This window comes from Rhizobium sp. NFACC06-2 (genome assembly GCF_900101425.1).
In the GTDB taxonomy this organism is placed as follows: Bacteria; Pseudomonadota; Alphaproteobacteria; order Rhizobiales; family Rhizobiaceae; genus Agrobacterium; species Agrobacterium leguminum.
Map to the genome: position 1 here is coordinate 57,672 of NZ_FMVA01000016.1, position 57,671 is coordinate 115,342.

Sequence of the window (57,671 nt, forward strand, 5' to 3'; positions counted from 1 at the left end):
GCAAAACGCAGGCCGGCATGGGCAAAACCCAGTGCTGCAAGGCCAAGCGTCGATTTGCCGGCACCAGATTCGCCTATGAGGCCAACGACCTCGCCGCGCCTCACTTCGAGATTTATGCCGTGCAGGATCGGGGACCAGCCATCCTCACTCTTTGCTTCAACCTTGAGGTTTTCGATCTTCAGCAACATGGCGTTAGTCTTTCAATCCAGAGGCGCGATGCAACATCCAGTCCACGACAAAATTGATCGAAACCGTCAGCACGGCGATACAGGCGGCCGGTAGAAGCGGTGTGATATCTCCAAAGGTGATGAGGGCGGCGTTGTCGCGAACCATCGCGCCCCAATCAGCCATCGGTGGTGGTAGCCCAAGCCCCAGGAAGGCAAGCGCCGAAATGGTCAGAAAGACGAAACAAAACCGCAGCCCGAATTCGGCAATGAGGGGCGCGGTTATGTTGGGAAGCACTTCCTTGAGAATGATCCAGGCGATGCCATCGCCTCTGAGTTTCGCCGCCTCGACATAGTCCATGACCATGACATTTGCCGCCGTCGCGCGCGCCAGGCGAAAGACGCGTGTTGAGTCGAGAACGGCAACGATCAGGATCAGATTGACCACGCCCGACCCAAGCGCGGATAGCGCCAGCAATGTCAGGATCAGAGGCGGCACCGCCATCATCACATCAACAATGCGGGAAAGAACGAGATCAAACCACTTGCCGAGGGCAGCAGCAAGAAGACCGGCTACCGCGCCGAGCGCGAAGGCAAGCACGGTGGTCGTGACAGCAATTCCGACGGTATTGCGAGCGCCCCAGATGAGCCGCGAGAGCATGTCGCGGCCGAGCGCATCCGTGCCTAGGGGAAAAGCCGTACTCCAGGGTTCGAATTGCGCACCCACGATTTCGGCCTGGTCGTAGGGCGCGATCATTGGCGCAAACGCGACCACGACAACATAGATGACGATGATGATAAGACCGATCAGCGCCGTTAAAGGCATGGTCCTGATTGTCCGGGCAAGGCTCGTCATCAGCTCACCTTGGATGCAGCAGGCGCGGATTGGTGGCAATTGCCAGCACGTCGGCCAAGAGGTTCAGGAGGATATAAACTGAGGCAAAGATAAGGGCGCAGGCTTGCACCACCGGCATGTCACGATTGGTAACACTGTCGACCATCAACTGGCCGAGACCAGGGTAGACAAAAACAACCTCTACGATGACGACACCGGTGATGAGCCATGCAACGTTGATCGCGATGACGTTGGAAATCGGCGCAAGCGCATTGGGCAGGGCATGCCTGGTGATGATGCGCCAGCGGGAGGCGCCCTTGAGGCGTGCCATTGTGACATAGGGTTCGGCGAGCACATTCAGCACCGCAGCGCGCGTCATGCGCATCATATGCGCTGTCACGACAAGGACGAGCGTTATTGCCGGAAGGAAGGCGCGGCGCAGCATGTCGAAGAAGTCGGGTGCCGCGCCGGGATCGGCTACCGATGGAAACCATCCCATGTGTACGGAAAGCCAGAACATCAGGATGTATGCGACGAAGAATTCGGGAAATGAGATCGCCGAGAGGGTCATGATGTTGATGACCCTGTCGAACCACGTACCTCTCCACATCGCCGCCAGCAGCCCCAACAGCACCGCCAGTGGTATCGCAATCGCGGCTGCGTATGCAGCAAGAAACAGCGTATTGCCCAGCCGCGCCGACAGAAGCTCCGCAACAGGTCGACCGTTGGCGAGCGAATGACCAAAATCGCCGGTGAGGATGCCGCCGATCCAGGTAAGATACCGCCATGAAAGAGGTTGATCGAGGCCCAGCTCCCGGCGAAAAGCTGCCACAGTTTCGGGCGTCGCCGATTGGCCGAGGACCTGCTGGGCAATGTCGCCCGGCAGCAGGCCAACGGCAAGAAAAATCAGGAGGGAAATAGAAAGCAGAGTGAACAAGCCGAGACCCAGCCGCACGGCCACCATGTGCTGAATGGGGCGCTTTCGTCCGCTCGTCATGCCGACGTCTCCTTTAACCGTACCGCACGGATACCAGTTCCGGCATGATCTGGAAGTGGTCCGTTTTCCTGCGCGTTGACGTGATCAAGTGCGCGCATCAATGCTGTCGGCATTGCCACTGTACGGTTTGCCTTGGTATCGACATGCAGGAGCATATGCTCCCCGGTCGCGACTGTCTCGCCATCTTCGTTCAGGATCTCATGATGTAGGCGAAGGCGCTTCTCGTCATAACCAAAGAGCCTGGTTTCCACCGTGAGCCGCGCACCTGCCTTTACTTCCGCCAGATGACGGATGTGGGTTTCGACCGTGTAAGCGGAATGACCGCCAGCGCGATAGTCGGCGTCGAGCCCTATATGGATAAGAAAGGCGTCAGTCGCATCCCCCAATACCTGCAAGTAGCGAAACTCGGTCATGTGACCGTTGTAATCCACCCAGCCACCGTTCACATGGGCTTCATGGAGACGCAGCGGATAATCTGACTGCATCTTACCGTGACGGGCGTAAAAGCGATTTTCCATCGCTTTTACGGTTTGTCCGGCTCCCCAATCATTTGCCTTGAGCGCATGGAAAATACCGATCAGGTTGAGATCGCGAATGCGCTCAAGCTCTCGAATGGAGTATGCCCCTGACTGTGCGTCTGATTGGCCGGCAATCAGGTCAATCAGGTCGTCATTGAAGTCCGGCACGTCCATCAACTTGGTCCATGGCCATTTCAGCGCCGGACCGAACTGAGCAAGGAAGTGACGCATACCAGCTTCACCGCCAGCGATGCGATAGGTCTCGAACAGACCCATCTGCGCCCAGCGCAGTCCAAAGCCGTATCGGATGATATCGTCTATTTCCTCCGTGGTGGCGATACCATCCTTGAGCAGCCAAAGTGCTTCCCGCCAGATCGCTTCGAGCAGGCGGTCACCGATATGTGCATCGATTTCCCGACCGATCTGCACCGGTTTCATGCCCACCGACACCAGAATGTCCGACGCCTTTTGCGCAGCAATGCCGCCGCCCACCACTTCAACGACCGGCAAAAGATAGACCGGATTGAAGGGATGCGCCACGATGACGCGCTCGGGATGAACTGCACCTTGGCGCAATTCTGACGGCTTGAACCCGGAGGTAGAGGAGGCAATGATCGCCTGTGGCGGAGCCGCCGCTTCGATTTCGGCAATGATACGATGTTTGAGATCCAGCCGCTCCGGAACGCTTTCCTGGATGTAGTCCGCACCTGCTACCGCCTCGGCGATCGAGCCTGCCCAGACTATTGCCCCTGGCTTGGGCAGAGGTGATTGATAAAGCCTCCCCCATGCCTCGGACGCATTTGTCATTACTTCTGTGACAATACGGTTTGCTTCGGGATGCGGATCGAAGACAACAACGTCATGACCGGCCAGTATGAAGCGGGCGATCCAGCCGCCGCCGATGACTCCGCCTCCAATTGCTGCGATTTTCATGCCTGCCACCACCGTTCTACGATTTTCCAGCCGTCGAAAAAGCGGTTGTTGGCAACGGGGCCATGCGCAACCTTGTCATTGGAGACATCGACATAATTTACGAAGACAGGAATGATCGTCCCGCCATCCTCACTGACCAACCCCTGCATCTCGTGATACATTTCTGCACGCAGCTTTTCGTCCAGAGTGGTGCGCGCCTTTACAAGAAGCGAGTTGAACTGCTCGTTATCCCAGTGGCTTTCGTTCCAATCGACACCTTTGGCATAAACGAGGCTGAACATGTCGTCCTCGGTCGGGCGGCCATTCCAGTAGCTCACACAGAACGGCTTCTTCAGCCAGACATTCGACCAGTATCCGTCGTCCGGCTCCCGTTTGATGCCGAGATCGATCCCAGTCGCCTTGGCGGACTGCTGGAACAGCTGAACCATGGCCAGCGCCCCGACGGAGGCTGCGTCCGATGCGGATATTTCCACCTTGAGCGCATCCATGCCTGCCTTTTTGAGATAGTGCTTTGCCTTATCGGGATCATAGTTGTGTTGCGGCAGGTCGGCGGCAAAGTAGCGGTTAGCGGGCGCGATGGGGCTGTCGTTGGCGATGCGGCCGTGCCCGTGCAGAACCTTGTCAAGCACCGCCTTGCGGTCGATGGCGTGTTTGAGGGCGAGGCGAATATTCGGGTCCTTGAACGGTGCTGCATCACAGAACATTGGCATCGCGTAATGGGCGGTGCCCGTGACTTCCGTCGCCTTGATCCCCGGTCGGCGCAAAAGAAGCGGAAGCGTTGCAAGGTCGGGCGAGTTGATGACATCGACCTCGCCGGTGATCAACGCATTCTGACGCGCCGTGGCGTCGTTGATGGTTGACAGAACGGCGGTATCGAACCAGGCCCGATCCGATTTCCAGTAGTCATCGCGACGTTTCAAGGTAATGCGAACGCCGGGTTCAAAATCGGCCAATACGTATCCACCTGTGCCGAGTTTGGATTGCCAGTTCAGCGTTCCGTCCTCGTTGGCCGGCATGATGACGAAGTGGTAGTCGGAGGTAAGATAGGCAAAATCGGCATTGCCTGATTTAAGTTCGAAGATCACGACATGATCGCCATCGGCGCGAATGTCGGTCAATTGCGAGAGAGATCCCTTCGCGCCGGACTTGGAATCCTGTCCGCGATGGTGATTGAATGAAGCGATCACGTCTTTGGCAGTCAGCTTGCGCCCGTCGGAAAAGGTTGCGGTCTGCCGCAGCTTGAAAGTCCAGATGCGCGCGTCTGTGTCGGTCTCGAAGCTTTCCGCAAGCTCCGGCACCGCTTTGCCCTCGGCGTCGATTTCCACGAGGTTGTTGCACACCGCCAGCATGGCGGTGACGACCGGGCCGGCAGCAAATGTCGCAGGGTCTGTGGTATCGGAGGTCGCGCCACCAAGATGACCGATACGCAACGTGCCGCCACGCTTCGGTTCTGCTGCTCTTGCGCCATATGGCAGGATCAGCCCGGCAGCCGCAAGGCCAGCTGCGCCAGCCAAGAGGCCGCGTCGGGTTACGTCGAATAGTGCTTTGCTCATTTCAACAGTTCCTCTCTTTATTATAGTTTGATGAGATGCTGATTAGCGCCGAAGCAGTTTGAGCTTGTCGCGAACCTCCTGTGGGGTAAGAATCCGGCAGCCCATGCCTGTTAAAATGGTGGCCGCGCGTTCGACCAGATCGCCGTTGCGCGCGAGCACACCCTTTTCCAGCCAGATATTATCTTCCAGCCCGACACGGACATGACCGCCCGCGAGCGCCGCCTGTGCAACATATGGCAGCTGCATGCGGCCAATCGAGAACATCGAATAGGTCCATCCTTGCGGGATGTTGTTGACCATCGCCATGAGGCTGTTGATATCGGCTGGCGCGCCGTAGGGGATCCCCATGCAAAGCTGGATCATCACGGGATCGTCGATGAGCCCCTCATCGACGAGTGTCCTGGCAAGCCAGAGATGCCCTGTATCGAAGACCTCGATTTCCGGACGCACGCCAGCTGCCTGAATGCGCCGGGCCATGGCACGCAACGTGCCGGGGGTGTTTGTCATCACATAGTCTGCTTCCGCGAAATTCATCGTTCCGCAGTCAAGCGTGCAGATTTCCGGCAGCAATTCTTCCACATGGATCAGACGCTCGGTTGCGCCAACCAGATCGGATTGTGGCGCGAGCGGCAACGGCGCTTCCGCCGATCCGAGAACGATATCTCCACCCATCCCCGCCGTCAGGTTGAGCACGACATCCGTATCCGAAGCGCGGACACGCTCGACAACTTCCCGATAAAGAGCCGGATCGCGAGAGGGCGTCCCGGTACTTGGGTCGCGAACATGGACGTGGGCGATGGCGGCGCCGGCCTTGGCGGCCTCGATGCAGGCATCGGCAATTTGTGCTGGCGTGATCGGTACGAGACTTGACTTCGTATGGCTCTGACCGGAACCGGTGACAGCGCATGTGATGAAGACATCGCGGTTCATGAAAAACTCCGGAAACGAGGTAAATTCCAAGGGAGTGTGACAGCAAATTTCCAGTCGCAATGTGCATGATTTGCGCTAAATTGTGCAAATGTCGCCAAAATCGCCGTTTCACCTGACGTTCGTGCTTTTCGAGGGCTTTTCCAACATGGTGCTCGCCAGCGCCATTGAGCCTCTGCGGGCAGCCCGCGATCTTTCGGGGCGTCAGCTGTTTTCATGGCAATTATGCTCTTTGAACGGTGGTCCCATCGCCAGCTCGTCACGTGCGGTGATTGGCGCTGACCTACCCCTGTCCCGCGTCGGAGCGACCCACGCACTGGTGCTTGTTGCAGGCTACGGTGTGCGAAATCACCTTGATCACGATTCAGCGGCTGCTGTGCGCAGAAAAGCCCGCGGATTGCCGGTGGTGGGCGGGCTTGACACCGGTGCGTGGCTGCTTGCGCGCGTGGGTCTTCTGGGAGGACGCAAGGCGACGATCCACTGGATGGAGAAGAAGGAATTTTCGGAGAATTTTCCCGAGGTCCGTGTCACGGACGGACCCTATGTCGTAGACGGAAACATCGTCACTTGCGGAGATGCACAGAGTGTTCTGAGCTGGTCACTCGACCTCATCGGAAAACACGCGGGCGAGGCGCTGCGGTTTGATGTCGCCAACATGTTCGGCGGTGTTCAAAAACCTGGTGAAAGGGGGCTGGCGCGAGGGTTCGCCGGCCGGATGAGCGATCATGGCCTCCCCACAGCCTTACAGCGTGCCATCATCGTTATGCGTGAAACCGCCGAACAGCCGCTCAAATTGCCAATCATTGCCGACCGTGTTGCGGTTTCAGAGCGCAGTATGGATCGCCTGTTTCACCAATATCTTGGTATGTCCGCGGGCCAGTACTACAGCCAGATCAGACTTTCTCATGCCCGCGCACTCGCGGTGGAAACCAATCTGTCGCTTTATGAAATTGCTTTTCGCACAGGGTTTTCCTCGCCCTCCACGCTTGCGCGTGCCTATCGGATGAAGTTCGGAGAAACGCTGCGTCAGAAGAAGGCAAAGGCTACCTCCACATGACCCGTTTGCGCCGTTCAGATGAGACCTGCCAGAACAGGCATATGGCTGAAGACGGGCCGGCGTCGAAACGGGAGATTTAGCTTCAACGCGATGGCAGCCTCGTCCCGCAACAGGAAAGGTAGTCGCCCGCAAGCTTAATCACAGTCGCACATCGCCGCGATAAACGTTCGGCGTCGCTCCCGTCAACCTGCCAAATATCTTGCGGAATGCTGCCGGATCCGCATAGCCGACCGCCCAGGCGATGCTCTCGACCGAGCCATTCGTCGTCTCAAGCAATTGCCGCGCCTTCATGATCCGCACGTTTTGAAGATATTCCGTCAGTTTCAATCCTGTCGCACGTAAAAAGCGACGCTGGAGCGTCCTCTCTGAAAGATGCACGCTGTCTGCCAGTTCACCGATCGATTTTTGCAGCTCTGGCGCTGCGTGGAATTGCTGCTGGATTTGTCGCACTTCTTTGTCGCCGTGATCAAATCGCGGGATGAATGTCTTGTATTGACTCTGGCTGCGCCGCGGCGGGTCCACGACCAGAAAGCGCGCTGTCTCCAGCATTATGGTCTGCCCTAGAAGCTTTTCAACGAGAAGCAGGCCGAGATCGGCCCAAGCCAGAATGCCTCCGGCGGTGATCACGTCGCCATCGTCAATGATCATGTTATCGGGCGAAACGTCTATTTTGGGAAACCGCTCGGCAAGTCTCTCGGCAAAGGCCCAGTGGGTCGTGGCGCGCCGGCCATCGATAAGCCCCGTTTCGGCGAGAACGAAAGCGCCGGCGCAGATCGAGCAGACAGTCACACCAAGTGCATGCTGGGATGAAAGCCATTTTGACGCAGGCCGCATGCTTTGCATCTTCTCCGGCATGACGATGCTCGGTGGCGCGATGATGTAGCTCAACGAATGCGATACTCCGTGTTCCGAATCCCAGCTGCAAGAGACCGCACCATCCTCAACCGTCCAGTGACTCACACGGATTTTTCGAAGGCTTGATGGTTCCTGCAAATCCGTCGACCAATCGCTAGCAACACGGAATAAGTCCGTCAGTCCGTAGACCGCAGCCAGCTGACAATCCGGATAGATCAGTAATCCGACCTCGATAAAGTCAGCCGGTTTGAGATTTGTCACTTTTGCCTCTGATAAAGTCATTTGCGCCACGTGCCTGTGTTAGCGGATGGCGCTAGCTTGTTCAAGTCAACCAAGGGCATTCGAAGGCAAAGCTCGACAGGAGATATGTATGACATCTGACGCAGATCGGTTTTTCGTGTCGAGACGCAGCGTACTCATCGGTAGCATCGCGCTTGCCAGCGTGAGCATTCCGACGATCGCCTTCTCGCAGACCCCTTCCACTAACCATTCAGCACAAGGAGAAATTGACATGGGTTTCGTAACAACCAGGGACGGCACTGAGATTTTCTACAAGGACTGGGGCCCGAAGGATGCCCAGCCGATCGTTTTCCACCATGGCTGGCCGCTCTCTTCCGATGACTGGGATGCGCAGATGCTGTTCTTCGTTTCCAAGGGTTTTCGCGTCGTCGCACATGACCGCCGTGGTCACGGCCGCTCGGCGCAGGTCTCGGAGGGGCACGACATGGATCATTATGCTTCCGATGCCTTTGCGGTCGTTGAAGCGCTCGATCTGAAGAACGCTGTCCATATCGGCCATTCCACCGGTGGCGGTGAAGTTGCCCGTTACGTCGCAAAGCATGGTGAACCCGCGGGCCGTGTTGCCAAGGCGGTCCTCGTTTCCGCCGTACCGCCGCTCATGCTCAAGACCGAGGCCAATCCGGAAGGCCTGCCGATGGAGGTTTTTGACGGCTTCCGCTCGTCGCTTGCCGCCAACCGCGCCCAGTTCTTCCGCGATGTGCCGGCTGGCCCGTTCTATGGTTTCAACCGCGATGGCGCGACCGTGCATGAAGGCGTTATCCAGAACTGGTGGCGTCAGGGCATGATGGGCGGCGCAAAGGCCCATTACGACGGCATCAAGGCCTTCTCTGAAACCGACCAGACCGAGGACCTGAAGAATATCAGCGTTCCGACGCTGGTTCTGCACGGTGAAGACGACCAGATCGTTCCGATCGCCGACTCCGCTCACAAATCGGTCAAGCTGCTGAAAAATGGTACGCTGAAGACCTATCCCGGCTTTTCGCACGGCATGCTGACAGTCAATGCCGATGTGCTGAACGCCGACCTGCTTGCCTTTATCAAGGGCTGATGCTCTTCCTATTATCAGAATGCGGCCGATCATTCGGCCGCATTTTATTTGGGCAAGGTGAGATGGCCTCACTTGGTCGTGGGACAGGAAGCAAGGATCGCGTCGGAAATTCACAAAACCCGCAGTGGCGCGCCGTTCAGCCATGCGACGAGATTATCCACGGTATCTCGATAGAAAATTCGGTATGAGTTTTCGGTAACAAAACCGATATGAGGCGTTGCGATTACATTGTCAGAAGTACGAAGTGGATGATCAGCGGGCAAAGGCTCACGATCAAACACGTCCACTGCAAGACCTGCGATGCTCTCGGTTTCCAGGGCAGCGATCAAAGCTCCTTCATCGATAAGCGGACCTCGTGACGTATTCACGAGCCAAGCTGTTGGCTTCATCAACGCCAGCTCGTCCTGACCGATTATGCCCTTTGTTCGCTCCGACAGAACAAGATGCAACGTCACCCAGTCGGACTCGCGAAGAAGCGTCGCTTTCTCAACCCGTCTCACACCGGCAGCCTCTGCCGCCTCATCGGTCAGATTCTGGCTCCAGGCGATCACCTCCATACCGAATGCAAGGCCGACCTTTGCAATCTGGCGGCCGATCCTGCCCAGACCGATGACACCCAGCGTGCTGCCCGAGAGATCGCGCCCGACCGTGGTTTGCCAGCCACCGCTCCGAAACGAGGCAATTTCTGTGGGAATATGGCGTGCCGCCGCAAGGATGAGTGCCCAAGTCAGCTCCGGGGCGCCCGATCCGTTCGCGCCCGTCGCCGAAACAACGATGCCGAGATCACGGGCCGCTGCAAGGTCAATTGAGGCATTGCGCCCTCCAGTCGTTGCGATGAACCGCAGGTTCGGCAGGCGCTCGAGAATACGTCGCGGCAGCGGCGTCCGTTCGCGCATGACGCAAACCGCATCGAACGGCAAAAGACGATCAACCAGGTGTTCTTCGTCCGCGATGTGGTCATTGAAGACCGTGATTTGGGCTCGGTCCTTCAATGGCGACCAGTCGGCGCTGGTGATCGCCACATTCTGGTAGTCATCCAAAACCGCGATATGTTTTACGTTATGACGGCTCATGAGACGACGCCGTCGATTTTGACGATAAGCTTGCCGAAATTTTTGCCCTTCAGCATGCCGATAAAGGCATCGGGAGCGTTCTCCAATCCATCAACGACATCCTCGCGGTACCTGATCTCGCCGCTAGCGATCCTTGGGCCGATCTCCGCGAGAAAGTCATTGAAATGATCGGCGGCAAACTCTGTCTGGATGAAACCTCGAACAAGCAGGCTCTGTCTCAGGATCGCCGACATCGTTGCCGGAAGACGATCTGCCTGCGACGAGTTTGCACCGTTATATTGAGAAACGAGGCCGCAGACGGGAACGCGCCCGAACTGGTTTAGAAGAGGCAGTACCGCATCCCAGACGCGTCCTCCGACATTCTCGAAATAGACATCAATCCCGTTAGGAGAGGCCGCTTTCAGATCGCTGACAAAATTCTCCGAGCGATGATCAACCACGTTGTCGAAGCCAAGTTCACCCTTAACGAACGCACACTTGTCGGGTCCACCGGCGATACCAACCGCCCTCGCCCCGTAAAGCTTTGCGAGCTGTCCGACCATCGAACCAACGGGCCCAGAGGCTGCAGCGACAGCAACCGTCTCACCCTGCTTCGGCTTGCCAATGAACTTCAGACCACTCCACGCCGTAAATCCGGGCATGCCAAGGACGCCGATCGCGGTTGTGACCGGCGCGCCGTGCGTCTCGACCTTTCGTAGCAAGTCCCCATTGATGACCGCGCCTGTACACCAACCGGTCCGCCCGCGCACGATGTCGCCAGGCCCGAAACCATTGTGCCTCGACTTCACAACTTCGCAGATCGTCTCGCCCTCCATGATGCCGTCGACGGGTACAGGCGCGGCATAGGATTTGGCGTCGCTCATACGCCCACGCATGTAAGGGTCGAGCGAAAGATAGAGAACACGGACCGTGACATCGTCCTCGGCTGCTTCGCGCAACTCGGCGTCCTCCAGTCGGAAATTTTCATGCGATGGCTCGGCCAATGGGCGGCTTGCCAGTGCGATGCGTTTGATCGTCATCATAAGGTGCATCCCTCGTTCAATAGTCCCGAGTTTTTTAGGCACCCTCGGGTTGGATATTCTACCGCTTCTAGAACTCGACGGGCGGCAGCATCCTGATCCTGGTGTGCTCTCATTTGGGGTTGTAGATCATTTTGATCTGCTCGAACACGTCCAGACAGACCTAACCGCTTGAGCGATACCCCCGAAAATTGAAGGACCGTTCGGCGACCACCTCATAAGGCTTGACGATCAGCTCAAGGCGTATGCGTTGTAAAAGACTAACGGACATGCTGGCGATCACCGCTGGCACCCAACTCCAGGACAACGATCAAGGGTCATCCTTTGGCTATTGTCACCGAACGAGGAAACTGACATCATGCGACAACAGGCTTAAGTGAGCCGCTGATATCCATGGGCAGGGTAGCTCTCGACCGGAAACGGACGGGGGCTTTTTTTATTTTTTGGTGGCGATGATGACTTCAGAAAATTGGCGGGTCGGTGTGCTTTTCTCTGAAACGGGCGTGACTGGAGCCGTGGAGAGTACCCAGAGGGCGGCGTGCCTACTGGCGATAGCTGAAATCAACGCGGCTGGTGGGGTGCTTGGCCGAGCGATCGAACCTGTGGCCTATGATCCACGATCAACACCCAACCTGTATAAGGAGCTTGCGGTCAAGCTTTGCGATGAAGACAGGGTCAGAGTGGTTTTCGGTTGCCATATGTCGAGCACCCGCAAAGCCGCTTTGCCCGTCATTGAGGCTCGTAATGCGCTGCTGTTCTATCCGACACTATACGAGGGATTTGAGTACTCTCGGCATTGCATCTACACCGGCGCCGCCCCTAATCAAAACTCCGTTCAACTGGTTGATTTCCTGACCACGCACTACGGAAAGCGGGTTTTTCTCGTCGGCTCGAATTACGTCTATCCTTATGAATCAAACCGGACGATCAGCGATCTCTTCCTTCAAATCGGAGGTCAAGTCCTCGACGAGATGTACGTCCCGCTGAACCTCAAAACTGAAGATGTCGCCAGGATAATCCGTCACATCGAGGCAGCCAGGCCTGATGTCATCTATTCGACGATCGTAGGCGACGGCATCATCCCGTTCTATACAGCTTTCAAGGAAGCGGGCTTTAATTCAGCGACAATGCCGATCGCAAGCCAATCGACCAGCGAGGCCGACGTGATCCGCATGCGACCGGACGTCGCCGAAGGCCATATTACGGCCGCCCCATTCTTTGCCTCGCTCAACACGCCCCGCGCCCGCGCCTTCGTCGACGCTTTCCAGCGGCAATATGGACGGGAGATGCTACCGACCGCCCCGGCAGAAGCAGCTTATTTCCAGGTCTATCTCTATGCAGCGGCGTTGCAGCAAGCCGGGAGCGATGGGCTTGAGCAGTTGCTGCCAGCCCTATATGAGGTCGAGTACGATGCCCCGCAGGGCGCTGTGAAAGTAGACCGGCTAACCAACCACACGCACCTTTGGCCGCGAGTGGCAAGAGTGAACGCGCAGGGCGGCTACGACATCGTCTACGATCCTTCGCTGCGCGTGGCGCCAGATCCCTTCATGCGCGAATATCGCCCGGACATGACGCAGACTTTTCCGCATCGTGTCAAGGTCTGAGAGGGAGCAACATGTCTTTCGCCCTTCTTAGAGATTTGCGGGATCTCAAGGTTCTTGTTATTCATCCCCGGACGTCCGAAGGGGAGTTTCTGGTCGATCACCTGCGGCGTATCGGCTGCACCGTCAATTGCCTCTGGCCCGTGCCTGCCGAATTGCCGCTTGGCACAGATGTGGTCTTCCTCGCAATGGAAGATGAGGCGCGACCGGAAATCGAACGCCTGCTGAAATGCCTCCCCAATCCGGCTCCGACGATGTTGGCCATCGTCGGTTACGAAAACCCTTCGACGTTGCAGATCGTGTTGGAAAGCGGCGCACTCGCCATTGTCGAAAGACCGATCAAACCGTTTGGCTTGCTCACCAATCTCGCCATTGCCCGCAGCCTCTGGCTCGAGCGCCAAAAGCTCGTCAAGGAGGCGCGCAAATACAAGCGCAAGGTTCTCGGAGACCAGAAGCTCGCTCGGGCAAAGGCAATTTTGATGGCCAAGCGCGGCACGAGCGAAAGTGAAGCGTACCGCCAAATGCGCGAGGAGGCGATGGCCCGACGCGTTCCGATTGATGAAATCGCCAATTCAATTATAAGCGCCGAACAGCTCTTGCGCCCACCCCCAAAACATGATTAGTTTTTCAAGTGTTCCAGACGAACACCTCCGGCACATCCCTTCTTCTTTGAAGCCATGTGCCGATGTTGCACGCGGCGTAGCCGTGATGCGGTGATGGCAAAGGTGCCCGCAGGCTGTGACAAGCCTCGCGGGTTTTTTGTTGTCTGCTGACAGTGACGTCAGCCCTCCAATACTGTTTCGGCATGAAAGCCTCGGCCCTGAGCCGGGCAATGCCGCTGCGTGCGCCAATCAAAAAAAGGGGAACCAAGATGGTGTTCAACAGACGTGAATTTCTGAAAACCGCAGCTACCGCTTCCGCCGCACTCGCCCTGCCGGCTCTCGGCGGCCGGGCCTTTGCCGCCGATGCCATCAAGGTCGGCGCGCTCTACTCGCAGACGGGCGGCCTTTCCGTGGCTGAAAAGCTTCTGGCCAACGGCGTCATGATGGCCGTGGCCGAAATCAACGCGGCCGGCGGCGTGCTCGGTCGGCAGGTCGAGGTCGTCGTTGAAGACGGTGCCTCCGATCCGAAGACCTTCAGCGAAAAGGCCTCGAAACTGATCCTCAAGGACAAGATCTCCACCGTGTTCGGTTGCCACACCTCCGCCAGCCGCAAGGCCGTACTGCCGATCTTCGAACGACGCGGCGCAATGCTGTTTTACCAGACGCATTATGAAGGCTTCGAGTGCTCCCGTAACGTTGTCTATTCGGGTGCAGTTCCGAACCAGCAGCTCTCCAATTACATTCCCTGGATCGTGGAGAAACTGGGCAAGAAGAAGTTCTTCATCGTTGGCTCGAACTATGTCTATCCGCGCGAGATGGCGAAGGTTTCCAAGAAACTCATCGAGGCGGCCGGGGCAGAATGGGTGGCGGACGAATATCTGGAACTCGGCCACTCGGAGTGGGCGGTCATGGTCAGCAAGATCAAGGAGTCCGGCGCGGACGTTGTTCTCTCCAACGTTGTCGGCGACTCGATCATCGCCTTCTATCGAGAATTCAAGAACCAGGGACTGTCGCAGGAGACAATCCCGATCTGCGCGACAGTGACATCCGAAATCGAGATCGCGGCCATGGGGGCCGAATGTGCGGCGGGCAGCTACACATCGTTCCCCTATTTCATGTCGATCGAAACGCCTGCGAACAAAAGCTTCATCGAGCGCTTCAGAAAATTCGTAAACGACCCGAAAGCCGTGACATACCATTCGCTTGAGGCCGCCTATTTCCAGGTATTTCTGTGGAAACAGGCAGTCGAGAAATCCGGCGATCTGTCTGCCGATGCGATCCGGGCCGGCATACGCGGCCAGACCTATGACGCCCCCGGCGGCAAGGTGACGACCGACCCCGACAACCTGCATTGCTGGCTGACACCGCGCATCGGGCAATGGCAGCCGGATGGCCAAAGCAAGGTCGTCAACGCCTATCCGGCGCCGATCAAGCCGTTACCCTATTCGGCCTATGGCGAGACGGAAAGCAATCTCTTCTGCACCGTCAACGGTCTCGATGCAACCAAGCTCAAGGGCTGATCCCTTCCCCGCGTCGTCCCGCCAGGCATGCCTGGTGGGACCATGTCTCGGCAAGGCGGATCTGCGTTTTTTCCTCTGCGTGGCGTCAACCCGCTTCGGGATTGGCAAGGAGCAGGAAAAAGTCTGGCCCGCCCTTCTCATGAACGGTGGCGTTATGCTCGATATTCTTTTCATCGGCCTCAGTCTCGGCTCGATCCTTCTTCTGGTGGCACTTGGTCTCGCCATCACATACGGCGCCATGGGCGTCATCAACATGGCCCACGGCGAAATGGTCATGATCGGTGCATATGTCGCCGTTCTCTCGGGCATCTGGCTTAAAACCAGTCTTCTGCTCGCAATACCGCTTGCCTTCGTCATCACCGCCCTGCTTGGCCTGGCGATAGAACGGGTGGTCGTGCGGCGGCTCTACGGCCGCCTGCTGGATACGCTGCTTGCCACCTGGGGCATCGCCATCCTACTGCAGCAGGCGGTAAGGCTGGAATTTGGCCTCACCTTTTTCGGCATTCACCTCGAAGGCCTTGGAGCCGGGCTGCAAAACGTCGCCGTGCCTTCTTATCTGCAGGGCACGTTCCGGCTCGCCGGTGCAGACATCAACGCCTACCGCACCTTCATCATTGCGGTGACTGCCGTGCTGACGCTGGCGACGTGGTTCATTCTCTACCGAACCACGGCAGGCATGCAGGTGCGCGCCATCATCCGCAATCCGAAAATGGCTGCGGCCTGCGGCATAGACGTGAAACGCATCAACGCCCTGACCTTCGCCTTCGGTTCCGGTCTCGCCGGCGTCGCCGGCGTGATGATGTCCGGCTTCAAGACTGTTTTCCCCGACATGGGCACAACGATGGTGGTCGACGGCTTCATGGTCGTGGTGACAGGCGGTGTCGGCAGCCTGTTCGGCACCGCCCTGTCTTCAGGGCTTCTCGGCGAGATCAATGCACTGGTGGCCATCGGCACGAACGACATTCTGGCGCGCGCGGTGGTTTTCGGGGTCGTCATCATTGTCATTCTCGTCAAGCCCAGCGGGCTGTTCTCGTTCAAGGGGCGCTAACATGAGCATCGAACGAAAATTGCAGATCGGCGCCTATGTCGTCTTCATCGCGCTGATCTTTGCAGCACCCGTTTTCGGCGACGAATTCTGGCTGAACCGTATCTCCAAGTATCTTGTCTATGGCATGCTCGGCGTCGCCATCGCGCTGACATGGGGATATGCGGGCATTCTCAATCTCGGCCAGGGGCTGTTCTTCGGTCTCGGCGCCTACATGCTCGCCATGTCGCTGAAGCTGTCCAGCGCGACCAGTCTGCAGCAGGGCTCCGAAAGGCCTGTTCCCGATTTCATGCTATGGAACGCCGAACCCGGCGCACCGACGGAACTATGCTGCATCAACAAGGGATCTTTCCTCTGGCTTCCGTTTCAAAGTCAGACGGTGGGCCTCGTGCTCGGCATCGTGCTTCCCGTGATGATCGCCGGCGCACTCGGCATGCTGGTTTTCCGCAAACGCATCTCCGGTGTCTTCGTGTCGATCATCACGCTGGCACTCGTTCTGCTCGTGCGTCTCGTCATGGTCGATGCGCAACCGGTGACAAATGGCTTCAACGGCCTGACGGACCTCGGCTGGCTGACGATCGGCGGGATTGAATTCGACCCTTACAGCCGAGCGACCTATTATCTGTGTGCCATATGCCTGTCGCTGACGCTCATCGGAGCGCGTCTGGTGGTGGAGACCCGCGCGGGCATGATCCTGCAGGCGATCCGCGACGATCAGGTCCGCGCCCGTTATCTCGGCTTCGACGTCTCGCTCTACCAGATGTTCTTTTTTGCCATTTCGGCTGGGATCGCAGGTGTTGCCGGCATGCTTTACGTGGTCGTCGCGGAGTTTGCCTCGCCCACCTTCATGGACCTGTCTTTCTCGGTGACCATGGTCGTCTGGGCTGCCGTCGGCGGGCGCTCCTCCCTGCTCGGCGCCTGCATCGGCGCGATCCTGATCAACATGATCGAGGCCGAGGTGAGTGAAACCGAAGCGCTGGTGGAGGCGTGGAAAGCGATCATCGGCCTCATCTTCGTCCTCGTCGTCCTGTTCATGCCGCGTGGCCTCGGCGGCGTCGCGCATGATGTTCTGCGGCAGCTCGTCCGCCGCCTTAAGCCATCAGCGTCGTCTCCATCGTTACAGCAACAAAGCGAGGCATTGTGATATGAGTGCAATCGCATTGACCATCGACGGTCTCGGCGTCGATTTCGGCGGCTTCAGAGCCGTCAACAATGTCAGCATCACCGTCCATGATGGTGAGTTGCGGGTGTTGCTCGGCGCGAACGGCGCCGGCAAGACGACCCTGATGGATCTTATCAGCGGCAAGACCCGTAGCACGCAGGGCAAGGTCTTCGTTTACGATACCGACATCACCAACTGGCCCGAACACAAGATCGCCCGCGCCGGGATCGGCCGAAAATTCCAGATCCCCAGCGTTTTCCGTGATCTCACCGTGCGGCAGAATCTGGAAGTGGCCAATTGCCGCAATCCATCGGTGTTCGCCAATCTCCGGTTCGGGTTTTCGCGTGCGGAGACAAACCGCGTTGATGAGGCGCTCGCGCTGACCGGCCTGGAAGCCGAGGCGGACTTGACCGCCGCCTATCTCAGCCATGGCCAGACGCAATGGCTGGAACTGGGCATGCTCATCGTGCAGGACCCCAAGGTCATCCTGCTGGACGAGCCGACGGCTGGCATGACCCAGGCGGAAACCCGCAAGACAGCCAAGATCATCAAAAATCTCAAAGGCCGCCACACCATTATCGTCGTCGAGCACGACATGGGTTTCGTGCGTGAAATCGCCGAGCGCATCACCGTCCTTCATCTGGGCGAGGTTCTGGCGGAAGGCAGCGTCGGCGATATCGAACACAATCCCAAAGTCCGTGAAGCCTATCTCGGTTCGAAAGGAATATCCTGATGCTGACCCTGAAAGACGTGCACAGCTATTACGGACGCAGCCACATTCTGCACGGTGTCACCATTGATGTTCCGACCGGCAAGGTCACAAGCATTCTCGGCCGCAACGGCACCGGCAAGACCACCCTCTTGAAAACATTGATGGCGCTGACCGATCGCATGACGGGCGAGATGCGTCTTCAGGGCAAGGACATCGGCGCATCCCCGACACACAGGAGGGCGCGGGCCGGCATCGCCTATGTCCCCCAGGGCAGGGAGATTATCCCCGATTTCACTATCCGCGAAAACATCCTCATGGGCGCCTTTGCGCGAGCGGATGGCAAACGCGAAATTCCAGCACTGGTGCCGGAACTTTTTCCCTACCTGATGGCCAATCTGGACCGGCCCGGCGGCGTGCTTTCGGGCGGGCAGCAACAGCAGCTTGCCATCGCACGCGCCCTGGCCGCCGACCCGAAAGTACTGCTTCTCGATGAACCCAACGAAGGCATCCAGCCCTCCATCGTCGAGGAAATTGAAAAGATCATTATCCGGCTCAACCGAGAGATCGGCATGACGATCATCCTCGTCGAGCAAAACGTCGCATTTGCGCGCCAGGCGTCTCACCACTTCGCCATGCTCGAAAAAGGCGCCGTGGTTGCGGCAGGCGCCATCGACATGCTCTCCGACGCACTCGTTCACCGCCATATGGCCGTCTGAAAAAGGCCGACCTTTCACAGAGACAATGGGAACAATCATGACATCCACACAGAGCTACACCGCCGCCGCCATCCAGTTCGAACCGACCATGTTCGAAAAGGCGCGCAATATCAGCAGGCTGACGGCCCTTTGCGAGGAGGCCGCGCAGGCGGGGGCGCGCCTGATCGTCACGCCCGAAATGGGAACGACCGGCTATTGCTGGTTCGACAGGGCTGAGGTGAAACCTTTCGTCGAGACCGTCCCCGGGCCGACCACCGATATTTTCCATGCGATTGCCCACAAGCACCGCTGCTATATCGTCGTCGGCATGCCGGAAGTCGATCCGGCGAGCGACCTCTATTACAACACAGCCGTTCTGATCGGTCCGGACGGCGTCGTTGGCCGGCACCGCAAGTCGCATCCGTATATCGCTGAGCCAAAGTGGGCTGCGAATGGCGATATCGTACATGAGGTGTTTGAAACGGAAATCGGCCGAATTTCGATGCTGGTCTGCATGGATCTGCACTTCTTCGAAACGGCGCGGCTGGAGGCCCTGGGCGGCGCCGACGTCATCTGCCACATTTCCAACTGGCTGCAGGAGCGCGCGCCCGCACCCTACTGGATCAACCGCGCTTTCGAAAACGCCTGCTATGTCATCGAAAGCAACAGGTGGGGACTGGAGAGAACCGTGCAGTTCTCCGGAGGAAGCTGCGTGATCGAGCCTGATGGGACAGTTGCAGCAGCGATCGATACAGGCGACGGAATTGCCTATAGCCAGATCGATCTTGCCCGCGCGCGCCGTCGCGAAGTCCTCAGCGAACCGGTATTCGAGTCGCGTCGGCCCGAGCTTTACATGAACATGATGACCAACAGTTTTACCTGGAATCCGGGTGACTACTTCCGCCTCTACGGTTATCAGCCCATTCCGCCCGGGCGCAAATCGCGCGCAGCCGTTGCCCAGTTCGCCCCATCCCAGGCGATAGCGGATAATATTGCCCACATCAGCGCGTTGGCCACCGAGGCAAAGGCGACCGCAGCGCCAGATATTCTGGTTTTCCCGGAACTGTCGCTGACCGGGCTTGAGGCTCCCGGTTCCCGGGCGGAACCGCTTTCGGGCCCGACGGTCTCCGCCTTCGTGCGCCTGGCAATGAAGCTCGGTTTCTATCTCGTCGCAGGGTTTGCCGAAGCGGACGGAGACAAGGTCTACAACAGCGCGGTCCTTGCGGGTCCCGAGGGATTGGTGGGAAGCTATCGCAAGACACATCTGGGCGTCGCCGACAGTTGGGCAACGGCGGGCGACGATTGGAAAACCTACGATCTCGCCATCGGACGGGTGGGTCTCGCGATCGGGCATGACGCGCTTTATCCGGAAGCTATCCGCTCGCTTTCGCTGATGGGCTGCGATCTGGTCGCCTGCCCTTCTGCAATCGCCGGAACATTCACCGGCAGCCATGCGGGCACCAAGATCCCGCACAACTATCCGATCCCCAAAGGGGCAGATCCTTTTCATTGGCATGCGCTACGGGTGCGCGGTGGCGAAAACAACGTCTATTTCGCCTTTGCCAATGTGCTGGACACGGAAAGGGGATATCTGGGCAAGAGCGCAGTCTTTGGGCCGGATTCCTTTGCCTTTCCCCGTCAGGAATCGCCCATTCTCGATGAGCAGGGGATCGCCGCTTCGGTCGTCGATACCACCAATCTCGACACGCCCTATCCGACAAACATCGTCAGGCGAAAGGACCTTGTTGTTATGCGTCAGCCGCATCATTATCAGCCTCTGGTCAAATGGCACCAGTGAAAGGCGGCCCGATGTCCACATTCACCTTCACAACCGTCCCGCAGATCATCGCGGGACCGGGCTCCATCGCACGGATTTCGGAGCTGCGCGCCCTGCTCGGGTCGCGGGTTCTGGTGGTTTCGGACGACGGGGTCGTGAAGGCGGGGCTCGTTCAGCCGGCCCTCACCCACCTTGCGGAAACTGGCACTGAAACGTCAATCTTCGCCGGCGTTATCGCCGACCCACCGGAAGCCATCATTCACGCCGCCCTGGCGCAGGCGATCGAATTTGGCGTTACAGGCGTGCTGGGCATCGGCGGCGGCTCATCACTCGATGTCGCCAAGCTCGTCGCCCTTCTCGCAAGAAGTGGCGAAGCACTTGGGGATATTTACGGCGTTGGCAAGGTGACGGGTGGCCGTCTGCCGCTGGTGCTTGTGCCGACAACAGCGGGGACCGGATCGGAAGTCACGCCCATTTCCATCGTTACCACCGGTGCCGATCAAAAAAAGGGGGTTGTATCACCGGTCCTGCTGCCGGACGCCGCTGTTCTCGACGCGAACCTGACGATTGGTCTTCCGCCGGCTGTGACCGCAGCGACGGGGATTGACGCGATGGTCCACGCCATAGAAGCGTTTACGTCCGCCAGTGCAAACAACAATGTGATTTCCCGCGTTCTTGCAAAGGAAGCTCTCCGTCTTCTCGGGGCAAACATCACAATTGCGGTTGAGAACGGAGCCGATCTCGCCGCCAGACAATCGATGTTGCTAGGGTCAATGTTGGCCGGGCAGGCCTTTGCCAATTCGCCCGTCGCGGCCGTACATGCTCTCGCCTATCCGATCGGCGGCCGCTACCACGTTCCCCACGGTCTTTCCAACAGCCTGGTACTGCCGCACGTGTTGCGCTTCAATGCACCAGCGTGCGGCGATGCTTATGCGGAACTGGCGCCGTACCTTTTTGCGCATCTCCAATCTGCCGACCAGATGGAGCGTCTATCCGGATTCATCGAAGGACTCGCGATGCTGCCCGTGCGCCTTAATCTTCCTGTACGGCTGAGGGATGTCGGAATTCCAAAGGAGGGAATTCCTCTGCTGGCTGAAAACGCAATGGAGCAGACCCGCCTGCTGGTCAACAATCCGCGCGAGATGTTGCTATCGGATGTTGCCGACATCTACGAGGATGCTTGGTAACACCGCTAAACGCCACCGTAACCCGCACAAAAATCTGGATGCAGCAAGACGTGCTGCTCGGCATTGCGTCAACAAGGACAGCCCCGTCTATCTGGAAGGCGCTTTTGATCTGGTCGCCGCGATGATCGAGGGAGAGCCGAAGGTTGAGCAAAGCTTCCGGACTGGCGGCGGGGTGCGATGGGGAGACACCGCAGGTTGCCTTTTCTGCGCAAAGGGCGCTTTTTTTCGGCCGGGATATGTGAACAATATCGTGCAATCGTGGTTGCCTGCCCTTCAGGGTGTGGAGGACAAATTGATGAAAGGGGTCAAGGTGGCGGATGTCGGCTGTGGCGTTGGCTTCTCGACAATTCGCATGGCCGAGGCATATCGCAACGCCAGCTTCATCGGCTATGACTTCCACGAGCCATCTATAGAAGAGGCGAACAAACACGCCCGAAGCCATGGGGTGGACAACCGGGTGAAGTTCGTCGCTGCTACGGCCAAGGACATCGAGGATACGGATTTCGATCTGATCACCAGTTACGACTGTCTGCACGATATGGGTGACCCGCGTGGGTGCGCGCGGCATATGTCCCGCATCCTGAAACAGGACGGCACCTGGATGATCGTTGAGCCCATCGCGGACGACTGTCCGGCGGACAATATGAATCCTGTCGGCCGCCTCTACTATAATGCGTCAACCATGATCTGCGTGCCAACATCACTTGATCAGGATGTCGGTGAAGGACTTGGGGCCCAGGCCGGGGAAGCCAAGCTTTCTGAAGTCATCCGCTCAGGTGGTTTTACACATGTCCGGCGCGCCTTTACGGGGCCTTTCAATATGGTGCTGGAAGCGCGGGCTTAGGGAGTCTCCATAGGCCGAAAACGTGCGGCGCGCCGATATTGACAACCTCGCGCCGCCATCCGGTCAAGCGATCTTCACATCGACAACGGCGGTCAGTCACAACCTCCGTGACATGCGCGAAGCAATCGACATTCCTCCGGTCCCGGCCGTGACTGTCTCCTCAACATTCACACCGTTATTATCTCCTTCTTCGTGCGCAAAAAGACCAGACACAATCGGCGGCGGCGACTTGAAATTCATCAAATGTGGCCAGTCCCGACCGTTGTCCATTACTTCTATGGCGTCCCATTGATTGGGAATCCAATGCAACATTCCAAGCTTGGCCATGTTGGCACAGCAGACAGAAATAATATCGCTATCGGCGACAGCCTAGACGAACAAGCCGTCTGCGACCGTGAAGCCGCTCTTTTGCAAATCGCTCAGTGTGGTGTCGAGGAACTGGATCGAACCGCCATCGGGCGTCGCGACCAACAGTTCATTTGCCGAAACCACCGTTACGGCCGCCAGCAAGGCCGCCTTGGACACAAAAAGATCGCTGGTGAATACCAGAGTGTCGTCGGCCCGCAACTGATGCACGATATCGGCCCCATGACCGCTGCCGAACCAGAACGTATCAGCACCCGCACCACCCTTCATTTGGTCATTGCCGGCTCCACCATAAAGTATGTCGTTGCCCTCATTGCCCTCCATCGTGTCGTTGCCGGAACCGCCAACGAGAATGTCATCGCCGAGCCTGCCCTTGATGACATCGTTGCCGCCCCGGCCCTCGATGATATCGTTGCCGGCCAGGCCGGATATCGTTTCGCCCGCTTCCGTCCCGACGATGGTCGGGGTTCCATATCCCGGACCGCCGCTGGCCGGCGCGCCCTTGACCGTCAGGGACAGCATCGCCGTCGCCGTCGCGCCTTGGCCGTCCCGGATTGTGTAGCGAAAGATGTCCATGAGGCTGGAGGTTTCCGACAGGCCTGCAACTGAAGGATTGGTCTCTTCTACATCGTAATTCCAGCTTCCGTCCGCCTTCAGAAGAAGCGTTCCGAAGCTGCCTGCAATTGTGCTTCCCGCGCCTGTAACGTTCACGGTTGTGCCGGTGCCGCTGGCAGACAGGACCGTCAATGCATCTCCGGTATCGACGTCGCTATCATTGCCGAGAACGGTTCCTGTGGCATTGGTCGCGCCTGCCGTCGCTGTCGCCACATCGTCAGCGGCAACCGGAGCATGGTTCGCTCCCTTGATTGTGAACACCAGACTGGCCGTCGATTGCAGACCCGTCTCATCGCGAATGGTGTAGCTGAAGGTCTCGGTCAGCGTCAAACTGCCCGAAAGGCCGGAAACCGCCGGGTCGGTAACATTCGGAACGTAACTGTAGGTGCCATCGGGATCGATGACCAGGAGGCCATATGTACCCGCCAATTGTGTATCGCTTCCGGTGACGGCAACACTTGACGAGCCATGCACCACGCGGGTCACCGCCATGAAATCGCCGGCATCGGGATCAGTGTCATTGGCGACGACGTTGCCTGTGGCGCTGGCGTTGACCGACACGATGCCGGTGTCGCTGACCGCCACCGGCGCGTCGTTGCTGCCTGCAATCGTGATCGAGAGAGTGGCCTTGGCGGTTCCGCCGCGACCATCCGAAACTGTGTATTCGAAACTCTCGACAAGATTGTCGAAATATAGCGCGTTGACGACCGGATTGGTTGCAGATGGCGTAAAGCTATAGTCACCATTGGCGGCGACCGTCAGCGCGCCGTAACTGGTCTGAATGGTTTGCGACGCGCCCAGCGAATAGGTTACGCCCTTGATCACGATCGAGGCGAGCGACAGGATATCGCCGTCGCTATCCTGATCGTTGGCAAGCAGGTTGCCGGAAACCGTGTTACCCGGGCCATCTTCCGAAACGGATCTGACCTCGCCTGTCGCGGACGGCGCGGTATTGGCAGGCCCGGACGGAACCGACGGCGTGACGATGAACTGCGCCGCCTTCACACTCGACGCCGTAATCCCGCCAAACGTCGCAACCGTTGCGAAGGCGCCAGGTCCGGAGGCGCCGTCAACGTCCACCTCGACGAGGGTATCTGCGCCCGACTGTGAAAGACGGATATACCCCGCCGCAAATGCGCTCGCGCCCGTCGCTCCCGACGGCATCGCCAGAATTCCGGAAAGATCGAGGAAGTCGTCGGACCGAAAATCGGAAACGATATCGCCTATCTCGCTCATGCTGCTGATAACGAAGGTATCAGCACCCGCACCACCTTTCAGCGTATCGACACCCGCACCACCGTCAAGCCGGTCGTTGCCCTCGTTACCCTCAAGATAGTCGTTGCCGTCGCCACCAAAGAGGATGTCGTCTCCGATAAGCCCCTTGATCGTATCGTTGCCACCCAGGCCGGCAATCACGTCTGCGCCTGCCGTGCCGCGCAGCGTATCGGCGGCCGCCGTTCCGCTGATCGTCGGTTCGGGCTCGCCGCCTGTGGAAGAGGCGCGAATGGAAACCGTCAGCGATGCCGAGGACTGGAGACCTGCACCGTCGCGGACGGTATAGTTGAAGACTTCCGATAACGATGCGGAGCCGGAAAGCGCTGCAACGGCAGCATTGCTCTGGTTCGGTTGATAGACCCAGCTTCCATCGCTTTTCAGGATCAGCGATCCGTAACTGCCGACAATGGTGATCCCGCCGGTTGTCACGTTCTGTGTCGCACCCCCGCTGGCGCTGCCGGAAAGAACGGAAAGAACGTCGCCGGTATCGGGATCGAGATCGTTGGTCAGTAGATTGCCGCTGCCCGAAACGGTTTTGACGACCGAGGCGGTATCGGCGACCGCCGTTGGCGCATCGTTCAGACCGGTGATCGTCACTGTCACGACGGCGCTGGCTGTTCCACCGCGCCCGTCGGAAATTCGATAGGTGAGATTGTCCTCGGCGGTCTGCCCGGCCGCGATTGCGTTGGTGGCGGCGAGGGTTGGGTCCACCTTGTAATAATAGCTGCCATTCGGACTGATATAAAACGTGCCGTATTTGCCGACGACGGCGGTTTCCGCTGCCTGAATGGCGGAAGCCGTGGAACCATGGGTTGCCTGCGTCACCCGCAGGAGATCACCATCCACATCGCTGTCATTGGCAAGCAGATTAAACGTGCTGCTGACCGCCGTCCGGTTCTCGGTCACGGTAATGTGGCTGTCGGCAACGGCAACAGGAGCGGTGTCGCCGGGCTCCATCACCTCATCCGGGTCCGGCGAAGGACGCGGCCCTGAAATTGTGCCGGTCAGCCCTTCCGTATAAGCGATGTAATTGGCAAGTCGGCCTCCAACCACTTCGTAGGATTCGTTGTCCGTATGGACCTGATCCTTCAGCGGCAGATCTTCGGTAATCGAACCGATATAGATGTCGTAGCGACTGGCCGCGATTTCGCGCTGCGCCTCGCGAACGATATCCTGCCCTCCGTTCCAGCGGGCATCAGAACCCGTATAGGCCGTATCGGCAACCTCCTGTATGAAAACCGGCGCGGCTGGATCGGTCTGGGCGCGGATATAGTCCAGCACCTCGACCGTCGCTTCCTTATAGGTCTCGACGTCGCTCGTACCGTCCATGATGCGCTTGGCGTCCGCCTCGCCCTGCGCCCAGACGATTTTCAGTTCGACCGTGTAACCTTGCGCCTCAAGGGCGGCAACCGTGGCATTGATGCCCTGTATCGCAGCCAGTGCCAGTGCTCCGGGCGTGTTCGTGTCAGGATACCACCAAAGAAGATCCGCGCCCGGCGCATCGGAAGCGTTGCCATCGACGCCGCTCGCCCCCTTGGCAAAATCCTGAACCACCACATTGTCGGCGGTCGTAAATTTCGACGACGTTCCCGTGCCCTGGACAGCTGTTTTCAGCGTGGTCGCCGAAACACCGCCGGCAATGCCGAGATAGGACGAAAGCTCGGCCGCAAGAACCGAAGCGCCGGAATCATCGTCCCCATAGAGGTTGAACATGTTGTCGGCGTTGGATTGCCCCATAAACGCAATAAACTGGATAACTGCCATGGTCCCCTCCGGGCAAACACCTTTTTCGTGAACTGATTGCCTTGTCTGATGCCGGGCGGAAATGATTTCTCTTGTCCCGGCTCAGTCCTCCCTGAAAACATGATTGAGCTGATCCGTCAGCGGCTTGACGAGATAGGAGATCACGCGCCGCTCCGCCGCCGGCATCAACACATCCGTTGGCATTCCCGGATAGAGTTTGAGGTTTCCCAACCCTTCCAGGCTCTCTGCCTCTGGCCTGATCCGCACCGCGTAAAACGGCTGTCCCGTTCTCTGATCGGTCAGCACATCCGGCGAAATGGAGACAACCTCACCCTTCACCATCGGTGTCGTCGTGCGGTCGAAAGCGCTAAAGTGCAACTGTGCCTTTTGACCTGGCGTCACCTGATCGATATTGCGCGGCGAAATTTTCGCCTCCACGATCAGGCCATCGCCACGTGGCGCGACCAGCATCAACGTCTCTCCTGGTTGAACGATACCACCGACGGTGTGAAGCTGCAGTTCGAAAATACGACCGCTGACCGGAGAACGGATGTCCAGTCGGCCAAACTGTTCTGTCACATCGACACGTCGCGCTTCCATTTCGGTGATCTTCGCTTCGGTTTCCGCCAACTCCTTGGCATTTTCCCCCCGGCGGTTTTCATCGAGCTGAAGAATTTGTAGCTCTACCTCGCTGATGCGCCCCTCGGCCTGGGCTCTCGACGCCAGCCTTTCACCAAGATTGCCCTGCAACTCGGCGCGGCGCTGTTTGAGCGACGTCAGGCGCTGCAGCGTGACAAGCTGTTGCCGGTACAATCCGTCGACAGAGGCAAACTCCTCATCGACCGCCGCAATCGACGCTCTCACCGCCTCGATCTGGACGTTTTCGCCCTCGATCTCGTTTGCAAGCTGTCCCTTGCGTTCGGCGAGCTGGCGCTTCATGCCTTCAATACCGTCTCGCCGCGTTTCAAGAAGGTTCTGCTCCAAGGCAACGAGCTGGCTATAGGCAGGCCTGGTCAGCCGCTTTTGCTCCAGAAAATCCGCCTTAAACGTCCTAGTGCCGGCAAGCTCCGCTCTTAGGCGCGCAGCGCGTACCAGAGACTGCACCAGTGCATTCTCGATAATTGCCAGATTGGCCTCGACAGTGGTTCGGCTGAGACGCAGCAAAACATCCCCAGCCGCAACCTCACTGCCCTCGTGCACCATGAGTTCGGACACCGTGCCGCCGCTCAGATGCTGAATTTTCTTGACGTCGTTCTCGATGACGATAAAGCCATGACCGCTGACCGCTCCCGCCAGCTTCGTCGTGGCCGCCCAGCCGCCAACACCGCCGAACAGGGCAAGCCCAAGTCCGATAACAACGGCGATATGCCGGCGGAGTGAACGGCGCCAGAAGGCGATGGAAAGCTCGTCGCTCATCGCGTTACCTCCAGCTTTCCGGTTGCCCCGACAACCTTCAGGATCTTTGCCGAGCGCGCAGCCGGTTTGCGAAGGACCTGCCCCATGATCGCCTCGCGCGGGCCGAAAGCTGCCATCTTGCCCTCTTTCAGGACCAGAATCTTGTCCGCTTGTGCAAGAATACCGGGTCTGTGGGTGATGACGACGGCAATCCCTCCGCGCATCCTGATACTGTCAATGGCGCGAAACAAAGCCTCTTCCCCCTCAGCGTCGAGATGGGCGTTCGGCTCATCGAGAACGACAAGGAATGGTTCGCCGTAAAGCGCACGCGCCAGAGCGATACGCTGCCGCTGACCGGCTGAGAGTATCGGAAACTGGGGATCAATCAGGGTGTCGTAGCCATCCGGCAATTGCAAAATCAGATCGTGCACGCCTGCTGTTTTCGCTGCGGCAATGACCTCTGCCGAGGGAATGTTCTTACGAAACCGGGCGATATTCTGGGCGATGGTTCCTCCAAACAGCGCTACTTCCTGCGGGAGGTAACCCATATGGCTGCCAAGCCGATCAACGTCCCACTGGTCCATCGTCGCTCCGTCGAAACGCAGCGTACCGGAACTGACGGGCCAGATGCCCATAAGCAAACGGGCAAGGACCGTCTTGCCCGATCCGCTATGTCCGATCACTCCGAGAACTGTTCCCGCCTCCAGCGAAAACCCAATCTCTGTTATGATGGTTTTTTTGGCTTCAGGCGGACCTCCCGCCATGGCCTCGACCGTAATGTTACAGGATGGCAGCGGTAACTCCGACAGGGTTTCCCGATCCGTCTCTGCCGCAACGATAACCTCGAGGCGGAGCCAGCTATGTCTTGCTGCGGCAAAAGCCCGCCAGTGCACAATAGCCGCTTCAACCGGCGCAAGCGCCCGCGACGTCAAAATCGAGGACGCCAGAATAATACCGCCGGACGCGTCACCCCTGATGACCAGAACAGCTCCAACCGCCAAAACGCCAGATTGCAGGGCAACCCGGAGAACCTTCGTCATTGTTGCGTAAGTATTGGCCACATCGGCGTGGCGGGTGCCGAACAGCCGGAATACTGCATTATGGGCGGCCCACCTTTCCGCCACATCGCCAGTCATGCCCATGGCCCTCAGCGCCCCGAAATTCAATCTGACGGAATCGGAAAAGCCCCTGCGGTTCGCGGTCAGCACCGCGAGATCGCGTTGAGATTGCCGCAGACTGAAATGCGCAAGTGCGGTCAAAACCATCAATATCAGCACGCCCGCCAGCGCCACGAAACCGATGACGGGATGAAGCAAAAAACATATCGCCAGATAGACGGGCAGCCAGGGAAGATCGAAAAGTGCCGATGGCCCCGGCCCGGAGAGAAAACCGCGCACCATATCGAGATCGTCATTTGTCGAAACGATTGCTTGTTTGCCGCACAGCAGTAGCGATCGCCGAAAAAGGACCCGATCGAGAGTGACTTCGAACAATGCGGCAAGACGCGACAACATACGACTTCTGACGATCTCAAACGCACCCTGACAGACGAACAGCATGCCTGCCAGCAGACACAGGGCAATGAGCGAGCCGATGCTGCCACTTGGGATGATGCGGTCGTAGACCTGCAACATGAAGAACGGGCTCGTCAGATACAGCAGATTGATGAAACCGCTGACGACGGCAACGACCGCCAGCCCGCCCCTGCACCGGGCAAAAGCCTGATGCAGGAGCGAGGCGCGGGCGTGTCCCCCACCCGTTTTACGATCAAACGCGCCGTCTTTCGGCATACTCATTCGCCTGCTGCTGTTATTGCACAAAATATGCGTTACCCGGCGTGCCGCAAAGCCTCGTCAATTGGCGGCATGGGGCTCGTCATTAAGGGTGCTTTCCGGCACCATGTTGAGATCGAAGGCTGACACATCTGCCTCGACGGGAATAAGGTCGAGAACCGTGTCTGCGGTGAAACTCTGCGGCGCGACGGCCAAATTCCGCCCGGAGCTGCGCTGCCGGGTGACGACGATGGTGGTTTCTCTGGCCGTGCCGTTATAGAGAGACAAAATCTCGCCTTCTGTCGGCGAAAGGCTGGCCATCGGCACCAGATGGCGAACGAAGCCACTGAGGATGATGTCGATCCTGCCGGCCGATACCGCCCAGTTTTCCCAATAGCCATCGGGAATGCGCAGCGCAATCGTGGCGTTGCTGCGCAATGTCACCGTAAATACGGACAGGTCGCCCTCATCGCTCAGCAGCCGGACCTTTCCCCAGCCATATAGTTGCTCTCGCGTGGCGCGCGATTCCGGCATCTTGTTCAGCTTGAGAAGATTGACGGCATCCTTGACCTTCTGCGCCAGTGACATCGTCGTCACGAGCACGGCATCCTCGTCATCGATCACAATCATGTCTTCAAGCCCGATCAGGACAACCTTTCTGCCACCGCGCGCATAAGCAAGGGTATTGCTGGAGCCGATCGACAGCACCGGCCCGGAAAGGGCGTTGCCGTTGGCATCCTTGTTGCGGTCGATCTCATACAGGGCCGAAAGACAGCCGATGTCGGACCAGCCGATGCCTTCGCAGCGCACCACCGCACCACGTGACGTACGTTCCATGATCGCCGTGTCGATTGGAACATCTGCTGGCGAAGCGCGAAACGCCGAAGCTTCCAGCATGATCGCGTGTATGTCATCGAACATGTCGATGGCGGCATTTTCAAACGCCTCTTCGGCCGCCCGCAGGGTTTCCGGCGCATGACGCGCCAGTTCTTCCAGCATCACGCCAGCCCGGAACATAAAGATGCCGGCGTTCCAGCAAAAACCCTCCTCCACGTAACGCCTGGCATTTTCAAGCGACGGTTTTTCCAGAAAATCGCCAGCACCGATGGCGTATCCCCTGACTTCCCCGTCTATTTCGATTGCCTCGCCCGGGCGGATGTAACCAAAGCCGGTTTCAGGATGCTCAGGCTTAATGCCGAAGGTCACAATACGATCGGCAAAACGTGCGATCGGGAGCGCGTCTGCGACAATCCTGTTGAAGATTTCGGGTTCCGCAATGATATGATCCGAAGGGGCGACGAGAAGAACGGCGTTGCGTCCCGCCGCATCGATGCGCGAGATGGTGACAGTCAGCGCGGCGATCGCCGCCGCCGTTCCCTGCATCGAAGGTTCAACGATAAGTCCGTCAACGGAAAATCCACCGCTGGCGACTTGCTCTTCCGCATGAACCAATGTGTCGCGTGCACACATCAACCATGGCAGACTATATCCGGGTACGGCAAAACGGCGCAGCGCCTGCTGGAAAAAACTGTCCTGCCCGTCGCCACCCAGCGTCAGAAACTGCTTAGGTTTGTTCGAGCGGGACAGAGGCCAAAGCCGGGTTCCGGACCCACCGATCATGATGGCCGGAACGATCCGAGTGCTCTCGCCTGCAACAGCGATCAAATCCTGACGCATATAAAACCCTCACAAAACCATAAAATATATTTTCGCAAGAAATCGGCCCGCGCTGTCGCCAACTCACCAACAAAGTCCGTGATAGACAATTTGACCGCTGCGGTTTGGCACCTCGACACGCGCAAGATCCACCACCACGAGCGGTCTGCCGGCCGCTTCGATCGCCCCGGTCAGACCCGCATATTTGTGGCCGACAACCAGAATATCAGCATTGTCGATGACATCATTGATCGACGGCCGGACACGTGGCGCAATATGGCGCAGATAGTTACGGCCTTCGCTTTCATCCCTCACAACGTTTGGATCGAAGATCGACACTTCTTTGCCGTTGCCGATAAAATTCTCGACAAGGCTCAGCATCGGGCTTTCGCGCATATCATCAGTGTCGGTCTTGAACGTAATGCCGATGAAGCCGATGCGATCCTTGCGCGCATCGGAGATGAGCTGTTTCGCGCGGTCGATCTGCACCAGATTTGCCGCCTTTGCGGCGTCAAGCATCGGTGTTGCAACGTTCATTCGCCGTCCGAAGCCGGACAGAGCTCGCAGATCCTTGGGAAGGCACGAGCCCCCGTAAGCAAAGCCCGGTTTCATATAGGCCTTTGAAATATTCAGGCGGGTATCCGCGCACACGACATCCATGACCACATGGCTGTCGATATCCTTGGCCTTGCAGAGATTGCCAATCTCGTTGGCAAAGCTGATCTTTACCGCGTGCCAGCAGTTGTTGACGTATTTGACGATCTCGGCGCTCCGCAGCGGAATAACATGTGGAACGACGCTAATATGGGCGACCATTGCCTTAAGAACGTCGATCGAGCGCGTATCATCACCATACTGACCGAAAACGATGGCGCCTGGCCTGTAGTAATCCGCAATCGCCGAACTCTCGCGCAGGAATTCGGGATAGTAGGCGACGCCGAAATCCACTCCAGCGATTTTTCCGGACGCCTCTTCGAGCGCCGGTATGACAACCTCCTCCATCGTGCCGGGCAGGATGGTGGAACGCATGACGACAACGTGGAATTCGCTTTTATTGCGCAAGGCCCTGCCGATCTCAAAAGAGACCTGACGCACGTAGTCGGTATTGAGTGTACCGTCGAGAAGGCTGGGCGTACCCACGCAGCAGAGCGACACATTCGTCATTTCGACCGCTTCTTCCGCGGAAGTTGTCGCGGTCAGCATGCCGTTGAGGTTTGCCTTTTCCAGGAACTCGGCAAGGTCTGGTTCAATGATCGGCGCTTCGCCACGGGCAAGGCACGAAACCTTGAAACTATCAGGATCGACCGCCACGACGCGGAAACCGTCGTTGCTCAGACAGGCGGCCGACACGCAACCGACATAACCGGCCCCGAAAACACTGACCCTGAGACCCATTGCACTGACGTTAATATCAATTTTGGTCATGTGAACCCCTGAAAGCAACTAAGGAAATACTTAAATAACCATGGGAAAATTCTGTAAATTCAGAATAGACGCGCCACCGGACCGGGCAGGAGGGAGGCGATCAAAAGCAATGCAGGATCAGGCTCGACAGAACCCGCTGGCAACATAAAACTTATATTTTATCGCAAAAGTGCTTCGCCGAAAGCAAAAGAGCAAACGGCAACAAATTTAACGAAACATGACAACGTATTCATATGAATGAACAAAAAAATGCATGTATTACCGAAAACAGCCAAATTGGCAAAATTTCAAATAAACATATATGAAGGCAAAACAAACGGCGAACAACGAATGATATGACCGTGCCAGCTTCGCTATTAATTACAATAACATTAAATACGAATACACAATGTAGTCAACAAATATTTAACGAGAAATGCAAATAAATACGAAATTTAATAATATTCGCAACTATTTAGTCACCCGTTGCTTACGCGCGCCAATCGATCCGCCTCATTAACCGGACGTTTCCTTGAATCTGCTTCAATGGCAGCTTTCCTTGTCGGGAAGTGAGCCATGTTGCGTTTTGCGTTGATTGCCTTTTCCGCCTCCTTTCTGTTCAGCTTGCCCATGCTGGGCGTCGGTAACGATTCAGGCTCAAATGAAGCCACACAGCAAATCCTCAAACCGGACACCTCGCCTGTACGCGCACCGACCGTTCAGGTGAAACTGGAAAGATCCGGCGGCACAACGATCTCGAACGGCAAGGGGGAAACCGGCATGAGTTGCGACGTGGCGGTTTCCCAAGTCAAAACCCCGCCGCAAAAAATTGCCACGAGCTCTAAATATCTTCCCCAAGACGCGATGGAGAACGAGCGGCAGGATGCCTCCCATATCGCCGTTTTCAAGCCCATCTGGCGTTCTATTCTCGAGCTGGAAAACATTGAGACGCGCTTTGGAGCTGGATGCGCCATGCGTGTCCTTCACCAATGGGCCACCTCCCAGGCCCTGATCGACGCCGCAACGCCCGACGCCAAACTCACCCGCGCTCGCGTGCTTGCAGAAATATCCGGTCTCGTCGCCACCTGGGGTGTTGCAGGCGATCTCGACAGACAAAAGCCCATAACGGATTGGCTGACCATCATGGCAAACGACACCATGGTGTTTTTCGACGTCGAAGCCGGCCCGAGAAGCGCCCGCAACAACCATCGCTATTGGGCGGCACTTGCCCTTGCCACAGTCGGCAGCCTGACCGGAGACCAAAACAAGATCGACTGGGCGCGCCAGTCCTATCGGATCGGCGTGTGCCAGGTCACCGAAGACGGCACTCTGCCGCTTGAAATACAAAGGGGAGCGCTTGCGCGCAACTACCATATCTATGCTTTTCGGCCGCTGGCTGGCACATTCGTAACGTTCCGGAAGATTGGCCAACCACTCGATGGGATTTGCTCCGGATCTCTCGAGCGACTGGCCAAAGCCGCGTTGAAGGGTGTTGACGACGCCACGCTGTTCGAAGCGGCGACCATGAAACAGCAAATCAAGCCGCCGCGTGAAGACAGCTACCCTGCCCATCTGAGGCTGGATACGCTTAAACGCGACCTCCAACAGGGATGACACCGGCGACACGATCATCGTCTACCTCGCCATGCCATCTAGTGAGATAAGCGCGGATCGCGCCAAAAGGTAGCCGCCATCGGCCGACTGGGTCAGCCAATATTTGGCCTGTCCGATATCCTTGACGACGCCGGTCGCCTGGGCATACATCAGGCCGAGGAGATATTGCGCCTCGCTATCTCCCTGCGTTGCAGCCAGTTTTCGATAGGCGGCGGCCTTTTCAAACGATCGGCTCGTACCACGACCTACGAAATAGGCCTCGGAGACCGCACGGATGGCCTCCATATTTCCCCGGTCGGCATAGGGTTCGAGAATCTGCAGAATTCGCTCATGCATGGTCGCCGGTACGCCAGAACGGTTCAACGCCTTGGCCAGAAAAGGAACGTTTTCTTCATCGCCCGCCTCGGCAGCCTCGGCAAACATGTCCACACCCTTCCGGATTTCGGCCGGATCGTTGCTGTTCCACCGGGCGCGGGCGATCTTGCCTTCTTCTGAAATAGGACCGCCCTTTGGCGCAGCGGCGATGATCGCCTGCGCCTTTTCCCGTGCCGTCGCGCTGAACCGACTGTCGGAAAGTTTCTTGGCGGCGGAAAGACTTTGCTGCGGCGCCAGATCGATCGCCGAGAGCAGAAGCCTCTCGGCATGTACCGTTGCGTCGGCGTCGGCGTTTTGCATGAGCAGGGATGCGGTTTCGACATAACGGGCGCCGCGCCGCGCCGGCTGCAACTTGTCCAGCAAGGCAATTGCCTCATTCACATTCCTGGTGACGCCGCGCCCTTCCAGCAAGGCAAGCGAGGTCTCCTCAATGCCGCGGAGATTGCCCACCAGCGCTGCCCACCTGTACCATTTGTAGGCAAGGGTATCATTTTTGGGAACATCAATGCCGAGCTGGTGCATGCGCGCCCAAGCGATGACGCAGCTGGAAGACCCGCGCATGGCCTCCCTCGCCAGCAGGTTCATCACCTTGCCGGTATTGGCGCCAAACGAATAGTCGTTGTTGACGATCCCCTTGGCCAGCAGGCGCACCGCCTCGCGGCTCCTGGGGGCCGCCGATATCAGAAGGGAAAAACCGAGGTCAGGGTTATGAAGATCGCTGCGAGATTCTTTCAGGGCGGCCGCGGCGATTTCCAGCTGTCTCGCGACAGGAAGCTTTTTTGCCGCTTCAAGCGAGGGTGGGCGCGTTTCCGGCAAAGCCTGCGGGCCGACGGTGACTGTCGCGCGCGCCTTTGGAACGGGCACATTGCTCTTTCCTGCAGCCTGAACCATGGTCGTCGCAATCGGCAAGACCGTAATCAGGGTGAAAATGACAGAAAGTTTCATCGAGCAGTCCTTTCTCCACCATCCGGATGTCGTGACGGAGGCTTTGCTATTGAGTGATGGTTGCAGCCTTACCCAACCACCGTTCCGCTTCCTTCGGATCGGAGGGGACGCCGTAACCAATCTGCAGTGCAATGGCGTAAGGTTCGAATGCCTGGCGATAACCGGACATAGCCGCCCGCGCGAGCCAACCCGTACTGTCGGCGGCCGAAAGCGGAAAGCCACTGGTGCCGGTCGCAAAAGCATCGGCAACCGTCACCATAGCGGCGCCGTCGCCCGTTTCAGCGGCATTTATCATCCAGACCCTGGCCTTGTCTGAATAGGACTCGTCCTCTTTCGCCAATGTCGAAAGAACGCGCGCCAAGGCCTGAATGGCATTACCGGACCCTGCTTTCGCGGCATCTTCAAGTGCGGGCAAGGCTTCAGCGACGATTGACGGATTTGTCGGCGCCTTCGGCGTTTCGTCACCCACCAGCTGCTCGACGAGCGTCTTCAAAGCGCCGTCGTCTCCAGCGCGAACCGCAGCAAGCAACCACCGCGTCGCCTGCCGCGGATCGGCGTGGTGTGGCAGCAGGTACATGCGACCGGCTTCACGCATCGCTTCCACCTTGCCGGCCTCCGCAGCCTTGACCATCGTCGCAAGCGCCAGTTCGGGGTTGGCAACGCCGCGTTTGTCGTCGTTGAGCAGGTTTGCGAGGTGATAAAGCGTGCTGGCGTCGTCCGTTTCGGAAGCAATCGCACGGTCGACCAGGCTGCGGGTCTGTATCGCGTAATTGGCATCCCGCGATATTGCATCAGCCAGCGCAACCTCATCTTTGGCGCTGCATAGCGGTTGTTTCAGGGCCATGTCGAACATGGCGCGGCGCGATGTCTGGTCGCTCGCACGGTCGGCTGTTTTGAGTATCGCGCGGATATCGCCGGCATCGACGGCCTGCCTCAACCAGAGATCGGCTGCCCTGCCACCGCCGGTCTTTGTGTCCACGCCGAGATCGGCAAGCTGGATCATCGAAGCCGTGTGACCCAAACGTGCGGCTTCGACAAGAAGTTTGATACCTTCCTCGGGTTGAGGAGTGAAACCCGCCGCCCCCTTCAGATACAGCTTGGCGAGATCATAGCGCACCGAAGTATCGCCCGTTGACAAACCATCTCTGAGAAGTTCGACCGCCGCCTTCGCGTTCGCCTTGTCGGCGTTTTCAGATGAAAGCTGCAATCGTGCCAGCAGAACCAGCGCCTGACCGCGTTCCTGACCCGCCGCCAATGCCTTTTCGTACCACTGGCCGGCCTCACGGGTATCAACAGCCGTGCCGGTGCCGTCACGGTAGGCCAACGACAGGAGAACCATCGCCCGCCGATCCCCAAGAGCGGCCGCCCGACGAATATTGCGGAAATACATGAGCTTTCCATCATCTGCGGATTGCTCGGCCAGCGCCTGTCTGGCGACGGCGATCAGGCTGGGGCGGTTACCCGCGGCAGCGGCTCGCTCCTGCCAGCGTCGCCCGATATCGACGTTGCGTTCGACACCGATGCCGCAGCTATAGGCGTCTGCCAGTGTGGCCATCGCTTCACTCAAGCCGTTATTGGCGGCGCGCCGTAATATCGCAACCGGATTGACGCTTTTTGAAATATTATGCGTGCTGTCGACCATCAGCTGGTAGAGCTCAAGAGCCGCCGTATCAGATCCCAGAGCGACTGCACGCGTCAGATATTCCACGGCCTTTTCCGTATTGCGCGCCGTTCCGGTGCCGCTGGCATAAGCACTGCCCAACTGCTTTAGGATATCCGTATCAACCACAGGATTGCGCGCGGCTTTCTCGAGATAGCCCACCATGGCGACATAGTCAGGCTTCCCGCCAAAATCTCCGTGGGCGATCTGCGCCAAAAGTTCCAAAGCGCGTACATTTCCGCGCTGAGCCTCCTGTTTGAGCGCCTGTGTCGCCTTTGGAAGGGCGTCCTTGAGATCGAGGTTTGCCAGCAACAGGCGAGCAAGGGAAATACGGCTACCGGTGTGTCCTTTCGCAGCAGCGGTTTCCAGGAGTTCCACCGCCTTGTTGCTATCCACCGGAACGCCGTCGCCGATAACGTAACGCTGTGACAGACGTTCGATCGCAACGAAATTTCCGGCTTTCGCGGCAGCCATAAGCCACTTGGCGGAGAGCTGTGGATTATAAAGGCCGAATTCTTCATTGGCATAAATGCCGGAGAACAGGTTAAGAACGTCACATTCCCCAGCGCCGAGCGACTGGCTGAGTCTGTCGATCGCCTGATTGAAAAGAAGCTGAGGCGCATTCTCCGACGGCGCCAGATCCGGATTGTTGCGATATAGCCGTGCAAGCAACAGAGCCGCATCCGGATCACCGTTTTGCGCACCCATTTTGAGGTATTTTTCGCCCTTTAATTTGTCCTGCGGCACCACATCGCCGGTAGCATAAAGACGCCCCAGAAAGGTCGCCCCTTCCATGAAGCCACGCGCTATTGCCTCGTCCTGGAGCGCGAGACCTCGGCCAAGATCGGGCGATCCTGACGTTGCGTCGAACATCAGGCGACCCAATGTGTGTGAGGCACGGCCAGCTAGTTCATAATTGGCGTTTTTCAGATATTCGAGCATACGGCGCGCAAGCACCCTGTCACGCGGGGCATTGCCGGTTCCGCCGATATAAGCCTGCGCGTCCAGCAGCATGTCGTCCAGATTGCCCGAAACCGGCCCGCCGTCCCACTTGTTCCAGTCGAAGGAAAGATTACGCTGTTGCGCCCTGACCTTGCAGATCGGCGCGTAGTCGAAGTCAGGACTAGGCATAAGGCCATCCTGCAACGGCAAGGTCGTCTGCGCCTGCACGGGCTGCACCGCAAACACCAGCGCGACAAACAACAGGCCGGCGCCAAACCTCGTCTTTTCCCGCCGAGCGGAGAGAAGAGATGCCATGTTTTTTAATGTCGTCATGTACCTGATCCCTCTCATCTTTTTTCTCCCCCTCAGGCTTTCGCCGAAACGGATGTGAGAACGATATCGTCCGGCCCGCTGCCCAGAACGAAGATGGACGTCACCGAACGGCGCTTCAGCGTCGTTTTTTCGAAAGTCCTGACAATCGCCTCTGAAATCTCGACGTTCAGATCGATTGCAACCGCATTAACCGCGAGAGAAACGCCGCTCATCGGTGCGACTGCCTTGATGACGGGCGAGCGTTTGGCAAGCGCCGTCAGCGAAACCGGCATTGTCGTGAGGTTGTAGAGCGCAAGCGCACATTTCGCCGGGTCGGACGTAAATACATCCGCAACGACGACCGGCTCTGTCGTGTTCTCGCCCGCGAGAATCGTCAGATATTGTCCCTGCCCGACAGAAAGCGGCGTGGACTGCCCTTTGACCAGAAGGGTGTAGTTTCCGGGAGCTCTTGCGATATAATCAGAAATCCCGCCTGCAGATATCTTGAACGGCTTCTCGCCAATAGTCGCCGTTGCAGCAGCCGACGGGTCGGTCGCGGCAATACGGATGAAGCTCCAGTCTTTCGGAACATCCGCATCATAAATGCCGGCATCGTCGCCAGCCGCCAGAGCGGAGTGGTTTGCGGCCACCAGGCTTGCAAAAGCGGTAACAAGGCGAACGAACCGGCGTCGATTTATTTTCAAGGCACTATCATCCAAAAACATCTGCTTCAGCCCTGCTTCTTGATGAATTGATCGGGAACGCGGCAAAGACGTGCGGTAACCGTGATGTCGCCGAAGTTTCCGTTGACGGACACACCCGTAATAGGCGTCGGAAACTCGTCGTTCAGCATCAGATAAAACGTGCCGTCGTCGACGAAACGGGGAAAGCCGCCTAGCGTCAGCGTATCCTCATCGCCGTCGCGATAACGCACGGTGACAGTCATCTGATTCAGGCCAGCCTGTGAGGCGGTGAACTCCAGATACGCATCTCCATATTGCTGCCCCTTGAGGTCTGCGGCGGCAAGCAACACCGTCTCGCCATCAATTTTCTTCGGCTGAGAGTTCGCGATACTACTGTTGCCCTCGCAGGAGCCATAAACTGCCGCGAGCAGTTGGCGCGATGCCTGGAACATTGTCTGGTCCACGGCATAATATGACGGTGCTTCCCAGATAATCAGGGGAGCCGGCTTGTCATGAAAGTCTTTGGAGAACACGAGAGTCGCAAGAGATGAGATGAACTGCGCCCCGTTTTCGGCATAGTTCGTGATATCCAGACCGGTCTCCTGGGCCAGAAAGCCCGCAAAGTTGAACTCAGGCGTTGCGCTGAAAGAGGATCCGACGAGAGCAACCGGTGCGGAGGCTTCCGCAACATTCCCCAGAAGATCGCCGGCATCATCTGCCGATCGCGTTGTCTGCCAGACCGTTTCTTTCTCGGGCTCCACCGTGGTCCCACACAGGGCCTGAATTTCGTGGCCCATGGGCGCGATGTAATCGAGACTGCCGACAGCCTTGGTCTCGAAATTGTAAGTGGACAGGGATGGGTACTCGGCAATCTTCCTTATCGTTTCGGCAGTAGCGGAAGCAACCAGACGGGCGCCGGATGACGTCCAGTGATGGTCCCGGGCAAAGAAGAAATTGCCCCTTGCCTGATGATCGTCAATCGCCTTGAGAACATCTATCGTCGTGATGCCGTTCTTTTGCAACTGCGCGACATAGTGACGGAACTCCTGTTCTGCGACAGGGGCATTGTAGCGTGCCTGGATCTCGTCGCCATCATCGAGTTTCGCTTGCTGCACGATACCGCGGGACGGCAGCGGTATGAAAACAAGTTCCGTTCCCTTGACGCGCAAGGCATCGGAAATGGCCCGCATCGAGGCCATTGTTTCCGACGTTCTGACAAAAAACTCTTCAAAATCCGTATTGGTACGGAAAAACACGCCATCTTGCCCTTCGGCCAGATTGAACTCCGATTTTTTGTTGCCGATATCCGGGCAGGCCTTGCCTGCAAAGGCTGGCGTTGCGGCGAAAACGAACGAAGCACTCATGAAGCAAATGGCAAACCGGCGCACCTCAGCTGTACTGCGTAGATGATACCCCTCAAGGCTCTTCATTTTCATCGATCACCTCCATCTTAGGTATCTCAAAACGGGGATCAGCCGCCGCCATCTTCATCAGAATTTTGTTGGCCTGATTGTGCTTGAGCACCTGCGCGCGCCTCAGCCAGAGGAGCCCCTCTGCCTGAAGGGCCTGCGAACTGTCAGCGCGAAGGACGAGCGCCGTCTGAAACATGGCGGACGGACTGTTGGCTGCGGCTGCCCGAGCCAGCCATTCATTCGCCTTGTCCGCGTTCCGTTCGACGCCCTGCCCGGACCTGTACGCCTCATAGAGCCGATACATGGCGAGCGGACTTTCTTGCGTGCGTGTCGATGCGGCTTTTTCCAACCAGCCAATGCCCGCCTCGCCATCATGCGGAACACCGAAGCCGGAGAGCAGAGACAGCCCGACATCGATCATCGCTGCCGCGTCGCCGCGCTTTGCGCCCTTGTAATTAAAGGCAAATGCCGCTTCCGGATCGATAGGTGCGGCGAAACCTGAACTTTCCAGCGCCGCAAGATCGTGCCACGCACGATCAAAACCGGCATCTGCCGCCGCCAGCAAATTCTGTTTTGCAAGCTCCCCGTTCTGCGGCACTCCCGCACCCCAGAGATAGGCGAGACCGAGTTCGCGCCGCGCCGAGCGGCTGCCAGCGTCGCTTGCCGTTTGCAGGTAGTCGGCGGCGCGCTTCTTGTCTATGTCGACGCCAACGCCATCGGCATACACGCGGGCAAGCTTGAGGTTGAGCGACGGGTTTTTCGGCTGCACAGCAAGTGCTCGATCGTAGTAGGACAAGGCCTTGGAAGGATCGGCGGGTGTATGAACGCCGTCCAGTAGAAGATCAGCCATCATGATGGTGGCTTCGACGTCGTCATTGGCGATCCCCTCTTCAAGAACACGCTGTGCCTCTCCGAAATTCCGCTCGCTGTTTTCGCCGCCGAGATAAGTTGAAGCCAGCACGGCGGCGGCACCCGGATATCCCGCACCTGCCAACTCCCTGGCGAGGTTGGCGCCCTGCAGGCTCAAAAGCGAATCTGTCGATTTCAGCAGGGCACCGGCAAGCAGGAAACGATCGGCGGAAGAGAGATCCGGAATGTTGGCAGCAAGTTCCAGAAACTCTCTTGCCTTGCCGCTCTCTCCACCTTCCAACGAAAGAACATCGAAGAGATCGATCGCCGCAGAGAAACTCCCGGCTCGCGCCGCCGTTTCCAAAAGCGGAACCGCTTCCTCCAAACGGCCATTCGCTCTCAGAAAACGCGCCATCTCGACAGATGCCTCGACATCGCCTCTGTCGACCGCCCTCTGGAAAATTGCATGTGCTTTCTCAAACGCATCCGGACCGCCGACGCGCATGTGCAGATTTGCAAGCTCTATGAGACCATCCGTCCTGCCCCTGGCAGCGGATCTTTCCAGATATTCCGTCGCCTTGCCGACATCGCGCGGAACGACCTGCCCTTCCGCGTAGAGCTTGCCGAGCTTCAGCATAGCCGCATCGCTGCCAAGGGCATCGGCCTTCTCCAGCCACCCGATGGCGAAAATTCTTCGGCTCGGATCTGAAGAAAGGAGAGCGGCATCTGCCAGCCTGTTCAGCACACGAACCGACGGCCGCACAGCAAGCGCTCTCGAATACCACGCCATAGCATCGTCGATATCGACCGCCTGGCCGATACCATGAAGACTGAAATCACCCCTCAGCACGATTGCGTTGATGCTGCCGGCGGTGGCGGTGGCGACAAGCCCGTTGCGTGCCGCTGTCAGACTTTCTTTCGTTCGCAACTCAGGCTTTTCGAGAAGCAATTGCGCTAAAAGGACGGTGCCATCCTTGGACTGGCGCGCCAGCGTCAACCCATAGATATCCACGGCTCTTCGCGCATCGGCGATAACGCCATCACCGTCACGGAACATCGTGCCTATACGCAGAAGCGCATCCACATCGCGTGCCTCGCCATTCATGACCTGGGCGAACAGATCGTCGGAAAGCTTCTTGCGGTTTTCCAACGTGTTCTGCAGCTGAACGGAGAAATAGAGGACGGCCTTGGCATCTTTGATGCCGGCAAGGCGCCGCATCCATTTATCGAAGGTCGCTTGATCAACATTGATGTCGCCGCTCTCGGCAAAGTCCTTGACCAGTTCCTGCGCCGCTTCGATATCGCCGGTTTCGGCCGCCCGGTCGAGATAATCCGCCGCCTCAGCTGGATTGAACAGGCTGGTCGCGGCATCCATTTGCAAGCGCGCGATCCAAAAGATCGATCGCTTATGCCCAAGCTCGCTGGCATTGCGATACCAGACGAGTGCCGCTTGCAACGCCTCATCGGAATTCGCATTTTCCCGGTAGTAGGTCGCAAGGTCATAAGCCGCGCGCTCATCGCCAGACGCCGCACGCCGCTGAAGCAGCCCGACGCCGAAGCGGGTCATCGACTGTGCTTCGGTCTCAGGCGTTCCAGCCAGAGCGGCCAACTCGAAAGCGGCCGCGCCATAACCGAGCCTCAGAGCCAGTTGCAGGCGGGCCTTCGCATCGGCAGCACCCAACTGTCGCTCAACCATCGTCCGCCCGGCAATATAGGCCGCCTCGGCGACCCCTGCCCGGCCAGCCTCTTCCAGCAGCGACAAGGCCCTATTGATATCAAACGAACCGCCCTCTCCCGCAAGCAGCATCTTCGCCAGCGTCAATTTGGCTTCAAACTGGTGTGGGCCGGGGATCGTCAGCGCCGCCTCGAGAACCGTCCGTGCCTTACCGAAGTCGGGCACGAGCAACGGATTTTGCGCATCGACCGGCACGCCCGCCCGCAGCAACCTTGCATAATCCAGCATGCCCTGGCCGTCGCTCCGCTGCGAAAGCGCGGTCGCGGCTTCGATAAGCCTGCCCGGCACCTGCGCATCAGCGGCGGACACTGGAAAGCCATTCAAAACCGCGGACCCAACAGCAAGAGCGAGGGTGAAAAGGTGACGCTTCATCATCACTTCCCCCAGAAACAAGTGGCGTTGCCGCCGACAAATTCATCGATCAAGGGCCGTTCGGTAGCCGCATCCTTTTGCAGCAGCGCAATCGCGCGCTGCATGGAGATATTCTCGGTCGGAACGGCGGCCAAAGCTTCGAGGAATGCGAGATAGTGGCGGCCATTGCCACGGTTATCGAGAAAACCCGTATCCTGGTGAAGATAATCACGGCTTGGACCGGGGATGTAATTCTCGGCCGCATAGGCATTGACGAGAACCGGATCGTTGATGCCGTTCAGCCAATAACCGAAAATCGTCCAGATCGACCGTTTGACGGGGCTGGCGTCGCCGGATGTCTTCGCATAAAGGTTTTCGCCGTGGCCGCGGGCAACCTCTGCCATCACCATCATGCTGGTCAGCGACTGCCGCATATACCAGAGCGACCGCGCACCCCGGCGCGTTTCAAGCGGCAGTCCGCCATTGGCGCGCGCCTCATCGAGAATGGAGAGAAAGCGCAATCGGCCTTTTTCATAAAGACCGTCATCCCCGACGATCCCGCCCCATGTCATCAGCACGCTATCGGCCAGATACCGGTGATTGTTGACGTCGACGTCACCGTTGAAGGTCTGGTCGACGCGGCGAACCAGCGGATCGAGCCACGCCTGGATTTTCAACCGTTCCGCGTCCGGCAGCTCATCGCGAATGATCGAAAAAGCCGTGATGGTCGGCATGAGCGCACGCTTCAGCGCATAATAAGCGTCGTGCCCAACCTCCGTATTTTCGAAGGCGCCACGATCCGCCCAGGTGTTCAGAAGACTACGCAGCGTCTTGGTCGATGCGGCGTCACCGCCAAGCGAGCGTCCGGAAAGCACCATCATGGCCCAGGCGAACTGGGCGCCGGCACGATCGCTGCCGTAACCGGCGGTTGGACGAAATCCCTCGACGACCTCGAGATCAAGCCATTTGCTGTCGGCCTTGATCGCAAGGCATTGTTTGCGAAGGCGTCCAGAGGTATCGGCGACAATCGCTGCCTTGCGGGCCGCAACATCGAAAAGACCGCCATAGCCAGTTGCAGCGGTTGCCGGCGGAGTGGCGCAAAACCAGACGCCGAGGGCTACAACGATACAGCGTCTCAGAGGGAGATTTGCACCAGGAATCCCGGAAAATATTGCCATCAGCTTCGGCCTCCCGTCCCATTGAAGTTCTCGTATTGAACGGAGTTTGAAACATTCGTGCAGGTGTCTGTCATTGCGTCTTCCGCGAAGATTGCGGATTGACCGTCGCCATTGAAAAACCCTGCATCGCGGAAACGGCAGCTATAGGCTTCCGGGCGTTTCGGTCGGCACACGGTCGAGGTTATCAACACGCTTTCGCGCTCGTTAAAGCGCAGCATATGGCCTTCCATTGCCCGACCATCGCCATCGATCAGCCGACCGACCTGATTGAGATAGTCGTTGCCGGAAAGGCTGAAACCCGACGTACCATCAACCTTGATGCCGCCACCATTTCCATGGATACGGTTGCCGCTGGCCGCAAAGGTCGTCAGCGGCAGATAGGGATCGAACTCAAAATCGCGCAATGCGTTTGCAGGAGATGTCCGCAGGTTACTGATATAACCGTGAATCGCGTCCTGAGCGTTGTTTTCCAGAATGTTCCCATGAACGCCAACATCCCAACTGTTGCGGATCTTGATGCCCGCACGCTTATTGTCGAAGAACCGGTTGCCCACCGCCAGATTGCAGCTGCTTTCGAAGAGTGTCAGGCCATCCTGGTTGTTGTCGAAGGCGACATTGGCATAAATAAAATTGTCGATGCTGTTGCGGTCGATCATGAAGCCCGACCCTGCATTTGCGTGTGACACATTGCCAACGATCCAGGAAAAATTCACCTCACGCGAGACGATGATGCCGTGTTTGGCCTTGGTGTCATAGGTGGTGTTGAGGGCAATCAGCAGCCGATGAGAGCGGTCATGCGGGTCGATCGCGTAGAGCACGTTGTCGCGATATTCATTGCCGACGAGGCTGATATCAGCTGCCTCATAGGAATAGAATCCGTATTCGAAATTGTGGAAGAAATTGTCCACAACGATCCCTGTCGGCGCACGCGCGTCAGTTATCCGCTGCGCCACGGTTTTGGGACCGGCAGAAAAGGCGAGACCGAAGGATTTGGGCGCCGCGTAGCCCAGCGAATCCAGCACGGAGCCACCGATCATCAGCCGTGAATTGCTCCAGCCGATGATATATGGCCGGAAAACATGGCGCTTTTCCTTATCCGAGTAACGTGGTGTTCCGGTCTCTTCATCCCAGGATGTGACGGTCGTATCCTGGATGTAAAGCGTTCCAGCCACGGAAATGAAACTGCCGGCCGTAGCTGAAAGACGATAGGCGGCCGCTTCCTGTCCAGACAGGATCAACGTCGCCCCCTCCGCCACCAGAACCGGGGCGCGCAGTGTCACGACGTCGTTTTCGCGGGTTACCAACGGAAAACCGTCGCCAGCATCCAGTTCGCTCGCCAGACTGCCAAGAGTGTAGACACCACTCTGAATAACGATAATGCGCGGATAAGGAACGCCCTGCGCTTCAGCCGCGAAAGACAGCCCCGTATTGCCCGCAGCCAGATCTTCCATGAACTTGTCGCTATAGGGACTGAGATTGGCAAGCGTAACGGCAGCATGACCGGCCTGCGGCAAGGGCACATTCTCACGGACCGTGCCGGCACGCACGGAAATGTCGGGATAGGTGTAGGTCTCGGGAAGGCTCATCCTGCCTTCCTGTCGTGCAAGTGTCAGCCTGCCATCGCTGAACGCGGCAGCAGGTGTCACTTCTGCCGCAGCCTGAAGCTTCGGCGCCTGTTGCATGGCCAAGTGGTCGGCCGGGCTCCCTTTGCCCCAACCGAGATGACGCACGTCGAGAGACCGGAAATTGGCCTCCGCGATGGCACGCGCCGTGCGGACACGCAACATGTGATCCTTCAGTGTAGTCGCCTGGCCCGATGCGAATTTGAGCATCGCCGGATTTGCCGCGGCCGCAACCAGAACATCGGCCTTGAGCGCCTCATCCTCCCTTGCACCGACGAATGACGCAAGATAGGTCAATGCCTCACCACCGAAGCCATCCAGCGCGGCACGTTTGCCAATCATGCTGGCGGCCCGGGCCTTGATCTTTTCGTCAGCAATACGATCAATCAGTTGCTTGGCTGCATCGGTCTTGCGCGCATCGGTCAGCACCTCGACGATCTTCAGATACCCCTTGTCGCGGTTATCTCTTTTGTCCTCACCGGCTGCAACTTTCACCGCTTCGCCGACCAGCGCATCGAAATCGCCGTTGCCCTTGCTGTCATTGGCAACCGAAGCCAGCCGCAACAACGCCTCTATTCGGAACTCCGTGTCCTGAATGGAAAGGGCAACCGCCTTCGCATCATCCGTCTCACCCTTTTTGGCGAGCGTTCGCGCCAGCTCGGACTGTACGCGTCCCCTGTCACGGCTATTGGCGATGAGTTCGAGCGCACTCTTGGCCGCCTCGATATCACCTTCCCGCGCTTTCACGCGGGCGATACCGGCAACGGCCTTGTCGCGGTCATTGCCGCCCTGGAGAAAGGGAAGCAGCGTCTCTGCGTCCTTCAGCCTGTTGGCATCCGCCAGGCTTTTGGCGAGATTGGCAATCGTGTTGCCGCCATCCTTCGCCGCACGCAATTCCTGCAGCAGAGCCAAGGCGTCATCCAGTCGCTCAAGGCTGATGGCGCTCTCGGCCGCCGCTACCACCGCCACCCCCCGCTCAGGGCCGGACAGCCCGGCAAGAACGGTGTTTCCGTTGGCATAGGAAGCATCGGCCATCTTCGCCAGATCGTTTTTGGCGAACACGGTTGCCAGCATGAAATCAAGCTCGGCGCGCAACGCGCTTTCCGGCAAGTATTCCGCCAATTTTGCTGCATCCAGTCCACGCCCGGCCTCGATACGCTGCTTGACGATCCTCTCGATCAGATCTTCCTGATCACTGTTGTCCGCAAGGCTGGTGGCCAGCACTGGCATCCATTCCAGCTTGCCTTCGCTGAGGACCTGATCCGCTACATTGTCGACTGCCTTCTTACGCGCTTCGGAATCTTCCGGATTGATCGCCAGCGCCCACAACAATGCCGACTCCAGATCGTCTTTCTTGAGGGCGTCGGCGCTCTGCGCCACAATGGCATCCGTGGCAGCGGCGCTGACTTGCTTACCGTCGATCTGCTTGCCCACAAGAATTCGCAAGGCCAGATCGTAGCGGGCATAGCCGCGCATGCGTGCCGGCCACATGCGCGAAATCGCCTTGTCGGCAAGGACAGAGGATATTTGAGGATCGATGATCGTCGCCGTTTGCGCCAGAGTGTTCAGCGCTGCGTTCTTTGCCGTCTCGTCCTTGATGAGATCGACACGGTCGGCCGCCTTCTCCATCAGGCTTATGGCATTCGGCTTGTCGCCCTTGGCGACGAGAGCCGCGTAGCCTCCCAGGGCGGCGACCTGCAATTCCGGCAGAGAAAGAGCTTCTATCAGTTCAATTATCCGCACGCGCATCTCGGTTCTTTGCTCCGGGTCCGCGATAGGGCCCTTCATCTGTTCCTGCAATGCGGAGATACTGGCGGAAACCAGGCTGTCGGCATCGATTCCATCGGAGGCCAGTCTGCTCAATGCAGTCTTTGCCTCGACGGAATCCGCCGCCACCCACGATTTCAGTTGTGTGATGCCAGCACGCGCCGCATCGAGAAATGCGAGGCGCTGCCGGGCGTCTGTCGCACCATCGGCCTTCAGAACATTCGCGGTAATGTCCGACAGGGCGGCATCGGCTTTGCCCAGTACCGATAACTGCGTTGCCGGGGGCTGCTGGGCGAAAGCAACCGAGGACGCAACCGGCCAGTGTCCGGTGGGAAAGACGAGGCAGATCGACAACGCCGCCACGCGCAGCGATACCAAGGTGATCCCCGTTTTCGGCAGCCACCGGCAATTGGAACTTGATAGGTGGATGATGTCGCGTGTCATCATGCTTCCTTCGTCAGGTCTGTGTCGTAAAAGCTGCTCGATAATTGCGTGCAGAGAACCGGAATGCAGGCAACGGGTGCCCTGTCAGAGATCAAGACGTCCCCTGCACATGAATTTCCTGCAATTGTCATTCAATATGGCCGCTGGCCAACCGCCCCTGGCAGAGGGAGGCAACCCTTCCGCAACCACCTATTTAGGCAGGATTCTGCCCGTCATATTCGCTAACCATTGGTTCAGGCCGAACCATGGTCCGTTGTCGAAGCGAACGACAGCGGGTGTGCCGATTCCGGCCGACAGGTCATGTCCGCCAAGATCGATCCTCACTGCTACCCGGTCGCTGGACGCAGCGGACTGTTCGCTGACTTTTGGCAGTTGAGACACCGCCACATCATGCAGAACCGTGCCTTGCGGCAGGTCGACGCTGACATGCGGCGCCTTATAGAGCGCCATCAGATGTGAGCGATCCACCATGGCAACCACGTGCGGTTTGGCATCCGCGTGACGCAGCCCCAACACCTGCGCTCCGACCTTGATCTGCGTATCGACAGCCGGACCTATGGGCTCAGCGGTGCAATCGCATGATGCGACGACCGACGTGCTCTGTCCGCTCTCAGTCAGAACGGTCAAAATCCGCTCACCACTTTTTACCGGTCCGGTCACCAGATTGGTGATGATACCGTTGGCAGGCGCGAGAACCGGAACCGTATCGACCGTAACAACCGCACTATCGGCCTCGAAGACCCAGAGACGTTTATAGAGGCTGCTTGCCAGAAACGCTGCAAGCGCCAGCGAAAGGACCAGCGTGGCGACAATGCCCACGGCTTTTCGGAATTTGCCTACGCCGGGTACCGCCTCGCCCGATTTTCGTGGCCGCAGTTTGACCTCGCCGGAAGCGCGCCTGGCGAAATCGAGAATATCGTTACCCTCGACGAGCTCTCCGCTGATGTAGGAATCGTGAATATAACGCAGCATACGCTGTGCGGCCGGAGACGTACCGACAAATTTGAGACCTGTACGGCCGGTTTCCGCGCTGGAATGACGTACTTCCGCTTTCACGGGCAACATCATGTCGAAACCATCGAGAGGGATCTGCAACTGCAAGGGAAGCACTTGTCCCACTTCGAAGGTGACATCGCCTGTTGCGACACCCACCCCGCCCAAAGACCAGTCGACCGAGGAATATCTGTGCTGATCGATGACGCATTTCAGCGGCAACTTATAGCGCGCATGCTGGCGTTGCTCATCCGCTTCGAAACTCACGATGCTCATGTTCATTTTGGGCTCCTTCGCGGGTCAGCGCATACCGAAAATCGCAGTCGTCGCCTCAATGCCTGGGACCGACAATTGACCGACGAGCAACGATATGAGGGTTACAAACAGGGTAATCGATAAAACATGCATGTAGGTGGAAGAGGCGTTTTTAAGCGCTGCGGCTCGGCCTGTGCCATTGGCGGACAGTGTTGTTTTCTGCCGCGTCCACTTCTGGCGATCGAGGTGGAAGAAAATATAGGTTTTTATGATCGAGCCAAAAACCTGATTGAAATAGATGAAGAAGGGATAGAAAATCGAAACCCGCGGTCGGGAATTGAAAAGCATCAGCGTCATGATGTAGCGGGTCAGCAGAACCCAAGCTAAATAGGCCGGGAAAATGAACGGGTTGTCGAAAAGCCCGATCAGGATGACCATGACGAGGCCGGCAAGCGACGTCCACATCGAGATGCGCTGATCGAAAATCGTCCACCACGTAAAATAACCGATATGCCAGGGACCAAGCGCCAGTGCGCGGCTGTTTGTCCGCAGCATGTTGCCGAACCAGCGGGTCATCAATTGCGCCGCGGCCTGAAAAAAGCCTGATGTCGGTGGGTCTTCGACTGTCGCGACGGTGACGTCGGGCACATACAGCATGTGATAATTGTTGCGCAGCAGCCAATACCAGCTCGACTTGTCGTCTCCGGTAAGGAACTTCAACCTGCCAAGACGCCAGTGCTCGATATAGTCCCGTTCCACCTGCAGAATGAAATCGGAATTGGTGACGACCGAGGCGCGGAACATCGACATTCTGCCGGTCAGTGTCAGAACGCGTCTTGAAAGCCCGTTCGACGACATGAGAATATGGCGTTGCGCAAACCGCAACGAATACCAGACGTGAAATGACGATTTTCCACGCACCCGCGAGGTTTCATCCGTGGTCAATGCACCAACGCGACCATCCGCGAAGAAACCGGCGCATCGATCGACTAGGTTCTCGGGCACGATGGAATCGCCATCGATAACTGCCACAACATCGTCGTCTCGCGGCTCCAGCTTGGAGACGGCCCGAAACGCGTAGGCGAGCGCATCCCGCTTGCCGCTGCCATTGATGCGCACGATCACCAGGCGGATATCGGTGTTTTCGCCGCAAATAAGGCGATGCATCGAACGGATCAGGCGCTGGTCGGACATTTCGACGATGGATGCGATGACAGTCGCCCCACCGCGAGAAGCAAGCGCTGCCCGGAACGCGGCGCGATAGACCTCGGCTGTCGTGTCACCGTCGATGCGAAAACTGGTTACGATGAGATAGGCATGAGGCGCTTGGCCGTTCTCCGCACTGTCCTGGAGATGACGATCCGCTCGAATGCGCATTTTCGGAAAGACAATGCGACGATAGATGTTGGACCGTACGAAATGTAGGACACCCCAGAAATACCGCCAAACGGCCAGAGCGCCCAGACCGAACAAAAGACCCGCGTTCGCGCCGAAAAGCACGCCCTCCGGGACGATCACGATCAAGCTGGCGAGGCCAAGCACAAACAGCAAATGGGCTGGAAGGCTCTCGCTCCAATCGACGATAGCGGATTGCTCCCCTGCCCGAGAAACCGGCACTGTCGACAATCTATCAACAGGCAATACTTCATCAGGAAGACAGAGCACTCTCTTTTCGAGATAGCGTCTCATCATTCAATCCATCAATGAAATAAATTTACAGAAATTTCGATCAAAATCCGAAGTAAATAACGGATAATAAGCTATACAAATTCATTGTATATATTTTTTTAACTTAGGCAAACTTTAAATTACAATATATACACGTAAAGGACATATATTTATACGACGTCATCGAGATAACGTACCGGGATCTCCCACAACACGACTTTTGGCGCCGTTTGCGAGCGAAGTTTCTCCAGAAAATCCTGCATGGGTACAAAAGGCCCCTTTCCTTCCCTGGCGAAATTGAGAACATCCACCTCGCATGTGGTTTTCAACTGATCTTCAAAAGACCAAAGAGGGTTCGCGCTATAGCTCGTCCCGACCAGCACGACCTGATCCGCCGCTTGAGCTCCAACCGCGCCATCAGCAAACAGCGCGTCGGCGTTATCCACCCTGGCGGCAGCCGATATCGGCTGGATGATGTCGAAACCCGTACCGGACCCGGGCAACATCCAGCCGGCATCGACAAACTTTGCAAGGTCGCCGACATGGTTGACATCGTGTTGGGATACGCTGTCAAAAGCAGTTTTCATCAATTGATCGCGACGGGGAATGGCGGCACAAGCCGCCTTGGCCGCCAGACCGCTGCCTTTGACCGTCCAATGCGTATCCGATCGCAGAAAAAGTTCTTCTGGCTCTGCGGAACCGAACGTCGCGGCCACGTCTGCGACCGCAATCCCCTTCTTGTTCAGGAAGGTCATAAATCTCTCATAGAGATCTGCGTTGGCTTCAGGCAAAACGTTGTTGCCTAACTCCCTGGCCACGACTTGCGCTTTAGGCGGGATCGGTACGATAACCAAAGTAGTGCCTCTTTCTGCCAATCTTGAACGAACATCCACAATCGTCTGGAAAGACGTTGCAAGATTGGCCTCCGATGTCCGGCTCCAAGCGAATTCCTCCGCCGTGAAAAGCCAGCCGCTCCGGCCAACGATTGCACCTTTCCTGGCCTCCCCGAAAACACCGAGAGAAACTGCATTAAAAAACTCGACGGCGAAATTGCTGAACGGCAATTCCCGCTCGTAGCCTTCTTCAAGCCGACTGGCGACCTTCCCGGTCCAGATATCGGCAAGTTCATCCACTTTCAGGTCTTCATCCGGGATACTGACCACATAATTAGCAGTGATTCCGGCACCGGCCAGCAACAAGAAGAGAACGGACGCGGTTGAAAGCAAACGTGGTGAGATCATGCGCCGTACTCCCTAAAACTGAAAATAGAGGAAGGGTGAATCGTTGTCGGCCGTTAGCTTCAATATCGAAACCATGCCAAAAAAGCAGACAATGCCCGTGGCCACCAAAGCCACGCCCGCGGTCGACGGACGAATCGGCATATGGATCAATCGCTCGGCCGGGAAAGTCCGGTTGAACCAAGGCTCAATAAACACCACCGCCACACCAACGGCGAGGGAAGCAAGGGCGAAGTTCTTGATCTGCCACGCGATATCCGGCTGGATATGAAATCCGTTGAAGCCTGACATTCCGCGATACATGTCGACCGCGCTGTGCACGTCAAGCGATCGGAACATGACCCAACCGAGCATGACCAGCAACAGGGTGCCACCCAACGCCACGAAAGAGCGCTTATCGGACGGCTTGACCCCGAGCAGGCGCTCCAATGCCAGAAGCCCGCCGTGCCAGGCACCCCATAGTATGAAGGTCCAGTTCGCGCCATGCCAAAGTCCGCCCAGCACCATGGTAATGAACAGGTTGAAATAGGTCCTTGCGGTTCCCAACCGGTTTCCGCCCAGCGGAATATAGAGATAGTCCCGCAGCCAGGCCGACAGGCTGAGATGCCAGCGACGCCAGAATTCCGTGATTGAACGGGAAACATAGGGACAGTCAAAATTTTCGATAAAGCGGAATCCCATCATCATTCCCAATCCGATAGCCATGCTGGAATAGCCCGAAAAATCGAAATACAGCTGTATCGAATAAGCGACGGTTCCAAGCCAGGCCTCGGCAAATGTCGGATCGGCTTTGGCGAATATCGCATCCGCTATGGGTGCAACGGAATCCGCAATCAGTACCTTCTTGGCCAACCCGGCGAAAAAACGAATGCCGCCTTCGGCAAAAAGCTCAAGCGAATGCTCGCGATAGGTGAACTGACGGGCAAGGTCCTTGTAACGCAGGACCGGACCGGCGACCAATTGCGGGAACAGAGCCTTGAATGCTGCAAAATCGAAGAAGTTCTGCGCCGGTGGCGCGTCTTCCCTATAAATATCGATGAGGTAAGAGATCGCTTGAAAAATATAAAACGAGATGCCGATCGGTAGCAGGACTCGCGCATGCCACGATGTGAATGGGTCACCGCCATTGAAGAGATCGGCGAGGCTGTCCATGAAGAAATTGCAGTATTTGAAATAACCGAGCACAACTAGAGGCCCGGAAATCGCAACAATCAGCAATCTTTTTCGCGCTTGCGCCGTCCGCTCCACATAGATCAGCTTTCCGAAGATATAACTCCAGAGCGTCACGAGAAAAAGCAGGCCGAGGTAATCTATCCTCCACCATCCGTAGAACAGGTAGGAAAACAGAAGTATAACGATCGATTTGTACCGGAATGGAACGGAAAAATAAACACCGAGCGCAATCGGTAAAAACATAAATATGAATAAGCTTGATGAAAAAACCATCTTTATCGACTTTCTTCATGAAGGTCGAACTTAATATTCGCATATAAGAATATGAATTTATGCGGGAGTCAACAACCTGTTAATAAAAAATTAAACCACTTGATTCACCAACTGGCTTTCGAATCGCAGGGGGTCCCTAGCCGACCAGATTTCTCTTGACGCACACAAGTGGCTCTATCAGCACATTGATTGCAGTTGCCAGCTTCATCGTGACCGCGATGCAGCCCGGAATGCCTTTTCGGTTCCAGTGCCAGATGATGCCTGCGTAGCGGCGCCAGGTCCGCGACAGCAAACCAGCGAATTTCGAAAAATGGCGCTGACAGTTCGAAATTTTATACTTCCTTGTAAAGCGGTTTAGTAAATCGCTTTACAAGACTGGCAGAGGCAGCGCGCAAAGGTCGCTGGAAGAGACGGTATATCGTTAGGGTTTCGGAATAACCGTCGCTAGCTTGCGAAACGGTGACTGGATTTCGAGACGGCTTGGAACACCCTTGGCGATGCTGACGATCGAGCCTGGACCAATTTTCACAGGATCGGCGTCCGCCTGCGAATATATCGCCTCGCCCTCAATCACCACAAAGGTTTCTTCAAGTTCGCGGCCGGGGTAGTTGTAGATGCCTGGCTCCGCCTTCCAGACGGCGACGATCGTGCCGTTTTCGACGTCGTCTTGCCATATCTGACGGCGGTAGGAGCCGCCGTCCTGTCCTTCGGCCGGCATGGCTGGAACAAGGTCTACATCATCGGAAATATTGAAAGTCGGCATTGTCATGAGCATTCTCCCCGCTGGGCTTGTTTGAGGGTCTCGTTGGATTAGAGCTTGGCGCGTCACGCATGAGGCGGAAGCTCCCTCCCCGCGAGCCTTGTCGCGATGTTGTCGCGCAGGCGGTAATATCTTAGGGTCAGGGCTGGCGCGAAATTCATGTAGAAGGGTGCGGATTTCAGCGGCTCCAGTTTCAGGGCCAATCCATTTTCCGGCTTGCCGAGCGCCCATTCCGAAAGGATGGAACCGAGCATCGAGCCTGTTGGCACGCCGCGACCGGAGAGACCTGTCAAAGCCACGACGCCCGGTGCGAGATCATAAAAGCGTGGAACGGTGCGATATTGCATGTCCAGTTCGCCAAACCAGACATAGTCCCAGCGAATATCCTCTGTGATCTGGGGATGCAGCCATTTCAGCCGCTCGCTCATGACCTGTTTTGTATAGATCATGTCCCGCCCACGGCGCCCCATGGGAAACATCGAAGCCACAATCCGGCCTTCGGCATTATATTTATACACATAGATGTCACCACGGCCGTCGTGGATCGTCGTGTTCTGTGGCAGGACGGAAAGGCGGGTTTCTGCGGACAGGATTTGCGATGCGGCAACGAAGACGCGCTGAATCTTGAAGGTGCGGTCGAGCTTCGGCCACCCGCCCACAGTGTAGGCACCGGTGGTGAAAATTACTTTCGATGCAACGACCTCGCCATACTCCGTCGTTACTTTCCAGCCGCCACCTGCCTCGCGCTCGCACCCTGCTACGCCCGAGCCGGTGAATATCCTCCCGCCTTCCTGGAGGACTGCCCTGCCAAGTCCTCTGGCATAACCCAGCGGATTGAGATGGCCCGCCTCCTCGTGCAGCCACCCCCCATGGAAACGCGGGCTCCCGGTCACCGCGGCCACTTCATCCCGGTCGAGAAGCCGGGTTCTGGCGCCGACCTGATTGTAGGTCTCGACCTTGCGTTTCAGCTCCTCCATCGCACCTTCATGCGGCGCGCCCATCACATAACCCCTCTGCACCCATTCACAGTCGATCTGGTAATCGCGGATCATCTGTGAAACGCGATCATTCGCCCGCGTCTGCCGTTCGATGAGCCGTTCCGCCCAAGGTTCGCCAAGCATCTTGCGCAGTTCAGGCAGGCTGTAATGCGTAAAGGTCGGAGTGCAATGCCCGGCATTGCGGCCGGAACCTCCAAAACCGATTTCCTGCCGCTCCAGAAGAACGACGTCAACGCCGGCCCTGGCCAGTTCGAGCGCGGTAGTGAGACCAGAGTACCCGGCGCCGACGATGCAAATATCGGCTTTGATGCGACCGGAGAGAGGTTTCGTCAGCGGCGCGGAAGCGGCCGTCGCATACCAGAGCGTGACGTCAAAGGGCGAGAAAGAAGCCATCAACCCGCACTCTCAATTCAGATCGCTGCGGGCATCGAGCGCGTCGCGAAGTCCGTCGCCTATGAAGTTGAAACTCGTGACGGCGAGTGTGATGGCGACACCGGGGACGATGGCGAGCCAGGGCGCCTTGTCGAGATATTGCTGGGCACCGTTCAACATGTTGCCCCAGCTTGGCAGCGGCGGCTGAATGCCGTAACCCAGAAAACTGATGTAGGCCTCAAGAAGAATGGCGCGCGCCACCGTCAACGTCGCCGCGACGATGATGGGCCCGGCAGCATTTGGCAGTAATTCCCGAAACATGATCCAGCCATTGGGCAGACCAAGCATGCGGGCTGCCATCACGAAGTCTCGCTCGCGCAAGGAACGGACCTCTGCCTCGACCAGACGTGCAATCTCCATCCAACTCGTGACGGCAATGATGACCGTGATCATGAACGGGCTCGGCTTGACGAAAGCGGCCAGTGCCAGAAGCAGGAAAATGCTCGGGAAAGAAAGAAACGCATCAACGAAGCGCATCAGGATTGCGCCGGCGCGACCGCCGTAATAACCGGCAACGACACCGATGACGGTCCCGATCACCGTCGACAGCACCATGGCGAAAAACCCGACAAGCAACGAGATGCGGCCGGCATTGAACAGTCGCGCCGCGATGTCGCGCCCGAGGGGGTCCGTACCGAATATGTGGTAGCCGGTCATAGGCGGCGCAAAGCGCGCGCGCAGATCAATGAACAACTCGTCGTAAGGCAAGAGATATGGGCCGACAACGCAGGCAAAGATCATGATCGTGATCATGATGACGCCAAGAACTGCCAGCTTGTGGCGGGCAAAGCGGAGAAGCGTACGGTTCTGCCACCAGCGGAAGCGTGGCACGGCGCGGGTGGGTTGGAGTGTGGCAGCGGACATGGTCTTTCCTTCCGTTGATTGCGGTGCTCGCCGGTTAAGTCCTATCCGAGCCGGATACGGGGATCGACGAGAGCGACCATCAGGTCAGCGAGCAGGCTGCCGAGCAGCACGAGGATTGCGGAAAACATCAAAAGGCCCATGACCACCGGATAGTCATGATAACCAAGGCTATCGAGGAAGAGACGCCCCATGCCCGGCCAGGTAAAGACGGTTTCCGTAACAAGCGCACCTCCGAGGATCGTCGGGAGCTGAAGGCCGGCAAGCGTGATCATCGGCAGGAGGGCGTTACCAACGACATGTTTCATCAATACCCGACGTGGCGACAGCCCCTTGGCCCGCGCGGTGCGGACGAAATCCTGATTGATGACGTCAAGCGTCGCGGTCCGCATATAGCGGCTCCAGACGGCGATATTGACGAGGGCTAGCACCAAGCTCGGCATGATCAGGTGGATCGCATAATCGTAGAATGACTGGTCAC

The 57,671-nt window shown here is 57.7% G+C and carries 42 protein-coding genes (2 of these 42 cut by a window edge); 13 read left to right on the top strand and 29 right to left on the bottom strand.

The window, feature by feature from the left end:
- The 6 genes in view from F3H58_RS22165 to F3H58_RS22190 are tightly spaced (at most 42 nt apart) and all read right to left on the bottom strand, a layout consistent with a single transcriptional unit that may run on beyond the window.
- Nucleotides 1-188, bottom strand: the 5' portion of a protein-coding gene (locus tag F3H58_RS22165; RefSeq protein WP_149743790.1) for an ABC transporter ATP-binding protein. The gene continues 1,420 nt to the left of window position 1, outside the view; 188 of the gene's 1,608 nt are visible here — the first part of the coding sequence; its start codon is at nt 186-188; its stop codon lies beyond the left edge, outside the window.
- A gap of 4 nt (nt 189-192) precedes the next feature.
- On the bottom strand, nt 193-1,020 hold the full coding sequence (locus tag F3H58_RS22170) for an ABC transporter permease (RefSeq protein WP_111792008.1): 828 nt from the start codon (nt 1,018-1,020) through the stop codon (nt 193-195).
- Between the two features lie 4 nt (nt 1,021-1,024).
- Nucleotides 1,025-1,996, bottom strand: a complete 972-nt coding sequence (locus tag F3H58_RS22175) for an ABC transporter permease (RefSeq protein WP_149743791.1) — start codon at nt 1,994-1,996, stop codon at nt 1,025-1,027.
- The gene (locus F3H58_RS22180; protein WP_149743792.1) at nt 1,993-3,447 is read right to left on the bottom strand and encodes a carnitine 3-dehydrogenase; all 1,455 of its coding nucleotides are present in this window, start codon (nt 3,445-3,447) and stop codon (nt 1,993-1,995) included. Before F3H58_RS22180 ends, F3H58_RS22175 begins: the two co-directional genes overlap by 4 nt.
- The gene (locus F3H58_RS22185) at nt 3,444-5,000 is read right to left on the bottom strand and encodes an ABC transporter substrate-binding protein (protein ID WP_149743793.1); all 1,557 of its coding nucleotides are present in this window, start codon (nt 4,998-5,000) and stop codon (nt 3,444-3,446) included. The genes F3H58_RS22180 and F3H58_RS22185 overlap by 4 nt, the downstream gene beginning before the upstream one ends.
- A gap of 42 nt (nt 5,001-5,042) precedes the next feature.
- The gene (locus F3H58_RS22190; protein ID WP_149743794.1) at nt 5,043-5,930 is read right to left on the bottom strand and encodes a beta-keto acid cleavage family enzyme; all 888 of its coding nucleotides are present in this window, start codon (nt 5,928-5,930) and stop codon (nt 5,043-5,045) included.
- 88 nt (nt 5,931-6,018) lie between these two features.
- Here F3H58_RS22190 and F3H58_RS22195 point away from each other — a divergent pair, with 88 nt between their 5' ends.
- Nucleotides 6,019-6,984 (top strand): GlxA family transcriptional regulator, encoded by a 966-nt coding sequence (locus tag F3H58_RS22195; RefSeq protein WP_149743795.1) that lies wholly within the window; start codon nt 6,019-6,021, stop codon nt 6,982-6,984.
- Between the two features lie 138 nt (nt 6,985-7,122).
- Here the strand turns inward: F3H58_RS22195 and F3H58_RS22200 are convergent, their stop codons facing one another.
- A complete protein-coding gene (locus tag F3H58_RS22200; RefSeq protein ID WP_353619447.1) occupies nt 7,123-8,100 on the bottom strand; it encodes a GlxA family transcriptional regulator in 978 nt (325 codons plus the stop codon).
- A 250-nt stretch (nt 8,101-8,350) separates the two neighbouring features.
- Between F3H58_RS22200 and F3H58_RS22205 the strand changes: the two genes are divergently transcribed.
- Nucleotides 8,351-9,187 carry an alpha/beta fold hydrolase gene (locus tag F3H58_RS22205; RefSeq protein WP_149743797.1) on the top strand — a complete coding sequence of 279 codons (837 nt, stop codon included), beginning with the start codon at nt 8,351-8,353 and terminating at the stop codon, nt 9,185-9,187.
- Between the two features lie 110 nt (nt 9,188-9,297).
- On the opposite strand, the gene F3H58_RS22210 is transcribed toward F3H58_RS22205, so the two are convergent.
- Together F3H58_RS22210 and curA are read right to left on the bottom strand one after the other, a co-directional pair.
- Nucleotides 9,298-10,260 (bottom strand): D-2-hydroxyacid dehydrogenase family protein, encoded by a 963-nt coding sequence (locus F3H58_RS22210; RefSeq protein ID WP_149743798.1) that lies wholly within the window; start codon nt 10,258-10,260, stop codon nt 9,298-9,300.
- Complete coding sequence (gene curA / locus F3H58_RS22215) at nt 10,257-11,282, bottom strand: NADPH-dependent curcumin/dihydrocurcumin reductase (RefSeq protein ID WP_149743799.1); 1,026 nt, start codon at nt 11,280-11,282, stop codon at nt 10,257-10,259. Before curA ends, F3H58_RS22210 begins: the two co-directional genes overlap by 4 nt.
- Before the next feature lie 449 nt (nt 11,283-11,731).
- On the opposite strand from curA, the gene F3H58_RS22220 reads away from it, so the two are divergent.
- The 10 genes from F3H58_RS22220 (at nt 11,732) to F3H58_RS22265 (ending at nt 22,424) form a co-directional block, all read left to right on the top strand.
- Nucleotides 11,732-12,883, top strand: a complete 1,152-nt coding sequence (locus F3H58_RS22220) for a transporter substrate-binding domain-containing protein (protein WP_149743800.1) — start codon at nt 11,732-11,734, stop codon at nt 12,881-12,883.
- Nucleotides 12,884-12,894: 11 nt separating this feature from the next.
- Entirely contained in the window at nt 12,895-13,503 is a 609-nt protein-coding gene (locus tag F3H58_RS22225) for an ANTAR domain-containing response regulator (protein ID WP_003509665.1), read from the top strand.
- A gap of 248 nt (nt 13,504-13,751) precedes the next feature.
- Nucleotides 13,752-15,002, top strand: coding sequence for a transporter substrate-binding domain-containing protein (locus F3H58_RS22230; protein WP_149743801.1), 1,251 nt, complete (start codon nt 13,752-13,754; stop codon nt 15,000-15,002).
- A 154-nt stretch (nt 15,003-15,156) separates the two neighbouring features.
- A complete protein-coding gene (gene urtB / locus F3H58_RS22235; protein ID WP_035213515.1) occupies nt 15,157-16,050 on the top strand; it encodes an urea ABC transporter permease subunit UrtB in 894 nt (297 codons plus the stop codon).
- A 1-nt stretch (nt 16,051) separates the two neighbouring features.
- Nucleotides 16,052-17,191, top strand: a complete 1,140-nt coding sequence (gene urtC, locus F3H58_RS22240; protein ID WP_149743802.1) for an urea ABC transporter permease subunit UrtC — start codon at nt 16,052-16,054, stop codon at nt 17,189-17,191.
- Nucleotide 17,192: 1 nt separating this feature from the next.
- Nucleotides 17,193-17,942 carry an urea ABC transporter ATP-binding protein UrtD gene (gene urtD, locus F3H58_RS22245; protein ID WP_099086975.1) on the top strand — a complete coding sequence of 250 codons (750 nt, stop codon included), beginning with the start codon at nt 17,193-17,195 and terminating at the stop codon, nt 17,940-17,942.
- Nucleotides 17,942-18,637: an urea ABC transporter ATP-binding subunit UrtE gene (gene urtE / locus F3H58_RS22250; protein WP_003509656.1), complete on the top strand. Its 696-nt coding sequence runs from the start codon at nt 17,942-17,944 to the stop codon at nt 18,635-18,637. Before urtD ends, urtE begins: the two co-directional genes overlap by 1 nt.
- Before the next feature lie 25 nt (nt 18,638-18,662).
- Complete coding sequence (locus F3H58_RS22255) at nt 18,663-20,414, top strand: nitrilase-related carbon-nitrogen hydrolase (protein WP_188129027.1); 1,752 nt, start codon at nt 18,663-18,665, stop codon at nt 20,412-20,414.
- A gap of 11 nt (nt 20,415-20,425) precedes the next feature.
- The gene (locus tag F3H58_RS22260) at nt 20,426-21,580 is read left to right on the top strand and encodes an iron-containing alcohol dehydrogenase (protein ID WP_149743804.1); all 1,155 of its coding nucleotides are present in this window, start codon (nt 20,426-20,428) and stop codon (nt 21,578-21,580) included.
- Entirely contained in the window at nt 21,570-22,424 is an 855-nt protein-coding gene (locus F3H58_RS22265) for a class I SAM-dependent methyltransferase (RefSeq protein ID WP_223568780.1), read from the top strand. The genes F3H58_RS22260 and F3H58_RS22265 overlap by 11 nt, the downstream gene beginning before the upstream one ends.
- 369 nt (nt 22,425-22,793) lie before the next feature.
- Here F3H58_RS22265 and F3H58_RS22270 read toward each other — a convergent pair whose 3' ends face one another.
- From F3H58_RS22270 to F3H58_RS22290, 5 genes are all read right to left on the bottom strand, one after another.
- A complete protein-coding gene (locus F3H58_RS22270; RefSeq protein WP_149743805.1) occupies nt 22,794-26,444 on the bottom strand; it encodes a cadherin-like domain-containing protein in 3,651 nt (1,216 codons plus the stop codon).
- Nucleotides 26,445-26,525: 81 nt separating this feature from the next.
- Nucleotides 26,526-27,839, bottom strand: a complete 1,314-nt coding sequence (locus F3H58_RS22275) for an HlyD family type I secretion periplasmic adaptor subunit (RefSeq protein WP_149743806.1) — start codon at nt 27,837-27,839, stop codon at nt 26,526-26,528.
- On the bottom strand, nt 27,836-29,608 hold the full coding sequence (locus F3H58_RS22280; protein WP_149743832.1) for a type I secretion system permease/ATPase: 1,773 nt from the start codon (nt 29,606-29,608) through the stop codon (nt 27,836-27,838). The genes F3H58_RS22275 and F3H58_RS22280 overlap by 4 nt, the downstream gene beginning before the upstream one ends.
- Before the next feature lie 63 nt (nt 29,609-29,671).
- The gene (locus tag F3H58_RS22285) at nt 29,672-31,267 is read right to left on the bottom strand and encodes a mannose-1-phosphate guanylyltransferase (protein WP_149743807.1); all 1,596 of its coding nucleotides are present in this window, start codon (nt 31,265-31,267) and stop codon (nt 29,672-29,674) included.
- Nucleotides 31,268-31,330: 63 nt separating this feature from the next.
- Complete coding sequence (locus F3H58_RS22290) at nt 31,331-32,671, bottom strand: nucleotide sugar dehydrogenase (protein ID WP_149743808.1); 1,341 nt, start codon at nt 32,669-32,671, stop codon at nt 31,331-31,333.
- Nucleotides 32,672-33,226: 555 nt separating this feature from the next.
- Between F3H58_RS22290 and F3H58_RS22295 the strand changes: the two genes are divergently transcribed.
- A complete protein-coding gene (locus F3H58_RS22295; RefSeq protein ID WP_149743809.1) occupies nt 33,227-34,264 on the top strand; it encodes an alginate lyase family protein in 1,038 nt (345 codons plus the stop codon).
- A 21-nt stretch (nt 34,265-34,285) separates the two neighbouring features.
- On the opposite strand, the gene F3H58_RS22300 is transcribed toward F3H58_RS22295, so the two are convergent.
- The 15 genes from F3H58_RS22300 to F3H58_RS22370 all read right to left on the bottom strand — a co-directional run.
- The gene (locus tag F3H58_RS22300; protein ID WP_149743810.1) at nt 34,286-35,584 is read right to left on the bottom strand and encodes a tetratricopeptide repeat protein; all 1,299 of its coding nucleotides are present in this window, start codon (nt 35,582-35,584) and stop codon (nt 34,286-34,288) included.
- 46 nt (nt 35,585-35,630) lie between these two features.
- The gene (locus F3H58_RS22305) at nt 35,631-38,519 is read right to left on the bottom strand and encodes a tetratricopeptide repeat protein (RefSeq protein ID WP_188129028.1); all 2,889 of its coding nucleotides are present in this window, start codon (nt 38,517-38,519) and stop codon (nt 35,631-35,633) included.
- Nucleotides 38,520-38,551: 32 nt separating this feature from the next.
- On the bottom strand, nt 38,552-39,202 hold the full coding sequence (locus tag F3H58_RS22310; RefSeq protein WP_188129029.1) for an alginate O-acetyltransferase AlgF: 651 nt from the start codon (nt 39,200-39,202) through the stop codon (nt 38,552-38,554).
- A 26-nt stretch (nt 39,203-39,228) separates the two neighbouring features.
- Entirely contained in the window at nt 39,229-40,617 is a 1,389-nt protein-coding gene (locus F3H58_RS22315) for an alginate O-acetyltransferase (RefSeq protein ID WP_149743813.1), read from the bottom strand.
- Nucleotides 40,598-43,549, bottom strand: coding sequence for a tetratricopeptide repeat protein (locus tag F3H58_RS22320; RefSeq protein ID WP_188129030.1), 2,952 nt, complete (start codon nt 43,547-43,549; stop codon nt 40,598-40,600). Before F3H58_RS22320 ends, F3H58_RS22315 begins: the two co-directional genes overlap by 20 nt.
- A gap of 2 nt (nt 43,550-43,551) precedes the next feature.
- On the bottom strand, nt 43,552-44,706 hold the full coding sequence (locus F3H58_RS22325) for an alginate lyase family protein (RefSeq protein WP_149743815.1): 1,155 nt from the start codon (nt 44,704-44,706) through the stop codon (nt 43,552-43,554).
- Nucleotides 44,706-48,539, bottom strand: a complete 3,834-nt coding sequence (locus F3H58_RS22330) for a right-handed parallel beta-helix repeat-containing protein (protein ID WP_188129031.1) — start codon at nt 48,537-48,539, stop codon at nt 44,706-44,708. Before F3H58_RS22330 ends, F3H58_RS22325 begins: the two co-directional genes overlap by 1 nt.
- A gap of 189 nt (nt 48,540-48,728) precedes the next feature.
- On the bottom strand, nt 48,729-49,814 hold the full coding sequence (locus F3H58_RS22335; RefSeq protein WP_149743817.1) for a PilZ domain-containing protein: 1,086 nt from the start codon (nt 49,812-49,814) through the stop codon (nt 48,729-48,731).
- A gap of 18 nt (nt 49,815-49,832) precedes the next feature.
- Nucleotides 49,833-51,305, bottom strand: coding sequence for a glycosyltransferase (locus tag F3H58_RS22340; protein WP_286169964.1), 1,473 nt, complete (start codon nt 51,303-51,305; stop codon nt 49,833-49,835).
- A 320-nt stretch (nt 51,306-51,625) separates the two neighbouring features.
- On the bottom strand, nt 51,626-52,696 hold the full coding sequence (locus F3H58_RS22345) for an alginate O-acetyltransferase AlgX-related protein (RefSeq protein ID WP_149743818.1): 1,071 nt from the start codon (nt 52,694-52,696) through the stop codon (nt 51,626-51,628).
- A 12-nt stretch (nt 52,697-52,708) separates the two neighbouring features.
- Entirely contained in the window at nt 52,709-54,139 is a 1,431-nt protein-coding gene (locus tag F3H58_RS22350; protein WP_149743819.1) for an MBOAT family O-acyltransferase, read from the bottom strand.
- A gap of 421 nt (nt 54,140-54,560) precedes the next feature.
- Nucleotides 54,561-54,908, bottom strand: coding sequence for a cupin domain-containing protein (locus F3H58_RS22355; protein WP_149743820.1), 348 nt, complete (start codon nt 54,906-54,908; stop codon nt 54,561-54,563).
- A 56-nt stretch (nt 54,909-54,964) separates the two neighbouring features.
- Nucleotides 54,965-56,290 (bottom strand): NAD(P)/FAD-dependent oxidoreductase, encoded by a 1,326-nt coding sequence (locus F3H58_RS22360; RefSeq protein ID WP_149743821.1) that lies wholly within the window; start codon nt 56,288-56,290, stop codon nt 54,965-54,967.
- Between the two features lie 12 nt (nt 56,291-56,302).
- On the bottom strand, nt 56,303-57,193 hold the full coding sequence (locus tag F3H58_RS22365; protein ID WP_149743822.1) for an ABC transporter permease: 891 nt from the start codon (nt 57,191-57,193) through the stop codon (nt 56,303-56,305).
- A gap of 41 nt (nt 57,194-57,234) precedes the next feature.
- Nucleotides 57,235-57,671, bottom strand: partial view of an ABC transporter permease gene (locus F3H58_RS22370; protein WP_060723831.1) — the end only. The gene runs 514 nt beyond the window's last position; 437 of the gene's 951 nt are visible here — the last part of the coding sequence; its start codon lies off the right edge, out of view; it ends in the stop codon at nt 57,235-57,237.

Excerpts from the sequence above, each read along its gene's own strand:
- F3H58_RS22170 (WP_111792008.1), bottom strand. The coding sequence starts at position 1,020 with ATGACGAGCCTTGCCCGGACAATCAGGACCATGCCTTTAACGGCGCTG.
- F3H58_RS22175 (WP_149743791.1), bottom strand. The coding sequence starts at position 1,996 with ATGACGAGCGGACGAAAGCGCCCCATTCAGCACATGGTGGCCGTGCGG.
- F3H58_RS22180 (WP_149743792.1), bottom strand. The coding sequence starts at position 3,447 with ATGAAAATCGCAGCAATTGGAGGCGGAGTCATCGGCGGCGGCTGGATC.
- F3H58_RS22185 (WP_149743793.1), bottom strand. The coding sequence starts at position 5,000 with ATGAGCAAAGCACTATTCGACGTAACCCGACGCGGCCTCTTGGCTGGC.
- F3H58_RS22190 (WP_149743794.1), bottom strand. The coding sequence starts at position 5,930 with ATGAACCGCGATGTCTTCATCACATGCGCTGTCACCGGTTCCGGTCAG.
- F3H58_RS22195 (WP_149743795.1), top strand. The coding sequence starts at position 6,019 with ATGTCGCCAAAATCGCCGTTTCACCTGACGTTCGTGCTTTTCGAGGGC.
- F3H58_RS22205 (WP_149743797.1), top strand. The coding sequence starts at position 8,351 with ATGGGTTTCGTAACAACCAGGGACGGCACTGAGATTTTCTACAAGGAC.
- F3H58_RS22210 (WP_149743798.1), bottom strand. The coding sequence starts at position 10,260 with ATGAGCCGTCATAACGTAAAACATATCGCGGTTTTGGATGACTACCAG.
- curA (WP_149743799.1), bottom strand. The coding sequence starts at position 11,282 with ATGATGACGATCAAACGCATCGCACTGGCAAGCCGCCCATTGGCCGAG.
- F3H58_RS22220 (WP_149743800.1), top strand. The coding sequence starts at position 11,732 with ATGATGACTTCAGAAAATTGGCGGGTCGGTGTGCTTTTCTCTGAAACG.
- F3H58_RS22225 (WP_003509665.1), top strand. The coding sequence starts at position 12,895 with ATGTCTTTCGCCCTTCTTAGAGATTTGCGGGATCTCAAGGTTCTTGTT.
- F3H58_RS22230 (WP_149743801.1), top strand. The coding sequence starts at position 13,752 with ATGGTGTTCAACAGACGTGAATTTCTGAAAACCGCAGCTACCGCTTCC.
- urtB (WP_035213515.1), top strand. The coding sequence starts at position 15,157 with ATGCTCGATATTCTTTTCATCGGCCTCAGTCTCGGCTCGATCCTTCTT.
- urtC (WP_149743802.1), top strand. The coding sequence starts at position 16,052 with ATGAGCATCGAACGAAAATTGCAGATCGGCGCCTATGTCGTCTTCATC.
- urtD (WP_099086975.1), top strand. The coding sequence starts at position 17,193 with ATGAGTGCAATCGCATTGACCATCGACGGTCTCGGCGTCGATTTCGGC.
- urtE (WP_003509656.1), top strand. The coding sequence starts at position 17,942 with ATGCTGACCCTGAAAGACGTGCACAGCTATTACGGACGCAGCCACATT.
- F3H58_RS22255 (WP_188129027.1), top strand. The coding sequence starts at position 18,663 with ATGGGAACAATCATGACATCCACACAGAGCTACACCGCCGCCGCCATC.
- F3H58_RS22260 (WP_149743804.1), top strand. The coding sequence starts at position 20,426 with ATGTCCACATTCACCTTCACAACCGTCCCGCAGATCATCGCGGGACCG.
- F3H58_RS22265 (WP_223568780.1), top strand. The coding sequence starts at position 21,570 with ATGCTTGGTAACACCGCTAAACGCCACCGTAACCCGCACAAAAATCTG.
- F3H58_RS22270 (WP_149743805.1), bottom strand. The coding sequence starts at position 26,444 with ATGGCAGTTATCCAGTTTATTGCGTTTATGGGGCAATCCAACGCCGAC.
- F3H58_RS22275 (WP_149743806.1), bottom strand. The coding sequence starts at position 27,839 with ATGAGCGACGAGCTTTCCATCGCCTTCTGGCGCCGTTCACTCCGCCGG.
- F3H58_RS22280 (WP_149743832.1), bottom strand. The coding sequence starts at position 29,608 with ATGCCGAAAGACGGCGCGTTTGATCGTAAAACGGGTGGGGGACACGCC.
- F3H58_RS22285 (WP_149743807.1), bottom strand. The coding sequence starts at position 31,267 with ATGCGTCAGGATTTGATCGCTGTTGCAGGCGAGAGCACTCGGATCGTT.
- F3H58_RS22290 (WP_149743808.1), bottom strand. The coding sequence starts at position 32,671 with ATGACCAAAATTGATATTAACGTCAGTGCAATGGGTCTCAGGGTCAGT.
- F3H58_RS22295 (WP_149743809.1), top strand. The coding sequence starts at position 33,227 with ATGTTGCGTTTTGCGTTGATTGCCTTTTCCGCCTCCTTTCTGTTCAGC.
- F3H58_RS22300 (WP_149743810.1), bottom strand. The coding sequence starts at position 35,584 with ATGAAACTTTCTGTCATTTTCACCCTGATTACGGTCTTGCCGATTGCG.
- F3H58_RS22305 (WP_188129028.1), bottom strand. The coding sequence starts at position 38,519 with ATGACGACATTAAAAAACATGGCATCTCTTCTCTCCGCTCGGCGGGAA.
- F3H58_RS22315 (WP_149743813.1), bottom strand. The coding sequence starts at position 40,617 with ATGAAAATGAAGAGCCTTGAGGGGTATCATCTACGCAGTACAGCTGAG.
- F3H58_RS22320 (WP_188129030.1), bottom strand. The coding sequence starts at position 43,549 with ATGAAGCGTCACCTTTTCACCCTCGCTCTTGCTGTTGGGTCCGCGGTT.
- F3H58_RS22325 (WP_149743815.1), bottom strand. The coding sequence starts at position 44,706 with ATGGCAATATTTTCCGGGATTCCTGGTGCAAATCTCCCTCTGAGACGC.
- F3H58_RS22330 (WP_188129031.1), bottom strand. The coding sequence starts at position 48,539 with ATGACACGCGACATCATCCACCTATCAAGTTCCAATTGCCGGTGGCTG.
- F3H58_RS22335 (WP_149743817.1), bottom strand. The coding sequence starts at position 49,814 with ATGAACATGAGCATCGTGAGTTTCGAAGCGGATGAGCAACGCCAGCAT.
- F3H58_RS22345 (WP_149743818.1), bottom strand. The coding sequence starts at position 52,696 with ATGATCTCACCACGTTTGCTTTCAACCGCGTCCGTTCTCTTCTTGTTG.
- F3H58_RS22350 (WP_149743819.1), bottom strand. The coding sequence starts at position 54,139 with ATGGTTTTTTCATCAAGCTTATTCATATTTATGTTTTTACCGATTGCG.
- F3H58_RS22355 (WP_149743820.1), bottom strand. The coding sequence starts at position 54,908 with ATGACAATGCCGACTTTCAATATTTCCGATGATGTAGACCTTGTTCCA.
- F3H58_RS22360 (WP_149743821.1), bottom strand. The coding sequence starts at position 56,290 with ATGGCTTCTTTCTCGCCCTTTGACGTCACGCTCTGGTATGCGACGGCC.
- F3H58_RS22365 (WP_149743822.1), bottom strand. The coding sequence starts at position 57,193 with ATGTCCGCTGCCACACTCCAACCCACCCGCGCCGTGCCACGCTTCCGC.